The organism is Nostoc sp. (assembly GCF_036919575.1).
In the GTDB taxonomy this organism is placed as follows: domain Bacteria; phylum Cyanobacteriota; class Cyanobacteriia; order Cyanobacteriales; family Nostocaceae; genus Nostoc.
This window is the reverse complement of record NZ_JBALBY010000108.1, coordinates 1-47344: the sequence shown is the minus strand read 5'-3', so window position 1 is coordinate 47344 and position 47344 is coordinate 1. Positions and strand designations below refer to the sequence as shown.

The window sequence follows — 47344 nt, the reverse complement described above, 5'->3', positions numbered from 1 at the left end:
GCCCTTGCTGCTGCCAGGGCGATTCAGGATGAGGAATATCGTGCCAAAGCCTTGAGTGCCTTAGCTGACAAACTGCCAGATATATTGCCAGAAGCCCTTGCTGCTGCCAGGGCGATTCAGGATGAGGAATATCGTGCCAAAGCCTTGAGTGCCTTAGCTGACAAACTGCCAGATATATTGCCAGAAGCTCTTGCTGCTGCTATGGCGATTCAGCATGAATCTTCTCGTGCCAAAGCCTTGAGTGCCTTAGCTGACAAACTGCCACTAGAGTTATTGCCAGAAGCTCTTGCTGCTGCTAGGGCGATTCAGTCTGAGTCTTCTCGTGCCGATGCCTTAAGTGCCTTAGCTGACAAACTGCCACTAGAGTTATTGCCAGAAGCCCTTGCTGCTGCTAGAGCGATTCAGCATGAGTCTTCTCGTGCCCAAGCCTTGAGTACCTTAGCTAACAATCTGCCACCAGAGTTATTGCCAGAAGCCCTTGCTGCTGCCAGGGCGATTCAGTCTGAGCGTTATTGTGCCCAAGTCTTGAGTGCCTTAGCTAACAAGCTGCCACCAGAGTTATTGCCAGAAGCCCTTGCCGCTGCCAGGGCAATTCAGGATCAGGAATATCGTACCCAAGCCTTGAGTGCCTTAGCTAACAAGCTGTCACCAGAGTTATTGCCAGAAGCCCTTGCCGCTGCCAGGGCGATTCAGTCTGAAGATTATCGTACCCAAGCCTTGAGTGCCTTAGCTAACAAGCTGTCACCAGAGTTATTGCCAGAAGCCCTTGCTGCTGCCAGGGCGATTCAGTCTGAGCGTTATCGTATCCAAGCCTTGAGTGCCTTAACTAACAAGCTGTCACCAGAGTTATTGCCAGAAGCCCTTGCCGCTGCCAGGGCGATTCAGTCTGAAGATTATCGTACCCAAGCCTTGAGTGCCTTAGCTAACAAGCTGTCACCAGAGTTATTGCCAGAAGCCCTTGCCGCTGCCAGGGCGATTCAGTCTGAAGATTATCGTACCCAAGCCTTGAGTGCCTTAGCTAACAAGCTGTCACCAGAGTTATTGTCAGAAGCCCTTGCTGCTGCCAGGGCGATTCAGTCTGAGTATTATCGTGCCAATGCCTTGAGTGCTTTAGCTAACAAGCTGCCACCAGAGTTATTGCCAGAAGCCCTTGCTGCTGCCAGGGCGATTCAGTCTGAAGATTATTGTGTCTGTGCCTTGAGTGCCTTAGCTGACAAACTGCCACCAGAGTTATTGCTAGAAGCCCTTGCTGCTGCCAGGGCGATTCAGGATGAGAATTATCGTGCCAAAGCCTTGAGTGCCTTAGCTAACAAGCTGTCACAAATGCCAGCTGCTAAACTTTTTTCCCTTTGGCAAGATACACTTCATGAACTATCCCTTCGCACTCGCCCTAATTTGCTGCAAGATATCAAAGCATTGTTTCCAGTTATATTTGCATTAGTTAGTGAAGCAGCAACGGTAGAAATTGCCCGTGCGATTCAGGATGTGGCACGATGGTGGCGGTGATTTAACAGTTATACAGTTATCAGTTAACAATTATCAATTCGTTAGACATCGCCTTTTACAGCTACTTAACCCAATTCTCTAACAACAGCGCTGAATGCCAGGTATCAAATTTACAAACTCTCTCTAGTGTGCATAAGTGGCCGATCGCAATTAGTCATGAAATCATCGGAGAAATTGTCTAAACTGTCGATGAGCGATCGCCAGGGGTTATCTTTGGGAATGAGAACAATAGCGTCACGCTTGTGGGGTGCGATCGCACCAATTGGATTTGCTTAACTCCCGATTAGTGCGATCGCCCACGCATTCGGTGTTATCGTAAAGAATATTAGGAATTAATTACCAAGACAGATGACTATAACTGTCAACGTTGCTCAAGCAACTGCCAAATTTAGTGAACTTTTGAATCAGGTATTGCTCGGTGAAGAAGTCGTGATTGCAGAACAGGGGATTCCAGTTGCACGTCTAGTCGCCTTCACTAATACCAGTTCTCCTCGCATTCCAGGCTTAGATAAAGGTAAAGTCTTTATTGCACCAGATTTCAACGAGCCTTTACCAGAAGAAATCTTGATTGATTTTGAAAGTTCTAACTTCGTTTAGTAATGAGAGCTTTACTGGATACCCATGCATTCATTTGGTGGGTAACAAATGACCCTAAATTATCTGCCAATGCTCGTAATGTGATTGCTGATTCAGGTAACATCCTATTTTTAAGCGTAGTAAGTGTCTGGGAGATTGTCATCAAAAATAAATTAGGGAAACTGACTTTACCTGAACCTGTAGAACAGTATATTCCAAGTCGTCTGGCCATCAATCGCTTTGAAAGTTTACCTATTCAAATGAGCCATGTTTTGCAAGTTGCTAGTTTACCAAGTATCCACCGAGATCCATTTGATCGGATTTTGATTGCCCAAAGCCAAGTTGAGAATTTGCCAATTGTGACAATCGATCAGCTAATTACACAGTATCTTGTTCAAACTATATGGTGATGGCGATCGGGAGCATCTCAGTGAAAGCAAATATACCAGACAAGAAACAAGATTCTTGCTCCCTCTCCGAACCCACGGAGAGGGTTGGGGTGAGGTTTTACAAGGCTTTTTACACTCATTGAGATGCTCCCTGGCGATCGCCTTTCATAAACTGCGTAGGCGTAGCCCGCCGCAGGCATCGCCTAAGTTAAGTTTTGCCTACGCACTCCCCAACAAAGTGAAGCGGTATTTCTCGTGCCGGGAGCGGTATTTCTCGTGCCGGGAGCGGTATTTCTCGTGATGGGAGCGGTATTTCTCGTGCCGGGAGCGGTATTTCTCGTGCCGGGAGCAGTATTTCTCGTGATGGGAGCAGTATTTCTCGTGATGGGAGCGGTATTTCTCGTGATGGGAGCGGTATTTCTCGTGATGGGAGCGGTATTTCTCGTGATGGGAGCGGTATTTCTCGTGACGGGAGCGGTATTTCTCGTGACGGGAGCGGTATTTCTCGTGACGGGAGCGGTCTACCTTAAAACTTTTATGAAACTTAGGCAATTATTTCTACAGAAATCAACATCTAGTAATAAAACACCGAAAAATTACTAGGATCACCTGAAAATTTTATTACAAAAAATGTGAGTTATGCTGAACCGGAATGCAGTTTAACTGAGGCAAGCTAACAGAAGCATCTTATAAGGAATAAATTTATGGCTCGTCAAAAACGTACATCCCGCGTTTTAGAAAAAGCTCAGTTAAGATCCGCTGGACTGAAATCGATTGTTCCAAACATTAAATATGATGAAGATTATAGTTTGGAAAAACTGATTGAGTCAACCGATCAGTTACGTATCAAAATTGATGTTTATAATACGGCTCTGTCTGTAGTTGACTCTTCTAAAACTGAAATTGAAGAGATGGAAAAAAACTTGAGTCAGCTTTCTGAGAAGATGCTGATGGTGGTTGCTATCAAGTACGGCAAAGACAGCCGCGAATATGAGATGGCGGGTGGTGTTCGCAATAGCGATCGCGCTCGCAAAATTAGGTCGAGCCGCTTAAAAAATGTTGCAGAACAAGCATTAGATGAGAATGCTAAAACTGCATAAGCTAAAGCACATCTAAGAAAGCATATTGCAATTTTCTAAATATCTTGTGGGGTGGGCATCTTGCCATGCGTGTCAACTTAAGTGAAAGTTAGCCTAGAACCAGCATTTAGCAGATTATCTTGTTATCTCGTTCCCAGTCTCCGACTGGGAATGCCCCTCATTGAGGCTCCGCCTCCGTAACTTGCGGCAGAGCCACCAGGATCTGCATTTCCAGCTTCTTGCTGGAAACGAGGTTTGAAGAGGGTTTTGGCTTAAGTTGACGCCTATGAGCTTTTTCTGTGCCCCTACGACAGATGTGGTTCAAATACATGAAAACTGCTGTAATGTATGGCGGAGAATTGGTAGTATTGGGGACAACAGATGAATTTATGCGATCGCAACACCCAGAAAGCCTTGCCTTTCTTTAATGTCTGCTTTCCCTCCCAAACACTTTATGAAAAATTTCTTCCTCGTTAAGTATGCCCCAGAAATTCTTCAGCATACTCTTGAACATCTATTTTTGGTAGGCATTGCAATTGGAATTGCCATACTTATAGGCATTCCATTAGGTATTTTAATTACACGTAAAACTTATCTTCGTCAACCAATTCTCGGCATAGCAAATATTCTCCAAACTATTCCTAGTTTGGCGCTGTTTGGCTTACTCATTCCTGTTCCCATAATTGGCGGAATTGGTGCAGTACCAGCAATTGTTGCCCTGATTGTATATTCTTTACTGCCAATAATTCGTAACACTTACACAGGTATTACTGGCGTAGATCCAGCGATTCGGGAAGCTGGGAGAGGAATGGGGATGACAGATAAACAATTATTACTACAAGTTGAGATTCCCTTAGCAATGGGAGTAATTTTAGCAGGAGTGCGAGTCGCAACAGTAATTGCTATTGGTATTGCAACCATTGCAGCAGCGATTGGTGCTGGTGGTTTGGGAGTATTTATTTTTCGGGGGATATCAGTAGTGAACGATCAGTTAATTTTAGCTGGTGCAGTTCCGGCGGCGGTAATTGCATTACTGGCTGACTTTGCAATTGGCTGGTTAGAGAATAAATTAAAAATTAAAACTTAATGAAAAGATTTTTAACACTTTGCTTTTTATCTTTTGCCTTGTTACTGGTAATCACTAGCTGCACGCCCAATTTAAATACTAGCAGCAATGGCAATATTATTGTTGCTTCCAAAGATTTTACTGAACAAGATATTTTAGGGGAACTGTTAGCACAGCAAATTGAGGCGACAACTAATTTAAAAGTGGATCGTCGCCCGCGTTTGGGTGGTTCTTTTGTTTGTCATAGCGCGATTACTGCTGGCAAAATTGACGCATATATTGAGTATACAGGCACAGCTTTTACTGGAATTTTAAAGCAAAAAGCAGTTAATGATCCTAAAGAAGTTTATCAGAAGTTAAAACAAGCTTATGCCCAGCAATTCAATCTAGAAGTGATGCCCAGCTTGGGTTTTGAAAATACTTTTGCGATGATTGTCCGGGGTGAAGATGCCAGACGCTACAACATTAAAACTCTCTCCGAAGCTACTCAATATACACCACAATGGCGAGGCGGTTTCGGCTATGAATTTTTAGAACGGGAAGATGGTTTTCCAGGATTAGCTAAAACTTATAATTTACGTTTCGCTAAACCACCCCAAATCATGGACTTAGGTTTAATATATCGTGCTTTGATTCAAAAACAAGTGGATATGGTAGCGGGTAATTCTACTGATGGACAGATTTCTCGCTTGGGTTTAATTGTACTAAAAGATGATAAACACTATTTTCCTCCTTACGAACCAGTGCCAATTGTCCGACAAGAAACTTTAAAAAAATATCCCGAATTAAGGGAAGCGATCGCTCAACTTAGCGGAAAGATTTCAGCAGATGAAATGCGCCAACTAAACTATTTAGTTGAGGGTGAATTACGTGATATTAAAGATGTTGTCCAGGAGTTTCGCAAATCGAAGGGATTAAAATAATTCATAATTCGTAATTCGTAATTCGTAATTTGTAACGGGGATTTTCTCTAATGTTGTCCGTGCAAAAAGCTCCTTAACCACCTAATCGCTTCACTTGTTGTTTGCTCATTTGCAATTTGTAGACATTGCTGCACAAGTTCTCTGACGTTAGGAAAGTAGCTGCTTTCTGTAATCACATAACTTTCTGCCTGCAATCTATAAATTAATAATCGATTACTTTTTAGCATCCAGACCTCTGGCACTCGATAAGGTAAGTAATCATTAATGTCGGTGTAGCTTGTCACATCTATTTCAATTACTAAATCTGGTGGCGGTTCTGACTCCCAATCAATTCTTTTTTTGCCTACTACTGCTCTCCAATTTTCAATGTAAAAGCAATAGTCTGGTTCAATACCACTAATCTCTGGCAAGCTCATGGTGATGGGCGTAAATGAGTCGTATATGCGGTTTAAATGGTCAAGTAAAACTGTTACTATCAATGACAGCAAGCTCACATCTCTTCCATGCTCTGGTAGGGGTGCCATCAGTAAAATTTCTCCTCTTCGATACTTAATGCGAGGCAAGGAGCGATCGCTTAGTTGCTGACTCAATACTTGATAATCTTGCCAATCTCCTAAAAGTTTCAACACCGCGCCAGGTGGCAACTGGATTCTTTGTCGTGTAATTATGGTATCCATATTCGGCTGTTTCACTAATTGTCAAATAGTTTATTGTAGGGGCAGAGCAATGGGGAGCATCCCAATTTTGCCAAAATAAAATTTGTAGTGGGAGCATCTTGCTCCCTAATGTCCAGGAAGCGGGCTAGAAGCCCGCACTACAAAAAAATAAATTTACACATTTGGGATGCTCCCGAGCAATGTTCATTGGTGTGCCCCTACAAAGCTTTATTTTCTCTTAACCCACAGAGGTGTGGCTCTAAGTTGACTTACAGCCGTTTTCATGTATTTGATCCACATCTGTCGTAAGGGGACAGCAATGCTGTGCCCCTACCGCGTGGTCTATTTACCTGAAAATAGCTGTAAGATTAGCCTAAATCGAAAAGCAAGATTTCTGCGCCGATCTTAGTGCTAATTTCTAACTGTTCTTCGCCATTGATTTGCACTCCATCACCTGCTCTGAGTTCCTCGCCATTCAAGTTAACTATACCTCGCGCTACTTGTAACCAGGCATAACGATCAGGTTTGACTTGATAATTGACAACATCACCATCCTCTAAAACAGATACGTATAAATCAACATCTTGGTGAATTATTACAGCACCATCGCGCCCATCTTTAGCAGCAATTAAGCGGAGTTTGCCTTGCTTTTCTTCGAGAGGAAAAGTTTTTTGTTCATACCTTGGTGTCAACTCGTTTTCGTCAGGAAGAATCCAGATTTGTAGCAAGTGCAGTGGTTCAGTTGGTGAGGGATTAAATTCGCTGTGGCTGATTCCAGTTCCAGCACTCATGATCTGGGCATCACCAGGGCGAATCACCGACCCCGTACCTAAGCTGTCTTTATGCTCTACGGCACCTTCTAAGACATAAGTGAGGATTTCCATGTCACGATGACTGTGGGTAGGAAATCCAGCAGCAGGGGCGATGCGATCGTCGTTGATCACTCGCAGAGAGCGAAATCCCATGCGGTTGGGATCGTAAAAACTACCGAATGAAAATGTGTGATAACTATCGAGCCAGCCTGTTTGAGCGTGACCGCGTGCATTGCGATCGTGAATTAAGTGGCTAATTGTATTTTGAGACATAAGTTAACCTCGCTGTTAATTAGTTTTGAGTGTCAAAAAATTAAGTATTTAATTCGGAATTACTTTTGAACTATTTAAATAATAAAACATATACATATAAATTGAAAAGTACGCACTTAAAAGTGGCGTACTTACCAAAAATATACTGTGAAATTTTCATTTGAATCATTGAACAATAAAGATTCATTGAAAGCGGCGGGAAACTCCATCCCCAGGTGTCTGTAGAGGGATAGCCGCCCCGCCGCTTTAGTCATTAGTCATTGGTCATTGGTCATTGGTACTAATGACTAATGACTAAAAACTCCATCCCGCAAGTGGCGTGGAGTTTTTCATCGTTTCAGGCTTTGATTAATCTAGATTTACGCACGAGTTACGGAATAACGAACCGCAGAGGCGCAGAGGGCACAGAGAAATCAGAGTTTGAGAGATATTTTGCGTAAGTCCTATAATCATTACTTTGATGGTAGACAGAGGGTGAGGACACCCATCCCACAAGAAAATTTGGGATGTTTTTTTATTTGTCAGTCCCTAACGAGGTTTTAAAAAAGTTTTGGCTTAAGTTGAAATCAACGAGTATTGCGCTTTCCCCCTACGACAGATCGGGTTTTTCTATTACACATATTTGGTATTTTCTGTCAATGCGTAATATTATGCCCGCTTGATTACTTATTAAACCCGAAGAACCCCAAAGAGCCAAAGCTGCGCTTTGTCCCCCCTCCCCGCTCTTCGGGAGGGGATTAAGGGGAGCCAGCCAGTGCGCCCTTGCGGTTTTCCCGACTTGTCCCTTGCGCGTCTCCCAAGGCGAGACGCATCTGGCGTGTGGGGTGCAATGTTTTTATTTTTAAAGAGCATAAAAAAAACCAGCAAATATCTAGCTGAAGTGGTAATATTTTCTGAAATCCGTTTTTGTGCCTTTGTAGGTTTATACAAATGGTAGGTAATACGATTGAGAAAACCATTTTCTTTAGCAGTTAAAGAGGTGGGGAATTGTTGTGAATTAGAGTTATTTGCTTGTCTGATTATGGTGGTGGTCGAACCATTTAAAAAATAGTTATCTTTTTCATAAAAATGGGGAAAATATGCTGTTTATGCTTCTGGGATTTAAGACTAGCTCTAAAATTTGCCAGAATTTTAGGGGTGTTACTTGCTTTTTCCCAGGGTAGTGCCTTGGCTGATGTCTTGCCTATTAAGAGCCAGAGACAGTCTGTTAAAGAAATTGAAAATTTAGCTTTGTCAGGAACTCATCTGTTAACGAGCCAGGATCAATTGCGTCAGATGCCAGTACTCACAACAGGCTTATCAAAGTTGAAGCCACTAAGATTAAACCCAATTTTGTCTCAGGTTCTCGACTCGGAGCCAAAACCGCCAATCCCAATCCCACAGCCACGACCAGAACCTCCCCTCGAACTTCCTCCGCAAACATTTCCCTCCTCTGAAGAACGCTTAGACCTTCCTAAAAGTATCATCGTTAGCAAATTCGAGTTTGATGGGAACACGGCATTTAGCAACGAAAAGTTAACTCAAGTTACTGCCCAATTCACCAAGCGATCGCTAACCTTTATAGAATTATTACAAGTTGAAGCTACTGTCACCAAACTCTATACCGATGCGGGGTATCTCAATTGTGGTGCTGTGATTCCGGCTGGTCAAACCTTATCTCAACAGGGTTCTGTCGTCAAAATCCAGATTATTGAAGGAGGACTAGAAGAAATTGCGGTCACGGGAACACGACGGTTAAACTCGAACTACATCCGCAGCAGATTAGCCATTGCCACTACTAAACCCCTAAATCAAAAGCGCTTGCTGTCAGCTTTGCAACTATTGCAACTTGACCCCCTAATTCAGAATATATCAGCCGAATTGTCTGCTGGGTCGCGTCCCGAATTAAGTTTATTGACAGTCAAGGTAGTTGAAGCCGACTCCTTTCATACAGAATTTTTTCTAGATAATGCTCGTGCGCCTAGTGTTGGCAGCTTACGACGCGGTGTCCGCATTAACGAAGGAAATTTACTCGGTTTTGGAGATGCCTTCAATCTGGAATATATCAATACTGATGGTAGCAACTCCTTTGACTTGCGCTACAACATACCTGTTAATCCTCGTAATGGTGCAATTACCCTCAGAGGTGGTTTGACGAGTGCTGAAATTGTCGAACCACCCTTTGACCGCCTAGATATCATTGGTAATTCCAATTACTTCGAGTTAGGTTTTCGCCAACCTTTAATCTTATCTCCCAACAGAGAATTTGCTGTGGGTCTATCGGCGTTACGACAAGAAAGCAAATCTGAACTGCTAGGTAATGGTTTTCCCCTGTCAGCCGGTGCTAATGAACACGGAGAAACCCGCGTTTTTGTCTTGCAATTCTTCCAAGAATATCAGCAGAGGGATTCTCAACAAGCCTTAGCCCTGCGCTCTCAATTTAACCTGGGTTTAGATATCTTCAATGCCACCGTCAACAATGAGCCTCCTGATACTCGGTTTTTTTCTTGGCGGGGGCAAGGACAATATGTGCGACTTTTAGCACCGCAGACTTTATTCGTGATCCGTTCTGACCTGCAATTCTCAAGTCGTGCCCTTCTGCCTTTAGAGCAATTTGGGCTAGGCGGTCTGCGTAGTGTTCGGGGTTATCCACAAGATATTCTCTTGACAGATAACGGCTTTTATGGATCAGCAGAAGTGCAATTACCAGTACTGCGGGTAGAAAAAGTCGGAGGAGTTTTGCAACTAGTGCCGTTTATTGATTTTGGTGTGGGTTGGAATAGTTCCGGGGATGCAGACCCAAATCCAAATACTTTGTTGGGGTTGGGATTGGGTTTACAGTGGCAAATGGGCGATCGCCTCAATGCTCGTCTTGATTATGGGATTCCATTGACAGATATTCAATACAAAGGCAGGACTTTACAGGAAGACGGTATTTATTTTTCAATAGTGGCGAATCCTTTCTAAAAATTTTTGTCAAAAAATCTCTGATTAAGTTGATGTGCAGCTAAATTGTATAACACGAAAACCCAAAAATATTGTAGTGCGGGCAACATGAGCGCGTCCAATATACAAATTAAATACGCAACAGCTTAGTAAAGGTCTAGAAGTCAAAAGTTATGCAACACCCCAAGCGATCGCTCCTGTTTAATACTTTACCTCTATCTCTAGGGGTGAATCTTGTGTTGACTTTGTTCTCTTGGATCACTCCCTGTCCGGCAAAAGCCCAAATCACACCTGATGCGACTCTAGGCGATAAAAGTTCAGTTGTAGTACCAGACACTCTTAACGGCAGTCCTATTGACCGGATTAATGGGGGAGCAATTCAAGGAAGCAACCTATTCCACAGTTTCAAAGAATTTAACGTTGGTGAAGGAGCAAAAGCCTATTTTACAAATCCAGGAGAAATTACGAATATTTTGACTAGGGTGACAGGAGGTAATGCCTCGAATATTCTGGGAACTCTGGGGGTTTTGGGTCCAGCGAACCTATTTTTCATTAATCCTAATGGAATTATCTTTGGCCCCAATGCCCATTTGGATATGGGAGGTTCCTTTGTAGCTTCTACCGCAAATAGCCTAGTGTTTGATAATGGGTTAGAGTTTAGCGCCACAAACCCGCTTTCCCCGCCACTGCTGACAGTGAATATTCCTGTAGGATTGCGCTTGAGAGAGAATTCAGCGAGGATTGTCAATCAATCATCTGCTGTTCTTTACTTACCGTCGGGGAACACTTTAGCATTAGTCGGTGGAAATGTCAGCCTTGATGGTGGGAGCTTGGGAGTACCTGGAGGTCGCATTGAGTTAGGAGGATTGACTGGTGCGGGAATAGTCGGTTTCAATATCCAAGAGTCCCAAGGGATACCAAGAGTAGCTTCTCTAAGTTTTCCCAATGGTGTTGAACGAGCTGATGTATCCCTGTCTAAAGGAGCAGTTGTGAATGTTCAGGGTAGTGGTGGCGGTAGTATTGCAATTAACAGTCGTAACGTCAATGTTGTGGGAGGAAGTGGGTTATTAGCTGGAATAAGCCAAAATTTAGGTTTACCTGGAACTCAGGCGGGAAATATTGAAATTAATGCCACCGATCAGGTAGTTTTTAGTGAGGCCAGCAGTAGAGCATTGAATCAAGTGGAGGCTGGAGCGCAAGGTAACGCAGGTAGCATCGAGATTAATGCGGGTAGTGTTGCCATCACTAACGCTGCTCAACTCAGTGCCAGTAGCAAAGGTTCAGGTGATGTAGGCAAAATCAGCATTAATGCCCGCGATCGGGTAATGGTAGATGGCAGTACAGTACAAAACCAAGTGGAAATAGGTGGTGTAGGCAATTCCAACGGGATTGAGATTAATGCGGGTAGTGTTGCCATCACTAACGCTGCTCAAGTCAGTACTAGTAGCAAAAGTTCCGGCGATCCAGGCAAAATCAGCATTACTGCCCGCGATCGGGTAATGGTAGATGGCAGTACAGTACAAAGCCTAGTGGAAAAAGGTGGTGTAGGCAATTCCAACGGGATTGAGATTAAGGCGGGTAGTGTTGCCATCACTAACGGTGCTCAACTCAATGCCAGTAGCAAAAGTTCAGGTAATGCAGGCGAAATCAGCATTAATGCCACTGACAAGGTACTCTTTGATGGAGAGTCTACCACAGGCGATTATCGCACTGCTGCATTCAGTCAAGTTCTTGACGGAGCAGTTGGTAAATCTGGCGGGATCGTGATTAACACCCCGATCTTAGAGGTGACAAATGGCGCTTTACTAGATACCAGTCTCAAAAAAGGCTCAGGTGATGCAGGCGCGATCAGCATTACTGCCACTGACAAGGTACTCTTTGATGGAGAGTCTACCAAAGGCAATTATCGCAGTGCTGCATTGAGTCAAGTTGTTGAGGGAGCAAATGGTAAATCTGGCGGGATCGTGATTAACACCCCAATCTTAGAGGTGACGAATGGTGCATTTCTGGATACCAGTACTAAAAGTTCAGGTGATGCAGGCGCAATCCGCATTACTGCCAGTGATAAGGTAATCTTTGATGGCAAATCGAGAACAGGTGATCTCAGTGCTGCAACTAGCCAAGTGACAGATACTGCTACGGGCAACTCAGCAGGGATTAAAATCGATGCTCCGATCGTGAGAGTTACCAATGGGGCACAAGTAAATACTAATACTTTAGGGAAGGGCAATTCGGGATCGATTCGAGTCATAGCTACTGATAGCGTAGTTGTTGATGGTACATCTAGCGATCGCTATAGGTATGAGTCTGCGATCGCCAGTGAAGTTGGGACTGGCGCCACCGGAGCCTCCGAAGGGATTACAATCAAGGCTCCTCGCTTGCAGATCAGTAATGCGGCTATTGTCAGCGCTAATACTAATGGAAATGGCAATGCTGGTAATATTGATGTCACAGCTGACACTATTGAACTCTCCAGCGCCGGAAAAATCCGCACTAACACTTCAGCTAGTTCTAAAGCAGGCAATATCACACTGAACGCGCAAAACCGCCTTAGTCTAACTGATTTGGGGACAGCAGTCTTAGCTGAGACTGAAAACACTTCTACCAGTGATGGCGGAAATATCTCCGTGATTGGCTCCCCGAAAAATGTCCTGATTCAAAATGGCGCCGAACTTTCTGTGAATAGCAGAGGAAGCGGCAAAGGAGGCGATATATTTCTGGGTGGCAATTCTCTAACTTTGGATCAAGGAACGATCTCAGCCGAAACGGCCAAAGAAACAGGCGGCAATATCACGCTACAGGTAGCAGATTTATTGCTGATGGAAAACGACAGCAAAATTACTACCAATGCAGGCATTGAAAGCCAACCAGGGGCAATTGGTAACGGCGGGAACATTACCATTTACGCCCAATTTCTCGTTGCACCACCCTCAAAACCAAAGGGTAGCGATATAACCGCCAATGCAACTTATGGTGACGGTGGTCGTGTTGATATCACAGCTAGTGGTGTCTTTGGGTTTGAATTTAGGGACAAGCCCAGAGATTTGTTAAATGACATCACCGCTAGTTCAGCGTTAGGTGGCAATCGGGGAGTGGTGAACATCAATCAACAGGTTGATCCTAGCCGGAATTTAGTGAAATTACCTGCAAATGTTGTCGATCCCAAAGATCAAATCGCCCAAAATCCTTGTAGTAAAGGTGTTGGTAGTGAATTCACGATCACAGGACGTGGTGGGCTGCCTCCTAGTCCCAACGAAGACTTAAGCCAAGAAGCTACTCAGGTTGGTTTAGTTGAACCAGTCTCAACCGTCAGTAATCTCAAACCAGCGCCGAAAACCTCCTCTAGCGATAATTCAAAATCCCAAATCCCCAGCCGGATTGTACCGGCTCAAGGATGGGTATTCAATAATAAAGGTGAAGTAGTTCTTACCGCCTACAATCCCAACGTCACTGGCACCCATCGCCTACCTAAGAACTTAGGTGGTTGTCCTGCACGATAAGACGCACAAAAAAAGGTATTTTTGGGAATTACTTGACAGGATAAATAAAATATGCCTAAAAAAAAGCAGAGATGGCGATGTCTAGGATGGGCTACGCCTACGCTCAAAGGAAGATTTTTCTCAGAAATTAGCCGTTATAAACAGAGTGAGTTCATCGTCAAGAGACTCGATAGTAATCAAGTGCGATCGCTAATCTTAGCAGTTCTGTTATTTTTCTTGTCTGTGGGAGGAGTGCTAGTTACTACCCAGGTTTGGGCATCAACTGCGATCGTCCAAACTCAACAACAGCCTTTACAGTTGGTAGAACAAGCTAAATTGCTTTACCAAAACAGAGAATTTGCACAAGCCCTAACCGTTTGGGAACAAGTTGCTGCGGCTTTTGCGGCGCGAGAGGATAAACTGAATCAGGCAATGGCGTTGAGCAATCTTGCCCTGACAGCCCAACAACTCGGTAGGTGGGAGTCAGCTAAAAAAGCGATCGCTACTAGTTTAAATATCCTCCAAACACAGCCCAAAACACTGGAGCAATCGCAAATCCTCGGCTCCACATTGGACATCCAAGGACAGTTGCAACTAGCAGTGGGAGAATCAGAAGCAGCCCTAGAAACTTGGAAACAAGCGGCTGAAATTTATCAAAATCTCGGCAATCAAAATGCTGCAACTAAAAACCAGATTAACCAAACTCAAGCTATGCAAGATTTGGGTCTTTACCCAATGGCTTGCAAGACCTTACTAAAAACTTTAGAGCTTGATCATCAAAAATGCCAGATCACAAAAGAAGAACTGGAAACTTTAAAAAAACGATTTGTCAACAAGGGAAATTCTTCTTCTTTAAATATTCTGGCTTTGCGTAGTCTCGGCAATGTTTTGCGAGTTGTTAGTCAACTCGAACAATCGCAAATGGTTTTGTCCGCAGCTGGGCAATTAGCTCAACAATCAGGAGATTCGCAAAATTTTGCGGCTACTTACCTGAGTTTAGGCAATACAGCCCGGTCTTTGGGCAATAGAAAAATACAGTTAGAAACATCAAACCAAGAACCGATAGTACTCACACAGTCTGTAGACTGTATCCAAACAGCCAGTACAGCCAATGCTGCCCAATTGTATCAACAGGCGGCTAGTTGCTATCGGCAAGCTGAATCATCTACCTCGTCAGAAATCAAAAGACAAGCTCAATTAAATAGATTCAGCCTCTTAGTACAAACTCAACAATGGTCTGAACTACCAACACTGCTATCCGAAATCACATCCAGCCTCAATGATTTATCAGCTAGTCATCCGACTATTTATGCTCACATCAAATTGGCTCAAAGTTTGATGTGTCTGCAATCAAAAATGAGTGAAAACTCATCAAATGCTTTATCCCCGATTCTGCAACTGTGTAACTTCGTAAAAAATGCACCTACGAGCATTGGTCTTAAAACTCTTGAATCCTCAAAAATTTCCTCATGGCCAGAAATTGGGCGAATTTTACAAACCGCCCTCAACCAAGCTCAACAATTGGGAGACAAGCAAGCCGAAGCCGATGTGCGTGGTTATCTCGGAGGAATTTACCAGCAAATGGGGAAATTGGCAGAGGCACAACAATTAACTGAACAAGCTCTACAGCAGAAATCTGCTTTTAATGATTCCAGTATCACCTATCTTTGGCAGTGGCAGTTAGGACGGATTTACCAAACTCAGCAAAACCAAAAAAGCGCCCTACAAGCCTACACCTTAGCCTATGAAACTCTTCAGTCTTTGCGTCAGGATTTGGTTGGTATTAACCCAGAAATTCAATTTACTTTCCGCGATAGTGTAGAACCAGTTTATCGAGAGTTGGTCTATTTGCTCTTACAACCCTTTGGTTTTCAACAGATAAAGCAAACCAAGATTAATCAGGAAAATCTCAAGCAAGCTCGTGATGTTATCGAAGCACTCCAACTAGCAGAACTGACTAACTTCTTTCGAGAAGCTTGTGTAACCAGCCAACCCCAACCAATCGATCAGTTAGATCCACATGCTGCGGTGATCTATTCGATTATTTTGCCCGATCGCCTGGCTGTGATCTTGTCTCGACCTCAAAAGCCCTTAAAATATTATGCAACACCTCTCAAGCCTAATTCCCAGCCAGGAGAAGTTGGAGAAGTCGAGCGTACCTACAAGGATCTGTTTGCTAGCTTCAACCTTTACATCTACAGTTCTAACTTAGATTCACTTGGCCCACAAGAAATTTTTTATGACTGGTTAATCCGTCCAATTGAGGCAGAACTGCAAAAGGATGACATTAAAACTCTAGTGTTTGTATTAGATGGAGTTTTGCGTGGAGTACCCATGTCGGCACTTTATGATAGTCAGAAGCACAAGTATCTGATTGAAAAATATAACCTGGCTTTGAGTCCAGGGTTGCAACTGTTGTATTCACCTTCGCTTTCCCCAAACAAATTGCAAACTTTAGTGGGAGGTTTGGCTGAGGCTCGTCAAGGGTTTCCTAAACTGCCGGGAGTGGAAGAGGAAGTTCGGGAGATTGCAAAGATAGTTCCCACAGAAGTTCTTTTAAACAAAGAATTTACTCGCACGCGGCTGAAAGTTAAAATCAACAATATACCTTTTCCCATTATTCACTTAGCAACCCACGGTCAGTTTTCTTCCCAGGCTGACAATACCTTTTTGTTGGCTTGGGATGGTCGGATTAATGTTAAGGAATTAGACCAATTATTGCAAGCACGCGATCGCCCAGGTCGAAGTCCTTTGGAATTGTTAATTTTGAGTGCTTGCGAAACTGCCGCAGGCGATCAGCGAGCAGTTCTGGGACTAGCAGGGATGGCGGTGCGTTCCGGGGCACGTAGTACATTAGGAACCCTTTGGGCAGTGCAAGATGAATCTACAGTTGATCTGATGAACAAGTTCTATTTAGAATTGAGGCAACCTGGAGTAACTAAAGCTGAGGCACTTCGTCAAGCTCAGTTGTTGCTGTTGCGATCGTCAAATTATGGTCATCCTTACTACTGGGCACCATTTGTCTTAGTAGGTAATTGGTTGTGAGAAATGCGGGTAAGTAGGTAGGCGTAATTAAACATAAGATCAAACCTCACCTCACATCTTGCACCTAGCCCTAGCGATTAGAAATCGCGGCTATACAAACGAAGTCCACCTCCGTGGACTAATGAGGCTCAAGGTTTAAAAGAAGCGTTAAAAAAGGTGGTGACTTCACTTGAGCCAGTGGAATTAGATTCAATGCAGATTTATAAGTTGCACAGTATGGGATTAGTGCATCAACAGGAAAATCAGGTAATACCTAGATGCAATTTGTACCGTGAGTATTTCCGCAGAGTGTTGTAACTAGCTATGCGTCACGTAAAAATAAATTGTCCATTGTTTGACTAAGCTGTTGCGTATTTAATTTGTATATTGGACGCGCTCATGTTGCCCGCACTACAATATTTTTGGGTTTTCGTGTTATACCATTTAGCTGCACATCAACTTATCTGCCACAATAACTTGAACATTTCGGCACTGGATCGCCGAAGCGGAAGTTTTCTCAAGCAAAAAGCGCTGATGTTTATAGTAGAGCGGCTTTCAAAATTTTTCGTTTTGCTTTACTGGGTAGAAATTGCAAAGGGTCTTGCGATCGCCACTCCAGAAGTAACTATAACAAGTTTTTTGTCAGTTGGGGACACACCGTTATTTATATTGCCCATCTTATAATCAGTAATGGCTTTGCCAAAACCTACCCTTTAGATTCATATGCAGGAGTATAGCGATCGCCTCTTTGACGGCTAAGAATCTAATGAGAGAGTGCGATCGCATATTTTACCGTAGGTATCGCTTGGTGTCAATTACGACGGAAATTTCTCTTACGTTGCTTGTGCCTTGCAACTTCTTTGCGCTTGTGTTTTTCCAAAGGCGTTTCAAAGTGACGATGCTTTCTCATGTCTGGAAAAATACCTGCTTTGGAAACTTCCCTCTTAAACCGACGTAAGGCTGACTCAATTCCTTCATTCTCGCCCACAAATACTTGGGTCATTTTCATCTCCTACTTAATTGGTACTGGGCAATTTTAGGCCATCCAGTATACCGGAGTGCAAAAAGGGCAGATAATGATTCTGCCCTTAAGACGTTAAAACTGAATTTTTTATCTTAAAGCTTAGTAGCGGCCGCGGGAGTATCCACCACCACCACCACCACTGTTGCCGCGACGGTCTCCACCGCCAAAGGAACCACCTCTATCTTCCTTCGGTTTAGCCTTATTGACTTTGAGATCGCGTCCCATCCACTCAGCACCATCAAGAGCTTCAATGGCAGCTGTTTCTTCGGCTTCTGTTCCCATCTCTACAAAAGCAAAGCCGCGTGGACGTCCGGTTTCACGGTCGGTAGGCAACTGAACACGTTTTACAGAACCATGTTCGGCAAAAACAGAAGTGAGGTCTTCTTGTGTGACCTCGTAGGATAGATTACCTACATAAATTGACATGCATTATCTCCAAAATCATAGGTGTGTAGAGATTTAGATTTCGGAGACAAGCTTGTTAAGACCAAAAGGAAAAAGCCTGTCAATACTAAAAACAAACACTGTAACCGAATTTTATTCTCACCTAATTACCTTAGCACATCATTCAGTTCTTACCCACCGTAAAAAAGGAAGTACTAACAGTCAGAGTGCTACGTGCAAGATTGGGTATTGGGCATTGGGCATTGGGCATTGGGCATTGGGCATTGGGCATTGGGCATTGGGCGTTGGGCATTCTCCATCTTCTAGGTCAGCGATTCATGGGCGAACTCGTGATTGATTAGCATAAATTCCCCAAATAATTGCAAAATAAATGCAGTTCGTCATTGTTATTATCTGGAAATGCCGACTACACTTGCTGACGCCCAAAATTTACTTTCTGATTTGATTGCCCGCTACTCAGAGCGTGTAGATTATTTGATGATTCGCCTTGAAGAGGCAGAAGGGACTGATATCTTGTTGCGTGGCGACAAGGTAGAAACTCTCAGTGAAGGCATCTCTATTGGTGGACACATTCGCGCTTGTTATAAAGGTGGATGGGGGTTGAGCTGCTTTAACCAACTGGCGACAATCAAAGATCGGATAGAAGAAGCGATCGCTGCGGCGCGGATGGTTGGTGATGAAGAAACTTTACTTGCACCCATTGACCCGGTGCAAGCAGTGTGCATTCTACCCCTAAAAGGCACCGATCCCCGAAAAATCCCCCTCTCGAACAAAAAACAATTGTGCGATCGCTATGCCCAATTGCTCAAAAGCGTTGATCGCCGGATTACTACTACCTCGGTGCGTTATGGTGACAGCGCCCAAAAAGTGATCATCGCTACCTCAGAAGGCACTTTGATCGAGCAATCTTGGGTGGATATGGAAATGCGCTTTGCCGCTACCGCCAGAAATGGCGAAACTGTACAAACTGGACGGGAAACTACTGGTTCTCGCAAAGGTTACGAAGATTTAACTGATTTGGATGAACAGGTTAAAGGTGCCGCCCAAAGAGCGATCGCGGCTTTATCTCTGCCATCGGTCAAAGGCAATACTTACACCGTAGTCATTGACCCAATTCTCACGGGTTTGTTTGTTCACGAAGCCTTCGGACATCTTTCTGAGGCCGATATGGCTTACGAAAACCCCGATCTGCTGGAAGTCATGACCATTGGCCGGCGGTTTGGCCCAGAAGAACTCCAAATTTTTGATGGTGCCGCCCCAGAGGGACATCGCGGTAGCTATTTTTACGACGATGAAGGCACGCCTGCGACTACTACTCAACTAATTAAAGATGGGGTTTTAGTTGGACGTTTACATTCTCGTGAAACTGCTGGCAAATTGGAAGAAGCGCCTACGGGTAATGCACGTTGTCTCAACTATCACTTTACTCCGATTGTGCGGATGACAAATACCTGGATTGAACGGGGTAAAACACCAGTGGAAGACTTATTTACTGATATCAAAGAAGGAGTTTATGCCCGTAATTGGTTGGGTGGGATGACGAATGGGGAAATGTTCACCTTTAGTGCTGGGGAAGCGTGGATGATTAGAAACGGCAAAATTGCTGAACCTGTGCGGGATGTGACGCTTTCGGGAAATGTATTCCAAACTTTAGCGGATATTGAGGCACTTGGTGATGATTTTTACTGGGATGAATCGGGCGGTTGTGGGAAGGGAGGGCAAAATGGCTTGTCAGTGGGTTGTGGTGGTCCTAGTCTGCGAATTCGAGATGTAGTAGTTGGTGGGGAAATGTAAACTACCCGCCGCGATACCAAAATTACTGGGTATCGCGGTGGACTTACGACAATTAGTAAAAAAAATCAAACCCTAACGCGAGAGTCATTAGTTATTAGTCATTAGAACTCTTGCAGAATTATTTTATGGTAAGATAAAAAGTTTTGGCATAAATTTGCTGCGCCAATGCGATACGAACAAACAAAACGACTGTCCAATCGAGAATTTAAACGTCTGGTTGGGGTACAACGACGCACATTTGAGGAGATAGTCAACGTACTACAAGATGCTGCCAATCACAGACAAACACTCTTGTTGTTCTAAAAAGCTGTGTTTGGAAGATCAGGCGTTGGTGTGTTTCACGTACTGGCGCGGAGACGGAGATATTCAGCCTCCGGTGAATATCGAACTTATTTCCATATCGCCTGTGATTGGCAAGTCTCAGAAACAACGATTTGTCATACTGTTCATTGGATGCAAAATGTTTTAGTCAATTGTGGGAGGTTTCGGTTGGGAGGAAAAAAGTCGTTGTTGACACCATCAGAAAAATTGAAAATTTGGTGGTCAACAAGACAGTGGCGGGTCTGAATCCTATACTGATTAATTCGGATTTCTTAATTCTTCTTCAAGAGTACTTTGCTTGCTTGATTTTGGGAATACTATAATCAGAATTAAGTTAACAGGAACCATCATGGCTGGGTCATTGCATCAACCAGGTGATATGATCGTTGATGCTACAAAGCAGCCTCCTAGCGATCGCTATCGTATTATTAACATTTTGGGTAAAGGAAATAGCGGCATCACCTATGCTGCCGAAGATATAACACAGCCTCGTATAATCGTAGCAATAAAAGTTATATCTGTGCGGCAAACACAAGACTGGAAAGTGCTGGCATTATTTGAGCGTGAGGCTAAGGTACTAGAAAAGCTCCAGCATCAAGGAATACCGCGTTATCTCAATTATTTTCATATCGATACACAAAGCGATCGCCGATTTTATATTGTGCAGGAATTGGCGAAAGGGCAATCCTTGGCTGCATGGGTAGAACAGGGATGGCGTAGCGATGAAACAACTCTGAAGCAAATTGCTCGGCAGATATTGGCGATTCTGGTTTATCTGCAACGGTTAGACCCGCCGATCATTCATCGTGATATTAAACCGCAAAATATCATTCGTCATGAAGATGGCTCACTGTATTTAGTAGACTTCGGTGCAGTGCGAGATACTTACTACAGTACCTTAATGCGGGGTAGTACAGTTGTTGGTACTTATGGTTATATGGCTCCCGAACAGTTTCTTGGACAAGCAGTACCAGCAACAGATTTATATGGCTTGGGAGCAACACTATTATTTTTATTGACTCACCGATCGCCAGCAGAATTACCTCAGAACGGGTTATCTGTGGATTTTCGCGATCGCATTCAAGTTTCCGATGCTTTTGCCGATTGGTTAGAGAAACTTTTAGAACCTGATGTTAAGGATCGCTTTCCCTCAGCCGAAGTAGCTTTGTTAGCCTTAAAACAGCCAGCAAAAGTTGTTCAGATAACTAGCCAACTCTCGCCTCGCACTGCTGTAATCGCTTTAATTATCGGCACATTTGTGGCGGTTTGGCTGGGTAATGCTTTGAAATGGAAAGTATTGAGTACCTTTGGCATGACACCGCGTGGTATTTGTAACAACGTCGGGATTTTACAAAACTACCTCCAGCAAGGAGGAAACCCCAATTTTCGTGTGAAATATTACCGAATGTTTAGTTGGGGTGGGAGTAGTCAATGGCCTTTGTTATTTTGTGCCTCTTCCCTTGCAGGTGCAGAACTACTATTGAAGTATGGGGCTGATCCCAACATTCAAGAGTCAGGTGAGCCGATTCTGTATAAGGCAGCACTTGATAACAACCTAAGTTTCATGAAATTGCTATTGAAAAACGGTGCAAATCCCAATGTAAAACTTTCTAGTAAAGGCACTAATGGACGCTTGTACGACGAAAAACCAATACTGAATCAAGTCATTTTCAACAGCCAAGAGGAAGTTGCCAAATTTTTGATTAACAATGGTGCTGATATCAACACCAAAGACAGTAATGCTAACACCGCACTAGATATAGCAACCATGCGTTATGAAGTCAAAATTGGCCTCATGCTGTTAGAAAAAGGTGCGATCGCCAATAACGAGTCTGATTCTGAGCGTATTCGTGATTGGCAGCAAGAACTCAAGAACCGAAATAATAAATAAGAAGTAAGGATGAATATGTTACACAATTGGGATGATGCGATCGCAGGACGGTATCAGATTCGCCATGTTTTAGGACATGGTGGTATGGGTATTACTTATGCAGCTGAGGATTTGCAAACTAATCAACCTGTGGCGCTGAAAGTGCTTTTCTTGCATCACGTTAAAGATTGGAAAGTGCTGGAATTATTTGAACGAGAAGCGAAAATTCTCGCTAATCTCAACTATCCGAGGATTCCACAATATTTGAATCATTTTGAAATAGAAACAGATAGCGATTATGCTTTTTATCTGGTGCAAGAATTAGCCGCAGGACAATCTCTTTTCGAGCTAGTTGATCAAAGCTGGAAACCAAGCGTTGAGGAAGTACAGGCTATTGCTACTCAAGTACTGGAAATTTTAGTGTATTTGCAGCAGTTGACCCCACCTGTAATTCATCGAGACATTAAACCACAAAATCTCATTCGCCAGGACAATGGGCATATTTTTTTGGTAGATTTTGGGGCAGTTCAAGATACCTATCACAACACTGTAACTGGCGGCAGTACGGTAGTGGGAACCTTTGGCTATATGGCTCCCGAACAATTTCGCGGACAGGCGGTGTTATCTACCGACTTGTATGGACTAGGGACAACGTTGTTATTTTTGCTAACAGGCAAATCCCCGGCAGATTTACCACACCATCAACTTACCATCAACTTTCATAGTCTTGTCCAATTGCCCAAACCCTTTGCTGCTTGGTTAGAGCGAATGATTGAACCAATCAGTACAGCACGATTCCCCTCGGCTGTAGATGCGTTAGCTGTCTTGCAAGGAAAGCAACCACTCCCGCCACGTGCAGCCACTTACAAACAACCCAAACAAAGCAAAATTCAATTAATCACAACAACTGACAAAATGATAATTGATATTCCTTCCTCACTTCTCAATAGCCCTCAGAGTTTGTGGTTAGGTTTATCACCGATGTTTGGATATGTCTTCATCTTTTGGATTGTTTATGCTTTGATTGTTGAGGTACTAGAACCTGGGCTTGAGGTTAACCCTGAATGGGAGCTAACATTTCGCCTTATTGTTTTGATGTCTGGCTTTTTCCCCTTTGCTTTAGGCATTTGCCCCTATGCGGCTCAAAGTTTGCTTTTTAGCAGTCCTTTTCGGACTCGGATTGAAATTCAGCCGTTGTTGAACATTCAGATGACATACTCTTTAGGATTTTTGACTTTCCAGCTACTACCGCTACCGATGGGGAGAAACGCCAAACTTCAGGCAAGTTTGACTCCAATAAAGCACCAGTTTTCTTTCGTAAAAAATCTCAACTCGTTTTGTACTTTAGCGATCGCTTCAATGAAAATCAAGTTTGGACTATTTTTGAATGACAACGAGAAAGCATGGTTAGTGAATGAAATTAACGCCTTTGCAGAGCGCCATAACCGTGAACAGTCTGTCAAATTCTAGCAAAGAACAACCCCGATCTGAAGGTTAAGGGTGGCTGTTGGACTATTGTCAGCCAAGCAAATGAGTTCAGTTGCACCGTGAGAATGTGGGATGGCCAACACACCGTTGGGTTGCAACCAATGACCAATGACTAATGACTAATAACTACTTAATCAATTTGCTAGCCAAAAAGCGACGTTACGCACATAGGTTTTGATATCTTCTAAGGCGCGTGGCTCTTTTTTCATACCATCTCCTGGTGCTTCATCTACAAAAGTGGGACAACCTTTATTAATATCCCAGTTGTAATCTACTAAATGATGGAAGCTAGAGTTGGCTACTGCTCGTCCTAGTATATTCCCCTGTTTATCTTGATGATGCTCGATCGCTACAACCAAATTGAAGTTACGATTTGTAACTAAACTTTTGCCCAGAGCAATTACCCGCGTGTTTGCATTGCCCGCAGGTGCGCCAATACCGCCTTCGTGGGGATGTGTGGGGAAAAACTCGATACTTCCAGAAGGGGAATTGGGATTTTTTAAAAGTTCGTGAATGGGTTCAACAATGGTAATTTTTTGATAATCGCCGTTAGCTCCAGAATGATAGTTAGGCCAGGAAATATAAGTTGTGTATGAGTCATCTCGGCAACAGCGAGATTCGTCGGGATCGGGGTTTTTGGTGTTGAAATAGTTGACATCACCAATGTCAACTAAACCACACATGGAACAGCCCATATCTTGATGATCGCGTGTTGTCAAAATCCCGCCGCCGCGTTGTCGAAAACCATTAATTCCAGCAATGTCTTTTTCGGTTAAACCCTGATTCACCTCTAAGCCAAATAGCCAAAGTTCATCAAAATCTGATTTGTCGAGATTACTTAAAACTGAGTCACCACCGACTGCATCTGATTCGTAATCGCGTCCCGTAACTTCAAATAAGGAGTTTCCGGCTTCGTCTTTAATCGATGCTAAGTAATCTTGTAACATCGAGAAACGAAAAATGCTCCAGTCATCTTCAGTCGTAGGAATCGTAGTCTGCAAAAGAATACGAATTGGTTTTGCCATAACCTCTGCCAGATGAACACTACAATTGAGTATAGCGATCGCTTTGCACTAATGCTGAAGTTTTTAAATTCCTCAACATCCCTCCCAAGTATGAAAGTAACTCACGACTCTAGGTAGTAGCGCCAGTAGTTAAGGATAGTTAATCTAGATAAAAATGATTCGATATTCACTCTGGTTTGATTCACCACACCAATCCCCCGTAGCGCGGGCTGGGGATTTAATGCCTGTCTGGATAGCCTCAATTAAACGTTCCTTAGCGCAGCGACAGATATGAAAGCAGATCAACTCCTGAAAAACTATGCCGCAGGTGTCAGAGACTTTACTGGTGTCAACTTGAGCGAGGCAAACTTAAGGGAAGCCGATCTCAGTGGCGTAATTTTAGATAGAGCAATTTTAGATGGGGCTAATCTGAGTCACGCGAATTTAGCCCACGCCAGTTTGATTGAGACAGACTTAAATGGAGCAGATTTGAGCAATGCTAACCTCAGTGGTAGCAACTTAAGCGGTGCGATTTTGGATGGAGCCATCTTGGATGGAGCTGCAATGGAAGGAGCTAATTTGAATCACGCTGACTTGACGGTTGCGAAACTAATTGACACTAACTTGAGTGACGCGGATTTGCACGAAGCCAGCTTGATAGCGGCGAATCTAGATGGAGCGGATTTGACTGGTGCAGACTTAACTGTAGCCGACTTGTCCCAAGCAAATCTCACTCAAGCAGATTTGAGCCATACTAATTTGAGCGGAGCAAATTTGGATGGAGCCAATATAGAAGGAACAATTCTAGATGAGAATGTTTGACATTGAATCACATCTGTCGTAGGGACACGGCAATGCTCATGCGTGTCAACTTAACATCAAAGTTAGCCTAGAAAGAGGAAGGAGCATTTAGAGATTGTCTCGTTCCCAGTCTCAGACTGGGAATGCATTCCGCGAGGGCTGCCGCCTCAAGACTTGCGGCAGAGCCGCAATGAGGTGCATTTCCAGCCAGAGGCTGGAAACGAGGTTTTAAAAAAAGTTTGCTCGAAGTAGTGTTACCTATGATTGTCATAATTAAAACAATTGACTCTCAATTATCAATGGTGAACTCTACCCTCGTTGTCACACTCTATGTCAACCCTCTGACAGGGAATGATACCAATACTGGTTCACGGTTGAGTCCGTTTAAAAGCCTCAGCCGTGCCTTAAAAGTAACCAAAATCACCAGGATAATTCATCTGGAATTGGGGACTTACAGCGTCGCTAGTGGTGAGGTGTTCCCACTGGTCATCCCTGAAGGGACGACAGTGGTGGGTAACGAAGCAAAAAAAGGTGCAGGGATTATAATTTCCGGGAATGGCGAGTATCAAAGTCCCAGCTTTGGTTTACAAAATATCACGCTGCTCTTGCTAGATAATGCCAGTCTTTTAGGTGTAACTATCACTAATCCTTCAGCTAAAGGTACTGGTATCTGGATTGAATCGGCTGCACCTACTTTAGCTAATAATACTTTCAGCGACTGTGGGCGGGAAGGTGTGTTTACCACTGGTACTGCCAAACCCGCAATTTTAGATAATATATTTGTGCAAAATACTGCTAGTGGGTTGGTGATGGCACGTCATAGCCAGGGAAAAGTACTGCGGAATGTATTTCAAAGAAACCCGTTAGGCATAGCAATTAGTGATTTTGCCGCTCCAGCGATCGCCAATAACAAATTATCAGAAAATGGCACAGCGATCGCACTTTCTCGCAATGCCCAACCTGTGCTACGTCGAAATCTCATTGCTAAAAATACCCAAGGTGGTCTATTAGTCAATGGCAATGCAGTACCCAATTTAGGTAATATCCAATATCCCGGTAATAATATTTTTCGTGATCATAGTGAATTTGATTTACACAATGCTACTACACAAAAGCTGGTTTCTGTAGGTAATCAATTAAATCCGGCTCTAGTGAAGGGCTTGGTCGAATTGATCCCAACTAATCGAGTAGCGGTTAGCACCAGTTCCTCTAACGCCCCGACAGTATCCCGATCTCAAAAACTCCCCGCGTCTCTTCAACTAGATGGACATTGGGCGCAACCATTTATTCAGGCATTAGTGAGCAGGGATTTAACTCAGGGTTTTGCCGATGGTAGCTACCAGCCAGATAAACCCATGACTCGCGCCCAGTACGCGGCTTTGGTGGCGATCGCTTTTAATCCATTTCCCAAAGTCCCAGCAGTTGATTTTACGGACGTACCCAAGGATTTTTGGGCTGATAGGGCGATCCAAATCGCGGCTAGGGGTGGCTTTGTTGCCGGATTTAGCGATCGCACTTTCCGCCCCGATCAAAATGTCCAACGGCTACAGGTGATTGTCTCCCTAGTAAACGGACTGGGACTACCAGCTGTTGATAGTGATATTTTAGAAGTATATAGCGATCGTCATACGATTCCCGACTATGCCCGGATCGCTGTTGCCACTGCTACACAAGGAGGAATAGTTGTCAACTATCCCGATCCGAAAGTGCTTGCACCTTTACATTCAGCAACACGAGCCGAAGTTGCAGCGATGGTTTATCAGGCATTAGTCGCCATTGGGCGAACACCTACGATTAAATCAGCCTATGTAGGGTTGCATTCTAGAAGTTGAGAAGTAAAATAGGGAACACTGCCTATCGGCTTAGTAACTCTTGGGAAAAAAAACCATGTAGTTAAAAGCACGCTAGGCTAAGATGCGATGGGTGACAAATCTTAGACCTATTGCCTAGAGCTAATAGCCCCATGTTAACAACACTTCCAGACACCTCTGCCAACTTAGCGATCGCCTTATTAATTAACTATAGTTTCGATCTCAGTGGGTATAGTGCCAATGAGCTAGTTGAGCGTTGGCAAACGCAATATCCCCTGAATTGGCTACACCTGGCAGTGATTGAGGCACTATATCAAGGTCGTTATAAAGCGGTTTCCGTGCAACAAATCTTAGTATTTTGGCAGCGCCGGGATCAGGCTACATATCATTTCAACATGGAATTTGAACGGATGATTTGTAGCAAATTTCCCCAAAGGTTAACCTCATTCGCTGCACCAGCCCTACCGCCAGGACAGAAAAACCCGACTGTAGAGAAAGTGACGAGTCCTCAATTACCACCAGCAAAGATTGGCAATGGCTATCAACAGAGCAATACTGCAACTCTACAACTGAAAAGTTCCGAATCAAAGACATCTTTGAGTGAAGAAGAGGGAAAGCAGGAAGATAGAGATCATAAAACCGTCTTGAAATCTCCGCCTTCTGGGAAATTTACCTCTTCGGCAACCCTTCAGCTATCTGCTGTCAGCCAAAGGCAAACTTCACAAGAAAGTCCACCGCCCTCTGCATCACCATTGCATCATAAACGGGCAAAACTGCTTCCACCTGCTGCGATTCATGCCCCAATCGGGCAATTTACTCCAGAAAAAAGCGATCGCTCTGAGTCTTTTACATCTAAACTCAAGGCGATGTCTGGTGAACAGAATCGAATTGGGGGAAGTAGGGAGTGGGGAGTGGGGAGTGGGGAGTAGGGAGGGAAACATCCCAATTTTCAATAAATTCACGGTACTGATGCAAAAACCCTTTACAACTCTCTTACCTTCTCTGCGAGACGCTGCGCGAACGCGCCCTTTGCGTTCTTTGCGGTTCGTTTCCTCATTCTCTTACTCCAGGATGATAATAATAATTCGTAATTCGTAATTCGTAATTCGTAATTAAGTTTTGTGACGGGGATTTCAATTAGGCGTTGAATTCGTGCTGCCTGTCTTGCTGGGGAATTAAACCCGCAAACTTTGTTAATGTTTTTAGGTTTTTACTCTGCAACCAACTCCTTAAAGCGTTGATCATCGGCAATCTCATCAAAATCTAGATCAGATGCTGCGTCTTCTTTATACCTGGGATTAAATTCGATTGCCTGTTTCAGAGTTACCAGAGATAGTTCAACTTGTCTTTGCAGTGCGTAACAGGCTGCTTTGTTGTAATAGGCACTTGCATAATCTGACTTAATTTCTAACGCTTTGTTAAAACTAGCGATCGCTTCATCATCGCGTCCCAATCTTACCAAAGTATAACCGCGTTTATCCCATATTTTGGGAGAATTGGGTTGAAATTCCCGCGCTTTATCCAAGGATGCCATTGCCTCTTCGTATTGTTCCAAGGCTACTAGGGAAAGACCGCAATTCAACCAAGCAACTGCATCATCAGGCTTGATTTGTGTAGCTTTGTCAAATGAGGCAAAGGCTTGCTGATGTTGTTGTAAGTTCCCAAAAGCAACGCCGCGATCGCACCAAGCTTGATGATAATCTGGTTGAATTGCGATCGCTCTGTCATAGGATGCGATCGCATCTTTGTAGCGTTTCAACCTTCCGAGAGTTAGACCTCGTTTTAACCAAGCCACAGGTTCATCAGGTTGGATTTTTACCGCTTGATTGTAAGCTGCGATCGCATCTTCATAACGCCTTTCAGAAAACAGTGCATCTCCCTGTTTTACATACTCATCAGCAGTGAATTCCGGTTGTTGTGGCTGTTCCTGTATTTCTTGCTCAACTTCTGAATTCACCACCTCTTCAGTTAGTTCTTGAAGGATGAGATCCTTTCTTTCTTGGGCATCCAATTGTAACTCAGAGAGTTGAGAGACAAACTCAGTTTCTAGTCTTTCTAACTTCTCCAAAATTATCATCTTTTGTTGTTGAGCATTCCATTGTAATTCTGAGAATTGCGAACTAAACTCAGAACCAGATTTTTCTAAATTCTCAATGATTAACTCTTTGGACTTTTTAGCATCTACTTGTAATTCCGATAATTTTTCAGTAAACTCTAACTGCAATGCTGCTAAATTCCCAACAATTTTATTTTTTTGCTCCAGAGCATCTAGCTGTAATTCAGATAATTGAGATTTAAATTCTTTATCTAATATTCCTAAATTGTCAAATATAATCTCTTTTTGTTCTTGAGCATCCACCTGTAATTCTGATAATTGATCAGCAAATTCTGACTGCAAATTTGTTAAACTTTCAACAGCTATATCCTTTTGGTTTTGAGCATCAGACTGCCATCCAGAAAGTTGAGATATGAACTCAGACCTTGATACTTCTAAATCAGCAACGGCTAGTTCTTGTTGTTGTTGCACACCTAACTTTAAATTAGACAATTCCTCTGCCATGACAGATGCTAATTTTCCTAGATTCTCCAGTGCAATATCTCTTTGTTGTTGAGCATCAAATTCTAACTTAGATAGCCCAGAAGCAAATTTTGACTCTAAAGTTTCTATATTTTCTTGAGATTTTTTTAGTTGAGTTTCTAATCTACTTAATACCTGCGCTTTAGCTAAATCTAGTTCAGATGTAAAAATAGATATATTTTCTTGTTCATTTTTAATTTTTTGTTGTAAAGCATTCGTTTCCTGTTCTAATTCATAATTGATTTTTTTAGCTTCTTGAATAACATTTTCAGCCTCTTGCTTAACGGTGGTTAGCTGATTTTGTAATTTTTCCATTCCCTGTAGTTGTTGCATTGCCTTATCAACAATTTCACGAATTACCACCCGTCGCAGCAGCCAAAATAAAGCAATGATTGCGACTGGAAATAGACTTAATATAACTAGCCAGACATTGAGTAAGATAGTTGTACGGCTAAAAGCGCTATTAAAATCAGATTGGACTTGCTGTTGAATTCGCTTTTCGGCTCGTAGTCGCGCTAATTCTTCCCGTTCCTGATTCGATAACACCGGAGTAGGAGTTACTGCTGGGGAAGGTGATGGTGCAGATTGACCAGTGGCAATTCCAACGGATAAAAGTAAGGGTAAAAAGACAATAGCACTTTTTACAATTAAAGCGAAAACAGCTTGATTTTTACTTTTCATAACAACCATCTCAGTCTGTTGGTCAGTTTTTGAAGCTGTGTACCTCTCTCCAATCTATAACAAAATTAACTAGTTAAAAACAGTAAAGGGTAGGCAATATGCCTACCCTACAAATAAATTAATTTAGAACACAATCATTATTGAGGGTTTTATTGTTTGCGCTTCAGGACTGAACTAGCCCCAAAAGTACCCAATACCAATAAACCTAATATAGAAGCGGGTTCTGGAACACTTTGGCTAGAAGCTGTGTATTTGATATCGCCAATACCGATACCGTGGCTATCTGGATTTCTAGTGCCGATATCATCGCCATCGGTAAAGACCAACTCAAAACGGTCAATAGCACTAGCAAACTTCACTAGCACAGTACCGTAATCTCCGTTAGTAGCATCTGAATCAAATCCTATACCATCAATAGTGTAAGCATCCACTTGCTGGATAGTATTTCCTTGAGTTAAAAACGGATTAAAAATGGGGCTAACAACCTGATCTCCCAAAAATCCCTTCAAAATTACCCTATCTTGCCAAGTCTTACCATTGCTGATATCAACATCAAACAGCTTGAAGGTGACATCTGTGAGGGGACTACTAAAATCTTTGAAGCTAGTCGTCATAGTCACCGAGTTAGCCCCCTTTGTCAGACCAACTGCTGAAGCGTCAATTTGTAGATGCAGACTTTTGTCGTTTGCATCCTGACTACCATTGAGAATGCTGCTAATGGCGGGAGTCAACCCACTACCACCAAAACTAGCGAACTTAATGTCCGAACCAAGGTCAAATTTCAGGTCAACTGTTCCTGCACCAGCTTGAAAGCTCCGAACTTGACCTGATTGTGGAACAGTCCATCCACTGGCGAGTTGATCCCAGTCTATCAAGGTTTGAGTGTTCTCTATATTAGATGCCTTCGCTGTTGTTGGCATCAGGACAGTTCCTGTTAAGGCTACAACACATCCTAGTTTAAATAAAAAACCCTTTTTCAACATATCTTTGAATCCGTATGTGATGGTCACTCTGTTAATGCAAGTTCATCGTGTCACATCTCTTAACTAAGTGGCTACACTTTTACAATATCTTATTTTTTACAGTAGATATACTTAGATTAGATTTCTAGTGATAGTTAAAAAACTTTTTTGGACTAAAACTGCCTTAGTAAATAGGCTTTTAGGCTTCAGGAATTTCCTTTAAGTTAGATGAAATTGAGACTTTGGTAGTGAAAAGTACAAATGAATGTAAAGAATATATCAGCACTGGTTGAGCGCAGATACTTTTTATAGTGGGGTAGGCATCTTGCAATCTTTAAACTAACATCAGATTATGTATGGTAAGCAAATTATTTCTCCTAAAATTTACTTAACAAAGGCGGTAGAAAATGGGTCGCTTAAATCCTTATACACTGCAATTGCAGATTACCCGAATGTTTGAGCAAGGGCAATCATTTTTTGCTACAACCAAAGTACAGGAATGGTTAAAAGAACACAAACACAATCCAGAAGATTATGACATTATTTTCCATAAAAAACCCGCACCTCCTGGTTCAAAAGAAGTGATGGTAGTAGAAATTGAATTACGCCGCAAAGATGGACAACCTGTAGATCCTTGGTTGCAGGAACAAGCAAATCTCCATGCTTGATTTTAGCAACTAGCAATTTTCAATTTAAATTCATATTAACTTAACAGAATTAACCAAAATAGAGCGTTCCCCATTGCGGAACGCTCTTTGTTATCTTTGTATTGCTCATAAATACCTTTTAAAATAATTCGTAATTCGTAATTCGTAATTAAGTTTTGTAATGGGGATTTTACCCCAACACAAAACTTACCGGTTATAGAACCGGGGGACTTAAACCCACGGAACTAGTACCGCAAGGCGGAATTCGTAATTCGTAATTCGTAATTAATTGTTTGCAAGGGTTTGAGATCTTTCAAATGGGTGGCTTATTTACGCCGTGCTGTACTAGTTAAAATCATCAAAATAAAAGGAAACATCTCAGTTTTGCAAATATACCAGACGAAAAACAAGATTCTTGCTCCCTCTCCTTACCAAGGAGAGGGTTGGGGTGAGGTTTTACAAGGCTTTTTGCGAAAGTGAGATGCTCCCAAATAAAATCTAATCAACGCTGGAACTTTGATATCCTCTTCTATTTCTTCCTGGTGAATCGATATATTTTCATATAAGGCCAATCACTCTGATCTTTCAAGTTATATAAATCACTCATTTCTCTTTTAAAAACATCTTTGAGTTTCCAATTAAATTCACGATTAATTATCACAAAAACTGAATCTGCCTTTTTAGTCATTGTACTAACTTTTTCTGCCAGATTTTTACCATTCACTGTTTTAAGAACATATTCTGGTGCATATATAGTCGATGAATCTCCGTAATATTGAAGTAATTTAGGCTGTCCAAAGAACAATACAGATTTTGCAGATTTATCTCGATGTTGTAAAAGATAGTGAATAGCCGAGCGGTAGTCATCTTTTGCATAGGCTGGATTTGAATAGTATTGAAAATTTGAATAAACATTCATAATTACCAAAGAAACAGTCGCTAACTTAGCAAATTGAGCCACTATATCAAGTTTCTTCTGACGTTGGTATTTATGTAGAAATGCTGATGGAATCAGAATGATAACTGGTATACATAGATAAAAAGAGTGACGCGGTAGCCAATTAATTTTTGTCGCCAGGGCAAACAGAAAAGTTAGCAAAAATGATGTTATTAAAAGAGATGTAAATAAGTAATCAGCCCGTTGATATCTTTCTCTCTGGCGCTGTCTCAAGAAACTTGTTACTAAAGCGATAAAAATTACAGTAATCACAGTAAGAAATATTAGCAATTGCGGCCAGTAAGCAAGTAAAATTTTTATCCTGTTCGCATCACGTAATTTTTCCAGTGGCGGTCCATAGGATGTCCCAACTAATGTCCCGTAGATCACAAACATAATGTTTTCAACTATGGGTAATCCAGTACGAGTAACCGCAGTAGCTGTTGGATCAGAGGCAGCAGGTGATGACAAGTAGAACGAAATCATTGGAGAAGAAAAAATTGCCGCAGGTATCCACCATTTGATCCATTGTTTGAAGTTTCTATAAACAATAATATGAGATAAACTTAGGGCTGAACTAAAAATTATTGCCAAAATGCTGGCAAAAGTTCCTATGGCAGTAAAGATCCCAAAAAGCAATTGTGGAATAATTTTATTACTCTTATCTTCAGTGATTGAATAACTAAAAAAATATATCTGAAGTGAGGCTATAAATATTAATAATGCGTAAGGTCTGGCATCTTGGCTGTAGAACACGCTAAAAGAACTAACTGCTAGAATCATGGACGACCATAAGGCATGTGTTTTTCCATAAACACGTAGGCTAGTAAAGAATATGGGAATTACTGAGCCTACTCCCAGGAAAGCTGAGAGCGATCTAATCGCAAATTCACTATCTCCAAAAACCGAACGCCAATAGAACAAGACTAAATAATAAAGCGGTTGGTATTTGTCACCAGCTTCTCGATTTACAATTTGGAAGAGATTTTCTTGAAAGGTTGTACCATCAGATAAAGCTAGACTCCAACCTTCATCAAACCAAAGACTTTGATTTTGCAACAAATAGAAACGCAAAAAGATGCTAATTATGATAATAATAAGAAAAATAACAAAATAGTATTTTGACTGTTTCATCTAAATCTCCAAAGCACTGGGGCACAAGATATGCAACTTTCTAAGCATCAAAATGCCACCCTATAGTTGAGTGAGAGATTATAATTATTGTCTCTATGCTGGCGTGAAACAAATTTTATCTATGGAAAACTTTATCACACAAACGAGTATTTTCTTGTGTAGATGATCGAGTCATTACAGTAAACTTTTAAAATCTCTAGTAGATGAGTAGGTAGATTGGCATGAGTGAAACTACAGAAACGATTTTCAGCAAAATCATTCGTCGGGAAATTCCCGCTGATATTGTTTATGAGGATAATTTGGTCTTGGCATTCAAAGACATCCACCCCCAAGCGCCCGTTCATATCCTCGTCATTCCCAAAAAAATCATTCCCACACTAGCTGATGCTGAATCTGAGGATCATGCTCTGTTGGGGCATCTTTTGTTAACTGCCAAACGTCTTGCAGAAGAAGCTGGACTGAAAAACGGTTATCGAGTTGTCATCAACACTGGTGATGACGGCGGTCAAACAGTCCATCACTTACATGTACATATTTTGGGAGGACGGCAGTTGAACTGGCCTCCTGGTTGATAAAACTCGATGAATTGTCTCTGCGCCCTGCTTTCGGGAGGGCGCTTTTTATTTTGGGAAGTATTGGGTAAAAAAAATTAACTTGATCCCCCAAATTCAAATCCACGCCCTTGTAGATATCTGCTTGGTTATGACCTTTGCTTGATATTTGGGTTCAAGAACCAATCAAAAATTACATAAGAATGTCATCATAGTAAAAGTAAAAACATTCTGGAGACAAAACCACGGTTTACGCACGCCCTTTAGCACGGTTAATTGAGCAATTGCAACGTTTGCCGGGAGTTGGCCCTAAATCTGCCCAGCGACTGGCTTTGCATATTTTGAAGCGTCCAGAAGCTGAAGTTGAAGCTTTGGCACAAGCTTTAATTGAGGCAAAAAAACAGATAGGCTTATGTTCTGTTTGCTTTCACTTATCTGCTGAACCAGTTTGTGAAATCTGCCGCAATTCCAACCGTGATAACTCTACTATTTGTGTCGTAGCAGATCCCCGCGATGTGATTGCGCTGGAAAAAACCCGCGAGTATAAAGGCAAATATCACGTTTTGGGTGGGGTGATTTCTCCAATTGATGGAATTGGACCAGAACAGTTGACTATACTGGCTTTGCAGCGCCGCGTGAATCAGCAAAAACCTCAAGAAGTAATTCTCGCAATTAGTCCGAGTGTAGAAGGGGAGACAACAACACTATATATTGGTCAGCTACTGAAGCCATTTACCAAGGTGACGCGGATTGCCTTTGGTTTGCCTGTAGGTGGTGATTTGGAGTACGCCGATGAAGTGACCCTGGCAAGGGCATTGGAAGGACGCCGGGAGTTAGATTAGGCTTAATTAAACTTCCTTATTTAAAGCGAGCTTTCGCTCCTGCTCATCGCCTGACTAATTCTGTTAAAATCACGTTTGCCAGCACGTAAATTTTGAGTCAGTGCCATCTGTGCAAAGGGATTTCGGCAATATCATAACCCAAAAATCAACAAACTAGTCTTAAAGGAGTGAGCTATTGCTAGCAACGCCGTCCAGAAGCCTTAATTAAAAGCATTTGCCTCTGGTGTCGCTTGAATAAAGAAAATGATAGAGTTAAGAGCGATCGCTACGCAAAAAATGTAAATAAGATATGGCTGACCAAAAAGATAAAGCTCAAGAAAAAAACCGTCTTGAACAGCTTCAAGAAGAACAAGGCAACACGGATTCTAAACACTCAGGGGGTGCTGGCGCTTCTGGCGGCAACTCCGGTGCAGGTAAATCTGGCCCATCAAAAATTTCTGCCACTGGTACACCTGATGATATCGAAAAAGTTGATCAGGAGTAAAGTTGACTCCGACAACGAGTCAAGGTTTAACTGCGTCGGCTCTCATTTGTAACTCAACTCAACAATGGTGGATTAGACCTCTTGCAAAAGTCCCTAACACCCCACCCCCAGCCCCTCCCCGCTTGCGGGGAGGGGAGAATTTGACCTAAGTCAAAAGCGGGGTGGGGTTCTTTTTTTGATTTATGCAAGAAGTCTATTGAATACCTGATTATTGAGTCCACCATAGCGATCGCAGAAGCAGCATGATACTGATGTTATTTACAGTGCTGATGCTAAGTAGTTGTGGTCAAGAATCGGCGGGAATTAAACAGCAGCTTTAGCAGCACAAAAAATTAATCCGGCTTACCTGTAATCGTGAATGCTGCCCAGTAGTAAGGATGACTATAAAGATTTTTATCTGATGCCATTTTACTATTTCTATATAGTTGTGTCGCTAAATAAGTTTGAATTCGTAATTCCTCTGGATGCAGATTATTCAAGACATCTTCATACCATTTTGTCAGTTCTCCAGCAGTTAGTTCTTTCAGCCATTGTGTTGCTTCCGCTAAGGCGGTAACTGCTGATTTATTTGGTTGCAATCGTCGGTAAAACTCGATCATTACCAAGGCACTAGCCGAAGATTCTACACTCCAGAGAGTACTGACTACATGAGGAACGCCCTGACTCACAAAACCAGTTACTAAACTCACATATTCGCTGCTGATAGTCTGGTTGCTAGTACTTAAATTTTCACAGGCAGATAGGGTAATAAGGTTGTAACTTGCTAGATTTTGCTGGCAGATTTCATCTAGTGTAAGTTTTTCTTGACCTGCTAATGCTAATTCTGACTTTTTAGGTTCAGCTAAATTATTAGTAACACGACCCGTAAAATGAAAGATGTTGTAATTACCAAATAAGGCGTTTTCGACAATAGTTTTAGTAGCTTCTGACCCCTGAATTCGTTTGATATTATTGAACATCTGGCTAACAACTTCAGACTCAAGTTTTGCAAATTTGAATGTGGGATAAGCTGCACTTTCAGGATGTTCAACACTGAGCAATAACTGATTTTGCCACTGCCAAATATCTTCAGTTTTTATTGATAAACCTATTTGGGCACTAGGTAGATAGGTGACGCTGAAATTTGACTCCACATTCGGCAACTCTTCCGGCGATGGTGAAGAGAGATGGAAAAGGGTATGAATGGGCAATCTGGACAAGTCACGGTGAGGAATTAAAACCAGTTGGGTGATGCCTTCTAGTTCCTGGGCAATTGTGGAAATATTCAGGATTTCATACAGTTGCAACAGCTTCTGTTCCATCTCAACTCGCCAAGAATGCTGGCTTTTACTTTCTTTGTCTTGGGCGGTGCTGCGATATTCTTGGTATTGTTGATGCCAATCTTCTAGCCAACTTTCAAATTCAATTAGCCGTTGCACTGCTTCGGGTAGAGGCAATTCATTTAGAAGGATAGCGTCTTCTCCTAAAGGTATTGCCCCAGAATCTTGCATGGGTGTAAAGAGGAGGATTGGTGATGGCGCTTGGTCTTTGAGAATGAATGTATGTAGGGCAACCGGACTAATGTGCCAGTAAATAATTGCTGTTGTGGGATTGAATAGTTGTTGAATTGCACCATAATGAGGTGAGTAAATATCATTATTCCAGCCAGAAAGCAGCCAGTTTAAACAGGCATTTTTACCTTGTTCGGCAATTTGCCAAGCTTCAACTAAATCACCGGACTCTACGGCTAAATCAACTGCTAATTGCTCAAATCCAGCAAATTTTAGAGCTAGCTGTTTTTTACTTTCATCTGAGCGAGTTTCTTCACTCAGTAATTGTTGCAATAAATCTGTACCGCGTTGCTGTAATTCTTGAACTTGTGTTGTTTGTCCCAAACCCATCAGCACTTTGCTTAGAGATTGCAAAACCTCTAGGTGCAACTGGGGAAAATATTCGAGTGTGAGGGTTAACAGCGCCTGATGGTACTCAGATGCGGCTTTGCGCCAATAATCGCGTGTATTGGTATGTTTTTTGCCTTGTTCGTAGTAAGTATTAGCGATCGCAACATGCAATCTACCCCAACCTTCTGGGTGGGTATCTGTACGAAGGTATTTCAACCCTTCTTCGTAGCTGGCTAATTTTCCTTCGTAGCCACCCTGTTGTAAGGCGGGATTTGTCGCTGTTATCCGACTCGACAAATTCAGCAATGCTTCAGAATCTACTAAATTACCGATCGCAGTTCCCCGACCAATCCAAGCTTCCCAATAATCTTGTTTAATTTGCAAAGCGCTGTCATAACAAGCGATCGCTTCGACATATTGTTCTAAATAAAACAATGCTACCGCCTGATTATACCAAGCTAAGTGGAAGTCGGGTTTAATGGCGATCGTTTGCCGATAGGAGGCGATCGCTTCAGTGCGACGTCCTAAGTTGTCTAATGCTATACCCCGGTTATACCAAGCTAAGTAGAAGTCGCCTTGAACTGAAAGGGCTTTATCCCAAGAGGCGATCGCATCTGACCACCTTCCTAAATTAAACAGCACTACACCCCGGTCTATCCAGACTTCGTGATACTCTGGGTGAATTTCTAGCGCTTTGTCGTAAGATATAATCGCTTCGGCAAATTGTTCGCCTACAGCTAGGGCTATGCCTCGGTAATACCAGTTTTCCTGGTCTTCTGGTTCCAGATGCAGGGCTTGGTCATAACTAGCAATTGCTTCGGGTAGCCAACCTAATTTTAGCAGCGCCAAACCCCGGCTAGACCAAGCTTCTTGGTAATCTGGTTTAATTTCTATAGCTTTGTCAAAAGAAGCGATCGCTTCCTCAAAGTATCCTAATTCTCCGAGAGTTCGACCTCTGTTATACCAAGCTTTGTAGAAGTCGGGTTTCAGTTCTGTGGCGGTTTGGTAAGATGCGATCGCTTCATCAAAACGTTCTAAATGAAACAGCGTCAAGCCTCGGTTAAACCAATATTCGGGGAATTCGGGTTGTAGTTCAGTGGCTTGGTCATAAGAGGCGATCGCGCCTAACAAATCACCCGTTTTAGCTTGGCTTAGACCTTGGTAAAACCACGCTTGAGCCTGAGTAACAGGATTATCGCTATGTCGCTCAATAATACCAGGGGAATTACTCCCTTGAACTGCCAAATTAGAAGCAAGTTGCTGGACTAAATTGGTACTTTGATCCAACCTCACCCATAACTCATCTAGGGTATAAGCCACATTTGGATCTAAATTCGTCAAAGTGTTATCCCAGATTTCCTCTGAGTCAGACGTTGTTAATTCAGTTTTTTGTCTAGTGGAAAGCAGATTTGTTGGTGTTTTAGTTGGAGTAACTTCCTCTTCATCGCCGAACCTCAGTTGGGCTAATGAGGTGATTGAATCTTCTGCGGGGGGGAGAGGGAGATTTTCTCTGATTGTGGTTTGGGTGTCTTCTCGTTCATATTCCAATACCGGTTCCTCTAAGTTCTCGGTAAATCCTTCCTCAGAAGAAACATTTTGGGGTGCTGAGGTTATTGGTTCAACATCTTGCACATCATATTCCCATAACTGTTCACCTAAGCTACGGATTAGCTCTTGCCCAGGGGAAGTTGGGAGAATTTCTTCATCGGTTGTAGTTTCTACGACATCTGGCTCATTATACTCCCATAACTGTTCGCCTAAGTTGCGGATCAGTTCTTGTCCAGGAGTGATTTCTATTACATCTGGCTCATTATATTCCCATAACTGTTCGCCTAAGTCGCGGATCAGTTCTTGCCCAGGAGTGATTTCTACGCCATCTTGCGCCTGATTGTCCTCATACTCTATGGGTGTGGGTGAGTTTTGTATGGGTGAATTTTGCATCAGCCGGATGCCAATGTTGTATGCAACATCTCCGATTCTGCCAACACCAAGTTCTCCCAACTGCACCATCTGGGTTGCTAACAGAGGATTCGGTGTGGGTGAAGCTAGCAAGCTTTCGCCAAACATCACCAACCAATCTATCCAGCGTTCAGCCGGAATCCGATTTTCGATCCGTTGCAGATACCTCAATGCCCACTGTCGTCCTCGTGCTTGATGCACGCCTTCTAGCAATTGGATAAACAATTGCTCTAGATCCGCATTGGTTAGTTCTGGTAGTACCCGCACCAGATTGTGTCCTCTCCCACCCTTGAGAGAACGACGAGTCTGCTTACTTGCAATGAGGCGCTTTAAAAACCTTTTAAGCGACTGCGATATCCGCCTGAGCATCTGCCACACTCTTGGATTTTGTTTTTCTAGATTGTAGCCATCGTTGTGTTAAAAAAATCATGAATCACGTAAAAATCCATTAGATTCAGACAGCGCTTCCGTAGCAGACTAGCAAAACATATACAAAACTTCAAGAGAATAGCATTACAACGTTACAATTACCAGATTCAACTCTGGAATTTTGACCGAAGAAGAATTCAGAATACATCCGCCTGAATCCAGAATGGATTCTGTACGATGGTTACTGAGCTTGCGTTGCCGTTAACTAAGTTTAGGGGTTTAAGTTTCATAGCATCAATTGCCAAACGTTTTGGGTCGGGGTCTGTCTTGAGAAAACGCTCCACTTGGGGCTTTGCCCAAGACCGCGTTTCTCGCTAAATAAGAGTCACAAAACTTACTTCCGACTTCCGACTTCCGACTTCCGACTTCCGACTTCCGACTTCGTTTAATTTTCTGTTTGCTCTGTAGTCGATTGACCAGCCGGATATAATTGACTAATCAATGCTTGGACAAGCACTTGTGGATCGTCTGTTTCAACGGCAAGCTGTTGAGCAATCTGCTGGCGTAAGTTTTCATCCTCCTGCAACATCACAAACAACTCTTCTAGGGTGACAGTTTGGGATTCTCCCTCTGGGAGGTTCTCTGGTGCATCTGCTGACTCTGATATTGCGGCGGTTGGCTCAGAGAGGAAAGTCGTGCTGACAGCATCTGGCCCTTCATATTCCCAAATTGGTTCGCCTTGATTGCGTGTCAACAGCTGCATACCGATACTATAGGCAACATCTCCAATTTCTCCGATGTCTAACTCACCCAGCTGCACTAACCGCGCAGCTATTTCATTATTGGGTGTAGGTGATGCTAGCAATCTGTCGCCAAAGCGCCCTAACCACTCAACCCAGCGTTCAGTTGAGATGCGATGTTCAATATTATGCAGCCATTTCCGTGCCCATGCTTCCCCTCGTGCTTGATGTACTCCTTGCAACAGTTCGTTGAAGAGAAATTCCAGATCCGTATCGCTTAAGGGTGGTGCTGGTTCTTTTTGCACATTCTCCCGAGATTTTGAGGCAGTCTGTTTTCCACCAAACAAGCTCTGAAAAAGCTTTTTGAGCCATTGAAATAGCCGCTTGAGCATCTGCTGCACCATCGAATATTGCTTATCCTAAAATTGTAGCGATCGCACTGGGCTAACGTATAGTCATTTGTCATTTGTCATTTGTCAAGAGTTTTTCTCTCCTGCCTCCTTCAACCCCCACTCCCCACGATTAGAACAAATGTACTAAATGATATGCTATAATTCCGATACTTTGATGTTGAAATCATCTAGCACCCCCAGGAGAATCCCGCTAACCCTTCGGGTGTAGCGGCGAGAGGAATGGGGGAACAGCAAGGAGCTTCACCCCCAAGCGACTTTGAGCGTAGCTCAAAGAGTGCGCGGGGTGAGCGAGTTGCTGTTAATAATCCGTATGGATGAGTTATAATATTGATATGACTCAATCCATATCTGTTAAATGCAAGCTTATAGTCCCATATAACTTTGTCGGCGAAATTGACCGCACAATGGAGGGGTTTGCTGATGCTTGCAATCAAATATTGGAGGTAGCCAAGCGTGAGAACTGCTGGAATACTACCAAGCTTCACCACAAGGTTTATAAACCTGTGCGCGAATCGACTAAGTTGAAAGCTAACCATGTCTGTCAGGCTATTAGAAGAGTTATTGGTAACGCCAAGGCGCTTCGTCAAATCCACAAATTTAGACCCACCTCTATCAGCTTGGATGTTCGCACCTTTGTTTATAAGGAAGAAACCCAATCTGTAGGAGTGACTTTGATGTGTGGGCGAGTTGAATTTAAGTTGTCCATTGGTGGTTATCAGATTGCACTGTTGAGGGGACAGACTCCAACCAGTGCAACACTGAATAGAACTAAACAGGGACAATACTTTATCAACTTCGTTGTTGATATCCCGACTCAACCCACCGGGAAGACTCCAAAAGTAATTGGAGTTGATCTTGGTAGAAGGGATATTGCCACCACATCTACGGGGAAGTCGTGGAACGGTAAACAGATTCAATCGGTTCGTGACCGTTACAGCAAAGTCAGAGCTAATGTTCAATCCAAACGCACTCGGTCGTCTAGGCGACTTTTGAGAAGGCTTTCTGGGAGAGAACGGAAGTTTCAAGAATGGTTGAATCACAATATTTCTAAGCAACTTGTTCAAGATGCAAAACGGATAAACGCGGCATTGGCTTTTGAGGATCTGACTAACATCAGGGGGTCTTTGAATCAAAAACCAAGAAGTAAAGTTGAACGCCGAAGAACTAACAATTGGGCGTTCTATCAGTTGCGTTTGTTCGTTGGATACAAGGCGAATATTGCTGGAGTAAGAGTAGTATTTGTCCCACCTGCCTACACTAGTCAAACCTGTTCGCGCTGCCATCGCGTCCACCCAGTCAAAGGGAAGTCGTATCGCAACGGAAAAGTTTTTAAGTGTGGACATTGTGGATTTGAACATGATGCTGATATAAACGCGGCTAATAATATTGCTGCTCTTGGGGCGACTTTTGTAAACTCGCCTGAAGTTCCGGGGATTGCTTGTCAGTTAGAGGGGCAATTGTCTCTCTTTGCGACAGGCAAAATCTAGGACAAAGCTCCCGCTACACCGCAAGGTTAGCGGGAGTTGTTTACAGTAGAGGATAAGCTGTAGTTGCTTGCTTTCCTGAGTGCCAAAATTTACGGCATTAGTTGAGTGTAAGCGCTATGCGAACATCCACAAATAAAGCGGGTACGAGAGATTAAAATAGTTGAATCCTAAACTCGACTCGGTGCTACTAATTAACTTTGAAAGGCATTGAAGTCTATATTTCCATGTCTTACGAACCCCTGCACCACAAATATCGCCCCAAGAGTTTTGCTGAACTGGTGGGACAAGAAGCGATCGCCACCACCCTCACGAACGCGATCGGCACATCCAAAATCGCCCCCGCCTATTTATTCACTGGGCCAAGAGGTACGGGGAAAACTTCTAGCGCCCGGATTCTGGCTAAATCCCTCAATTGTCTCAAAGGTGATAAGCCCACTGCTGAACCCTGCGGCGTGTGTGAGGTTTGTCAGGGGATCACCAAGGGCTACGCTTTAGATGTAATTGAAATCGACGCCGCGAGCAACACTGGTGTCGATAATATCCGCGAGTTGATTGAAAAAGCCCAGTTTGCTCCTGTGCAGTGTCGCTACAAGGTTTATGTGATCGACGAGTGTCACATGCTCAGTACCCAGGCATTCAACGCGCTACTGAAGACACTAGAGGAACCACCTAGACACGTAGTTTTTGTATTGGCGACAACAGACCCGCAACGGGTGTTACCAACGATTATTTCGCGCTGTCAAAGGTTTGATTTTAGACGCATTCAGTTAGAAGCGATGGTGAAGCATTTAAGTGCGATCGCATCTTTTGAAAATATTCATATTTCACCCGATGCTGTAACCCTGGTAGCCCAACTTGCTCAAGGAGGGTTGCGAGATGCCGAAAGTTTACTTGACCAATTGGGTTTGTTAGCGGGTGAAGTGACACCAGAGCGAGTTTGGGATTTAGTGGGGACAGTGAGCGAACAGGACTTGCTGGGGCTGTTAAATGCGATCGCTCAAGATAAACCAGAAGCAGTTCTAGATTGTACTCACAACATCCTAGATCGTGGTCGAGAACCCCTAACTATTCTGCAAAATCTCGCCGCCTTCTACCGCGATTTACTCATAGCTAAAACAGCACCCAAGCGCCACGATTTGGTTGCTTGTACTCAGCAAACCTGGACAGCGCTGGTTGAATTTGCTCAATACTTGAATATCAGCGCGATTTTAGCAGGACAGCAACACCTGCGAACATCAGAAGTGCAAATTAAAAATAGCACCCAGCCGCGTTTGTGGTTGGAGGTAACATTACTAGGATTGTTACCCAGTGCGACGAGTATTCAGCCACAAGCCGCAAGTGTCGCGCCGCGAGTTAATACACCTGCTGTATCTCCAAGCTATCCTCCAGCAGTTGCCCAAAATCAGCCAGTTTCTTCTGTACCTTTAGATAATCCGCAAACAAATCATAATTCTGCAAACCATCATCTAGAGGCTGCCCAAAATCAGCCCGTCATTTTATCTCCCCCAGTTGAACAGCAAACAAATCATAATTCTGCTGCTAACTCAGTTTCACCACCAACCCCAGAACCTGTATCTGTCCCGGTGCCACCTGCGAACGTTGAACCAGTAACTTCAGAAGTTGTTGGTGCGCCAGAGTATGACTTAACTCAGGTTTGGCAACAGGTGCTTGCTAACCTCCAGCCAAAATCAAGGCAAGAAATGCTGCGTCAAATGAGCCATCTCGTAGAGTTCGATGGTGCTGTGGCTCGAATTGCGATCAAACAGGCATGGTATGACAAGGGTAAATCCGATCTACCGATGATTACGGCAGCTTTCCAACGGACTTTCCAGCGTGAAATCCAGATAAATATAGAAAAAGGAACTTCTTCAAACTCTACCTCAGCCAAAAAAAATCCTCCCCCAAAAGACTCTACTCGCGTTCAGCAACCACCAACTCCCAGTTACAACCAGCAAATTTCGCCTCCAGCGCCAGTACCACAGCCAGCACCGACACCACCAGCACCACTAAAAACCGAGTCGGCATCAAATAACGGAAATGGTGTAAATGGCAATGCTGTAAATGGCAATGGTGTAAATGGTCATGGGGTAAATGGTCATGGGGTAAATGGTCATGGGGTAAATGGTCATGGGGTAAATGGAAATGGGATGCAAACTTTGCCTCCACCGCCAAAGCAAACACCTGCACCTGATTGGGAAGTTGACGAAGTAGCGATCGCAGCTCAACGTCTAGCAGAATTTTTCAACGGCCAAATTATCCGTTTTGCAGATGATTCCACAGAATTCTCCGATTCCATGACTACACCTGAGTGGATAGAAGAATCAGAAGTTGACGATGAATAAAAAATTGGGCATTTGTCATTTGTCATTTGTCATTGGGCATTGGGTACTTGTACTGAGCGAAGTTGAAGTATTGGCCAAACAGGGCAATTCAATTTTGGATTTTGGATTGACGATTTTGGATTAAATTTCAATTCTTTAATCTAAAATCTAAAATCTAAAATCTAAAATTCTTACTCCCTCATCCCCCTCATCCCCCTCATCCCCCTCATCTTCCTCATCTTCCCCCACTCCCTATTCCCTATTCCCTATTCCCCATTCCCAGTATGCAAGGTTTTCACCCATTTCAGCCGCTTTTCTCTTACCGACATCCGGGCGGTAGTACTGCTCATGACGACTAACCAGTGCAACATATATAAACTGCCGCGCAGGGTTTGCACCAGGATCAGATAATATGTAGAAAGTGGGAATTTTTGATCTTGACGTATCCGCCTCAGACCTGTAAACATCCCAACCATCGACATAGAAATGGACAAGCCTGTGATCGGACTTAACATTGGTGGACGATGACGAGCGATCGCCATTAATAAATCTGGGACTGTTGCTGTAGGTAAGATATACATAATCAGCATAAAAATCAGCAAATCCCAGCTTTTGCGCGTTCCCATGCGGTTTTTGAGAATTAAATCCCAGTAATCTAGATAGCGTTGATATCCGCCTTCTGCCCAACGGCTGCGCTGATGCCAGAGTGAAACTGCGGTTGTCACTCCTTCTTCTTGAACGGCTGGATGGAAAACACACTCAATATCCCATTTCTCCAAATGTAAGCGGATTGTCAAATCCAAATCATCGGTAATGGTTTCTTCATTCCAGCCACCGCAGCTTTCCAAGGCTGAACGCCTGACAAATTGACCATTGCCTCGCAGTTCGCCAATGCCACCAAGGGCAGTTCGCTGTTGCTGAAACCAGGTATCAAGTGCCATTTCGGACATTTGCCCCTTAGTCCAAAAGTTTTCTTTAGCGTTGGCGATCGCTTTTCGCACCTGCACCGCCCCCACCTTTTCTCTTTGAAATAAAGGTATTACCTGTTGCAGCAAGTCTGGTGTTACTTGGGCATCAGCATCAAATACTGCTATAATATCGCCCTTTGTCAGTGGCAATACCTGATTCAACGCCCCCGATTTGCCACCACTAGCTGCTGCTGAACGCCTTAGTACTTTCAGTTGCTCGTGTTTCTCTTCTAGTTCTGCTAATAAATGTGGGGTGCTATCACTGCTGTGATCGTCAATTATCCATACTTCGTACTGTCCACCTGGATATTCCAGATTACAAAGATTTTTGACTAATTTAGCAATTACCGCTTCTTCATTTTTCGCAGCCACTAGCAAAGATACAGAGGGCAAATCTCCCTGTATTTCTTTTGGATAGCGACGGGGTTTAGTAAACACTACCACCAAGGCATGAAATCCTAGAATGGTGGTTAGTCCTAGAATAAATATAGAAGCCCAAGAAACTAAATGTAGAGCGATCGTGCCACTCCAGACGATAGTCAAGACTAGAGCTGCTTTGCGTCTACGACCTTGAAACCGGGGTGTTAGAGACACAGGATCTGTCTCTAACACTGACTCCTCATCTACTGATAGGTCAGACAACAAGGAGTTGAGCGGATCAAGCTCTTGATAAGAATCTTCTTCGGGCCAGGAATTCGCTGGCATAGGTTAGGTTGCTTGATTCAAAAACCAGTATTTGTCTACAGTTAGTAATTTTACGGACAAATATCCCTAAGCTACTTTTCCCGATATTAATCGGAATGGGCAAACTGCAATACCCGCTATCCCTGCTTCGATAAAAGTTAATGCAGCATCATTGTAACCGAAATTTTAATATTTCTTAGCAGTAACTTTATTTATCGGGCATTGGGCATTTGTCATTTGTCATTGGTCATTGGTCATTGGTCATTTGTCATTTGTCATTGGTCATTGGTCATTGGTCATTGGTTCATCTCCCCCTGCTCCCTCATCTCCCCCATCTCCCCCACTCCCCACTCCCCACTCCCCACTCCCCCTGCTCCCTCATCTCCCCCACTCCCCACTCCCCACTCCCCACTCCCCACTCCCCACTCCCCACTCCCCACTCCCCACTCCCCACTCCCCACTCCCCACTCCCCACTCCCTA

37 protein-coding genes and 4 pseudogenes are annotated in these 47344 nt (G+C 43.2%); 29 read left to right on the top strand and 12 right to left on the bottom strand.

Annotated elements, in window-relative coordinates; all coding sequences use genetic code 11:
• The 8 genes and pseudogenes from V7K27_RS28060 to V7K27_RS28025 all read left to right on the top strand — a co-directional run.
• Positions 1–1506 (top strand): annotated as a pseudogene (locus V7K27_RS28060) (hypothetical protein); the annotation flags it as partial.
• Between the two features lie 348 nt (positions 1507–1854).
• A complete protein-coding gene (locus tag V7K27_RS28055; protein WP_334951646.1) occupies positions 1855–2103 on the top strand; it encodes a type II toxin-antitoxin system Phd/YefM family antitoxin in 249 nt (82 codons plus the stop codon).
• Positions 2104–2105: 2 nt separating this feature from the next.
• Positions 2106–2492 carry a type II toxin-antitoxin system VapC family toxin gene (locus tag V7K27_RS28050; protein ID WP_334951645.1) on the top strand — a complete coding sequence of 129 codons (387 nt, stop codon included), beginning with the start codon at positions 2106–2108 and terminating at the stop codon, positions 2490–2492.
• Between the two features lie 234 nt (positions 2493–2726).
• Positions 2727–3074, top strand: coding sequence for a hypothetical protein (locus tag V7K27_RS28045; RefSeq protein WP_334951643.1), 348 nt, complete (start codon positions 2727–2729; stop codon positions 3072–3074).
• Positions 3075–3175: 101 nt separating this feature from the next.
• Complete coding sequence (locus tag V7K27_RS28040; protein WP_334951642.1) at positions 3176–3571, top strand: hypothetical protein; 396 nt, start codon at positions 3176–3178, stop codon at positions 3569–3571.
• Positions 3572–3882: 311 nt separating this feature from the next.
• Positions 3883–3978: pseudogene (locus tag V7K27_RS28035) on the top strand (ATP-binding cassette domain-containing protein); the annotation flags it as partial.
• A gap of 26 nt (positions 3979–4004) precedes the next feature.
• The gene (locus V7K27_RS28030; RefSeq protein WP_334951641.1) at positions 4005–4637 is read left to right on the top strand and encodes an ABC transporter permease; all 633 of its coding nucleotides are present in this window, start codon (positions 4005–4007) and stop codon (positions 4635–4637) included.
• Positions 4637–5539 (top strand): glycine betaine ABC transporter substrate-binding protein, encoded by a 903-nt coding sequence (locus V7K27_RS28025; RefSeq protein WP_334951640.1) that lies wholly within the window; start codon positions 4637–4639, stop codon positions 5537–5539. The genes V7K27_RS28030 and V7K27_RS28025 overlap by 1 nt, the downstream gene beginning before the upstream one ends.
• A gap of 47 nt (positions 5540–5586) precedes the next feature.
• Here the strand turns inward: V7K27_RS28025 and V7K27_RS28020 are convergent, their stop codons facing one another.
• The 3 genes from V7K27_RS28020 to V7K27_RS28010 all read right to left on the bottom strand — a co-directional run bounded on the left by V7K27_RS28020 (position 5587) and on the right by V7K27_RS28010 (position 7534).
• Positions 5587–6216 carry a Uma2 family endonuclease gene (locus V7K27_RS28020; protein ID WP_334951639.1) on the bottom strand — a complete coding sequence of 210 codons (630 nt, stop codon included), beginning with the start codon at positions 6214–6216 and terminating at the stop codon, positions 5587–5589.
• 347 nt (positions 6217–6563) lie between these two features.
• Entirely contained in the window at positions 6564–7280 is a 717-nt protein-coding gene (locus V7K27_RS28015; RefSeq protein ID WP_334951638.1) for a pirin family protein, read from the bottom strand.
• 131 nt (positions 7281–7411) lie between these two features.
• Positions 7412–7534, bottom strand: coding sequence for a hypothetical protein (locus V7K27_RS28010; RefSeq protein ID WP_334951637.1), 123 nt, complete (start codon positions 7532–7534; stop codon positions 7412–7414).
• Between the two features lie 814 nt (positions 7535–8348).
• Here V7K27_RS28010 and V7K27_RS28005 point away from each other — a divergent pair.
• The 5 genes and pseudogenes from V7K27_RS28005 to V7K27_RS27985 all read left to right on the top strand — a co-directional run bounded on the left by V7K27_RS28005 (position 8349) and on the right by V7K27_RS27985 (position 17392).
• Positions 8349–10226, top strand: a complete 1878-nt coding sequence (locus V7K27_RS28005) for a ShlB/FhaC/HecB family hemolysin secretion/activation protein (RefSeq protein ID WP_334951636.1) — start codon at positions 8349–8351, stop codon at positions 10224–10226.
• 152 nt (positions 10227–10378) lie between these two features.
• Complete coding sequence (locus tag V7K27_RS28000; RefSeq protein ID WP_334951635.1) at positions 10379–13705, top strand: two-partner secretion domain-containing protein; 3327 nt, start codon at positions 10379–10381, stop codon at positions 13703–13705.
• A gap of 51 nt (positions 13706–13756) precedes the next feature.
• Complete coding sequence (locus tag V7K27_RS27995) at positions 13757–16729, top strand: CHAT domain-containing protein (RefSeq protein ID WP_334951634.1); 2973 nt, start codon at positions 13757–13759, stop codon at positions 16727–16729.
• Between the two features lie 135 nt (positions 16730–16864).
• Positions 16865–17026: pseudogene (locus tag V7K27_RS27990) on the top strand (AAA-like domain-containing protein); the annotation flags it as partial.
• A gap of 81 nt (positions 17027–17107) precedes the next feature.
• Positions 17108–17392, top strand: a complete 285-nt coding sequence (locus V7K27_RS27985; protein ID WP_334951633.1) for a hypothetical protein — start codon at positions 17108–17110, stop codon at positions 17390–17392.
• Positions 17393–17519: 127 nt separating this feature from the next.
• On the opposite strand, the gene rpsU is transcribed toward V7K27_RS27985, so the two are convergent.
• Complete coding sequence (gene rpsU / locus V7K27_RS27980; protein ID WP_094333031.1) at positions 17520–17711, bottom strand: 30S ribosomal protein S21; 192 nt, start codon at positions 17709–17711, stop codon at positions 17520–17522.
• A 120-nt stretch (positions 17712–17831) separates the two neighbouring features.
• Positions 17832–18158 carry an RNA recognition motif domain-containing protein gene (locus tag V7K27_RS27975; RefSeq protein WP_334941467.1) on the bottom strand — a complete coding sequence of 109 codons (327 nt, stop codon included), beginning with the start codon at positions 18156–18158 and terminating at the stop codon, positions 17832–17834.
• Positions 18159–18343: 185 nt separating this feature from the next.
• Here V7K27_RS27975 and V7K27_RS27970 point away from each other — a divergent pair, with 185 nt between their 5' ends.
• The 5 genes from V7K27_RS27970 (at position 18344) to V7K27_RS27955 (ending at position 23592) form a co-directional block, all read left to right on the top strand.
• Positions 18344–18478, top strand: a complete 135-nt coding sequence (locus tag V7K27_RS27970) for a hypothetical protein (RefSeq protein ID WP_334951632.1) — start codon at positions 18344–18346, stop codon at positions 18476–18478.
• A gap of 58 nt (positions 18479–18536) precedes the next feature.
• On the top strand, positions 18537–19931 hold the full coding sequence (locus V7K27_RS27965) for a TldD/PmbA family protein (protein ID WP_334951631.1): 1395 nt from the start codon (positions 18537–18539) through the stop codon (positions 19929–19931).
• A 309-nt stretch (positions 19932–20240) separates the two neighbouring features.
• On the top strand, positions 20241–20498 hold the full coding sequence (locus V7K27_RS36605) for a transposase family protein (RefSeq protein WP_442947654.1): 258 nt from the start codon (positions 20241–20243) through the stop codon (positions 20496–20498).
• Positions 20499–20601: 103 nt separating this feature from the next.
• Positions 20602–22143 carry a protein kinase domain-containing protein gene (locus V7K27_RS27960; protein ID WP_334951630.1) on the top strand — a complete coding sequence of 514 codons (1542 nt, stop codon included), beginning with the start codon at positions 20602–20604 and terminating at the stop codon, positions 22141–22143.
• A gap of 15 nt (positions 22144–22158) precedes the next feature.
• On the top strand, positions 22159–23592 hold the full coding sequence (locus V7K27_RS27955; RefSeq protein ID WP_334951629.1) for a serine/threonine protein kinase: 1434 nt from the start codon (positions 22159–22161) through the stop codon (positions 23590–23592).
• 152 nt (positions 23593–23744) lie between these two features.
• Here the strand turns inward: V7K27_RS27955 and V7K27_RS27950 are convergent, their stop codons facing one another.
• Entirely contained in the window at positions 23745–24635 is an 891-nt protein-coding gene (locus tag V7K27_RS27950) for a hypothetical protein (RefSeq protein WP_334951627.1), read from the bottom strand.
• Positions 24636–24905: 270 nt separating this feature from the next.
• Here V7K27_RS27950 and V7K27_RS27945 point away from each other — a divergent pair, with 270 nt between their 5' ends.
• From V7K27_RS27945 to V7K27_RS27935, 3 genes are all read left to right on the top strand, one after another.
• Positions 24906–25436, top strand: coding sequence for a pentapeptide repeat-containing protein (locus V7K27_RS27945; RefSeq protein ID WP_334951625.1), 531 nt, complete (start codon positions 24906–24908; stop codon positions 25434–25436).
• Between the two features lie 239 nt (positions 25437–25675).
• Entirely contained in the window at positions 25676–27247 is a 1572-nt protein-coding gene (locus V7K27_RS27940; protein WP_442947653.1) for a DUF1565 domain-containing protein, read from the top strand.
• Positions 27248–27378: 131 nt separating this feature from the next.
• Positions 27379–28155, top strand: a complete 777-nt coding sequence (locus tag V7K27_RS27935; protein WP_334951623.1) for a hypothetical protein — start codon at positions 27379–27381, stop codon at positions 28153–28155.
• Between the two features lie 281 nt (positions 28156–28436).
• On the opposite strand, the gene V7K27_RS27930 is transcribed toward V7K27_RS27935, so the two are convergent.
• Complete coding sequence (locus V7K27_RS27930) at positions 28437–30485, bottom strand: tetratricopeptide repeat protein (RefSeq protein ID WP_334951621.1); 2049 nt, start codon at positions 30483–30485, stop codon at positions 28437–28439.
• 149 nt (positions 30486–30634) lie between these two features.
• Positions 30635–31468, bottom strand: coding sequence for a PEP-CTERM sorting domain-containing protein (locus tag V7K27_RS27925; protein ID WP_334951619.1), 834 nt, complete (start codon positions 31466–31468; stop codon positions 30635–30637).
• Between the two features lie 386 nt (positions 31469–31854).
• Here V7K27_RS27925 and V7K27_RS27920 point away from each other — a divergent pair, with 386 nt between their 5' ends.
• On the top strand, positions 31855–32115 hold the full coding sequence (locus V7K27_RS27920) for a hypothetical protein (protein WP_265274552.1): 261 nt from the start codon (positions 31855–31857) through the stop codon (positions 32113–32115).
• A gap of 508 nt (positions 32116–32623) precedes the next feature.
• On the opposite strand, the gene V7K27_RS27915 is transcribed toward V7K27_RS27920, so the two are convergent.
• Positions 32624–34165 (bottom strand): glycosyltransferase family 39 protein, encoded by a 1542-nt coding sequence (locus tag V7K27_RS27915; protein WP_334951618.1) that lies wholly within the window; start codon positions 34163–34165, stop codon positions 32624–32626.
• A 221-nt stretch (positions 34166–34386) separates the two neighbouring features.
• Here V7K27_RS27915 and V7K27_RS27910 point away from each other — a divergent pair, with 221 nt between their 5' ends.
• From V7K27_RS27910 to V7K27_RS27900, 3 genes are all read left to right on the top strand, one after another.
• A complete protein-coding gene (locus V7K27_RS27910) occupies positions 34387–34737 on the top strand; it encodes a histidine triad nucleotide-binding protein (RefSeq protein WP_334951616.1) in 351 nt (116 codons plus the stop codon).
• Positions 34738–35000: 263 nt separating this feature from the next.
• A complete protein-coding gene (recR, locus tag V7K27_RS27905) occupies positions 35001–35558 on the top strand; it encodes a recombination mediator RecR (protein ID WP_334951614.1) in 558 nt (185 codons plus the stop codon).
• 289 nt (positions 35559–35847) lie between these two features.
• Positions 35848–36042, top strand: a complete 195-nt coding sequence (locus V7K27_RS27900; RefSeq protein WP_334951613.1) for a hypothetical protein — start codon at positions 35848–35850, stop codon at positions 36040–36042.
• A gap of 332 nt (positions 36043–36374) precedes the next feature.
• On the opposite strand, the gene V7K27_RS27895 is transcribed toward V7K27_RS27900, so the two are convergent.
• Together V7K27_RS27895 and V7K27_RS27890 are read right to left on the bottom strand one after the other, a co-directional pair.
• A complete protein-coding gene (locus tag V7K27_RS27895; RefSeq protein WP_334951612.1) occupies positions 36375–40250 on the bottom strand; it encodes a CHAT domain-containing protein in 3876 nt (1291 codons plus the stop codon).
• A gap of 445 nt (positions 40251–40695) precedes the next feature.
• The gene (locus V7K27_RS27890) at positions 40696–41394 is read right to left on the bottom strand and encodes a hypothetical protein (RefSeq protein WP_334951610.1); all 699 of its coding nucleotides are present in this window, start codon (positions 41392–41394) and stop codon (positions 40696–40698) included.
• A 341-nt stretch (positions 41395–41735) separates the two neighbouring features.
• On the opposite strand from V7K27_RS27890, the gene V7K27_RS27885 reads away from it, so the two are divergent.
• The 3 genes from V7K27_RS27885 (at position 41736) to V7K27_RS27875 (ending at position 45356) form a co-directional block, all read left to right on the top strand.
• Positions 41736–42890 carry an RNA-guided endonuclease InsQ/TnpB family protein gene (locus V7K27_RS27885; protein WP_334951609.1) on the top strand — a complete coding sequence of 385 codons (1155 nt, stop codon included), beginning with the start codon at positions 41736–41738 and terminating at the stop codon, positions 42888–42890.
• A gap of 224 nt (positions 42891–43114) precedes the next feature.
• Positions 43115–45232: a DNA polymerase III subunit gamma/tau gene (locus V7K27_RS27880; protein WP_334951608.1), complete on the top strand. Its 2118-nt coding sequence runs from the start codon at positions 43115–43117 to the stop codon at positions 45230–45232.
• Positions 45225–45356 (top strand): hypothetical protein, encoded by a 132-nt coding sequence (locus V7K27_RS27875; RefSeq protein WP_334951607.1) that lies wholly within the window; start codon positions 45225–45227, stop codon positions 45354–45356. Before V7K27_RS27880 ends, V7K27_RS27875 begins: the two co-directional genes overlap by 8 nt.
• A 121-nt stretch (positions 45357–45477) precedes the next feature.
• Here the strand turns inward: V7K27_RS27875 and V7K27_RS27870 are convergent, their stop codons facing one another.
• Positions 45478–46884 carry a glycosyltransferase gene (locus tag V7K27_RS27870; RefSeq protein WP_334951605.1) on the bottom strand — a complete coding sequence of 469 codons (1407 nt, stop codon included), beginning with the start codon at positions 46882–46884 and terminating at the stop codon, positions 45478–45480.
• A 229-nt stretch (positions 46885–47113) separates the two neighbouring features.
• On the opposite strand from V7K27_RS27870, the pseudogene V7K27_RS27865 reads away from it, so the two are divergent.
• A pseudogene (locus V7K27_RS27865) lies at positions 47114–47344 on the top strand (hypothetical protein); the annotation flags it as partial.

What these genes read in the sequence shown, in the direction of transcription:
- V7K27_RS28055 (WP_334951646.1), top strand. Translation starts at nt 1,855, where the DNA reads ATGACTATAACTGTCAACGTTGCTCAAGCAACTGCCAAATTTAGTGAA.
- V7K27_RS28050 (WP_334951645.1), top strand. Translation starts at nt 2,106, where the DNA reads ATGAGAGCTTTACTGGATACCCATGCATTCATTTGGTGGGTAACAAAT.
- V7K27_RS28040 (WP_334951642.1), top strand. Translation starts at nt 3,176, where the DNA reads ATGGCTCGTCAAAAACGTACATCCCGCGTTTTAGAAAAAGCTCAGTTA.
- V7K27_RS28030 (WP_334951641.1), top strand. Translation starts at nt 4,005, where the DNA reads ATGAAAAATTTCTTCCTCGTTAAGTATGCCCCAGAAATTCTTCAGCAT.
- V7K27_RS28025 (WP_334951640.1), top strand. Translation starts at nt 4,637, where the DNA reads ATGAAAAGATTTTTAACACTTTGCTTTTTATCTTTTGCCTTGTTACTG.
- V7K27_RS28020 (WP_334951639.1), bottom strand. Translation starts at nt 6,216, where the DNA reads ATGGATACCATAATTACACGACAAAGAATCCAGTTGCCACCTGGCGCG.
- V7K27_RS28015 (WP_334951638.1), bottom strand. Translation starts at nt 7,280, where the DNA reads ATGTCTCAAAATACAATTAGCCACTTAATTCACGATCGCAATGCACGC.
- V7K27_RS28010 (WP_334951637.1), bottom strand. Translation starts at nt 7,534, where the DNA reads ATGACTAAAGCGGCGGGGCGGCTATCCCTCTACAGACACCTGGGGATG.
- V7K27_RS28005 (WP_334951636.1), top strand. Translation starts at nt 8,349, where the DNA reads ATGGGGAAAATATGCTGTTTATGCTTCTGGGATTTAAGACTAGCTCTA.
- V7K27_RS28000 (WP_334951635.1), top strand. Translation starts at nt 10,379, where the DNA reads ATGCAACACCCCAAGCGATCGCTCCTGTTTAATACTTTACCTCTATCT.
- V7K27_RS27995 (WP_334951634.1), top strand. Translation starts at nt 13,757, where the DNA reads ATGCCTAAAAAAAAGCAGAGATGGCGATGTCTAGGATGGGCTACGCCT.
- V7K27_RS27985 (WP_334951633.1), top strand. Translation starts at nt 17,108, where the DNA reads ATGTTGCCCGCACTACAATATTTTTGGGTTTTCGTGTTATACCATTTA.
- rpsU (WP_094333031.1), bottom strand. Translation starts at nt 17,711, where the DNA reads ATGACCCAAGTATTTGTGGGCGAGAATGAAGGAATTGAGTCAGCCTTA.
- V7K27_RS27975 (WP_334941467.1), bottom strand. Translation starts at nt 18,158, where the DNA reads ATGTCAATTTATGTAGGTAATCTATCCTACGAGGTCACACAAGAAGAC.
- V7K27_RS27965 (WP_334951631.1), top strand. Translation starts at nt 18,537, where the DNA reads ATGCCGACTACACTTGCTGACGCCCAAAATTTACTTTCTGATTTGATT.
- V7K27_RS27960 (WP_334951630.1), top strand. Translation starts at nt 20,602, where the DNA reads ATGGCTGGGTCATTGCATCAACCAGGTGATATGATCGTTGATGCTACA.
- V7K27_RS27955 (WP_334951629.1), top strand. Translation starts at nt 22,159, where the DNA reads ATGTTACACAATTGGGATGATGCGATCGCAGGACGGTATCAGATTCGC.
- V7K27_RS27950 (WP_334951627.1), bottom strand. Translation starts at nt 24,635, where the DNA reads ATGGCAAAACCAATTCGTATTCTTTTGCAGACTACGATTCCTACGACT.
- V7K27_RS27945 (WP_334951625.1), top strand. Translation starts at nt 24,906, where the DNA reads ATGAAAGCAGATCAACTCCTGAAAAACTATGCCGCAGGTGTCAGAGAC.
- V7K27_RS27940 (WP_442947653.1), top strand. Translation starts at nt 25,676, where the DNA reads ATGATTGTCATAATTAAAACAATTGACTCTCAATTATCAATGGTGAAC.
- V7K27_RS27935 (WP_334951623.1), top strand. Translation starts at nt 27,379, where the DNA reads ATGTTAACAACACTTCCAGACACCTCTGCCAACTTAGCGATCGCCTTA.
- V7K27_RS27930 (WP_334951621.1), bottom strand. Translation starts at nt 30,485, where the DNA reads ATGAAAAGTAAAAATCAAGCTGTTTTCGCTTTAATTGTAAAAAGTGCT.
- V7K27_RS27925 (WP_334951619.1), bottom strand. Translation starts at nt 31,468, where the DNA reads ATGTTGAAAAAGGGTTTTTTATTTAAACTAGGATGTGTTGTAGCCTTA.
- V7K27_RS27920 (WP_265274552.1), top strand. Translation starts at nt 31,855, where the DNA reads ATGGGTCGCTTAAATCCTTATACACTGCAATTGCAGATTACCCGAATG.
- V7K27_RS27915 (WP_334951618.1), bottom strand. Translation starts at nt 34,165, where the DNA reads ATGAAACAGTCAAAATACTATTTTGTTATTTTTCTTATTATTATCATA.
- V7K27_RS27910 (WP_334951616.1), top strand. Translation starts at nt 34,387, where the DNA reads ATGAGTGAAACTACAGAAACGATTTTCAGCAAAATCATTCGTCGGGAA.
- V7K27_RS27900 (WP_334951613.1), top strand. Translation starts at nt 35,848, where the DNA reads ATGGCTGACCAAAAAGATAAAGCTCAAGAAAAAAACCGTCTTGAACAG.
- V7K27_RS27895 (WP_334951612.1), bottom strand. Translation starts at nt 40,250, where the DNA reads ATGCTCAGGCGGATATCGCAGTCGCTTAAAAGGTTTTTAAAGCGCCTC.
- V7K27_RS27890 (WP_334951610.1), bottom strand. Translation starts at nt 41,394, where the DNA reads ATGGTGCAGCAGATGCTCAAGCGGCTATTTCAATGGCTCAAAAAGCTT.
- V7K27_RS27885 (WP_334951609.1), top strand. Translation starts at nt 41,736, where the DNA reads ATGACTCAATCCATATCTGTTAAATGCAAGCTTATAGTCCCATATAAC.
- V7K27_RS27880 (WP_334951608.1), top strand. Translation starts at nt 43,115, where the DNA reads ATGTCTTACGAACCCCTGCACCACAAATATCGCCCCAAGAGTTTTGCT.
- V7K27_RS27875 (WP_334951607.1), top strand. Translation starts at nt 45,225, where the DNA reads ATGAATAAAAAATTGGGCATTTGTCATTTGTCATTTGTCATTGGGCAT.
- V7K27_RS27870 (WP_334951605.1), bottom strand. Translation starts at nt 46,884, where the DNA reads ATGCCAGCGAATTCCTGGCCCGAAGAAGATTCTTATCAAGAGCTTGAT.